Genomic DNA, 56635 nt, shown 5'->3' with positions numbered 1-56635 from the left:
GGAGGGTTTTTGGTCAGCAGCGGTAATGGCTGTGAACGCCACTTCGGTCGGGTTGGTACCAGCAGCGTCATAACCCGCCTTGAGAGTGCCAGCATCGTCCATCCACTCATAGGCATTCAGGTTGAACAGGTTGACGATGCCCATGCCCTTGAGTTCGGCAACTTCCTTGGCATTCAGATAGTGAATGCGGAAGTGGTTGCGGCCCATGAACTCGGAAGCCAGGGTTTCCGGCCCGTTTTCCGGATCGTCATCGGAAACCGCGGGGATGGTATAGGTGTCAGCCGTTGCCAGTTCCGACACCAGGTTGGTCAGTTTGTCCGGGAAGCGGTTGGTCTTTTCAAAATAGGCCCCCAGATAGCTGACCATGCGGTTCTGGTTGCTGTCGCAGACGGTATCGACGGCGCCGCCGGAGATGCCGGCCAGACGCGGGGCGACCATGGCGATCAAAAAGCCCATGATGGTGAGCACGACGAGGATTTCGAGCAGGGTAAAACCCTGTTGCGCCTGCAGACGGCGCAGTTTTTTCAGCAGAACAGCTTTCATTGTGTTCATTCTCCCTGAAGGATACGTGGGTGTTGCGCGACAACCCCGCCCGAGGGTCTGCCACGAAGCAGTTACGACCTGGCTATCGACCTTTTCTTGTTCCGGCGACCCGGCCATCCCCGAGGGATCCGTGGTTTTCCGCCCCCGCCTCGCGACGGGTTAGGCTTGATCGGAAAGACTGCCTTGTTCCCTTCCGGCGCCCTGCCGCGACAGGCGGACCGCTTGGCGGCCCGTACGGCCCGTGACACCTCCTCTCCTGCTGTTGTGTTGTCGGCCCGCCGCGCCTTTGCGGCGGGCCGGTATCGGGTTCATCCCTTCCGTTGCGGCGCGGCTCGCCGCGTCCTTGCTGTTACTGCAAGTATGGGTTGCCGTTGAGGTTGTAACCGTACTGGTCGCCACCCTGATCGCGCTGCTTCATGAACTGCCAGGGCTCCTGCGCCGCCGTCAGGTCAACCTGCTGCCGGACAGCCAGATTCATCAGGTTGGTGGCAATGGTGTAACCACTGGCGGTCCAGCCCGCGCTACCCTCGGCCGGACCCTGGCCCTTGGGCCAGATGAACTTGGTCACGTTCTTGAGAGTGTTCGCGTTTGTCGTGCCACTACCCCAGCAGGCAGCAAAGGTGGCGGCGGAATCAGTCAGACGGGCGCTGGTGGCTTCAAGACGCGGCAGGATGACGGCATATTCGTCAAAGGTGTACAGATCGCTGTTGCGCTGGCCGCCGGGCGCGGTGCCGGCCTTGGTGATCATGCCCTTTTCCACCAGTTCACTGTCCGGCCCAATGGTCAGGACAATGCGGCCGAAGGTGTCTTCCATGCCCCAGTTGCGCTCGCCCTGGGTAAAGAAGAACGTGTTGGCCGCCGGATCAACCGCGCCGCAGCCGGACATGGCCACGCCGAGGCCCTCCTGCACCTTCACCACCTCACGCAGGGGCGCTGGTGTGGCGATGGCATTGACAGGACGCCAGTTGCCCAGCCGGCCGGGGCCGCTGGCATCACGGCCCGTGGCCGCCTGATAGCCGCCCGAGCCGTTGTCCGCCAGGCCAGTGTAGTCGTTGAGGTTGACCAGATGGGTGATGCCCAGGCCGATCAGCTCCTTGGCTTCGGCGGCATTGAGATGATGCACCAGATGACGGAAGGCGCTGGCCTGCTCGTATTTGATGACCTCGGCTTTGGTTTCGGGGTCCTGATCGTCAACCGGTACAATCTGGAACTTGCCCGCAGTGCCCATCGCAACAGCAGCGTCGTCCATGACCAGGTTGGTCAGCTTGTTGGGATAGCGGTTGTACTTCTCATAAAAACCCGCGACGTAATCGCGGCCCCGCCCCTTGTTGCTGTCGCACACGGTGCCGCCGGCGCCGCTGGTGATGCCGGACAGGCGCGGCGCCACCATGGCGATGAGGAAGCCCATGATGGTGAGCACCACCAGGATTTCCAGCAGGGTGAAGCCCTGCTGGGCGGCCAGGCGCGGGCGGCGCAGGGCCGGCAGCAGCTGGTTCAGCAAGCGACGTAACCTCGAATGTTTCATTTTCCTTCCCCTTTCGTTGCCGTTGTCGGCGGATTGCCCGCCTTCGCGCCCCGCTTGCGGGGTCCGCCCGGTCAGGCCCGGATTGGTCTGTTCGTCCGGCTTCCGGCAACCCGGCCATCCCTGGGGGATCCGTGGTTTTCCGCCCCCGCCTCGCGACGGGTTTGGCTGGAAACTGCGCGTCCGTTTTTCCTGTTTGTGCGCCTGTGCACATCTCCTTCCGGCGCTCCGCCGCGACAGGCTGGCCGCACCCGCGGCCGTGATCTGCTCGCTGCCCTGGTCACCGCTGGCGAGAGGGCGTTTTTTCACTTAGCCTCCGGCGCTGTTCACGCCTCTTCCACAAAATCCACCACGAAGCGGTACTCCTTACCGCAGCGCAGGATGATTTCCTTCTGGCCACGACGCAGAAAGCGCATATCCACCTCGATACGGCCGTAACCGTCATGCCTGAAAACCTCTTCCACCAGATCGTTGAGCTTGGTCTTGACCGGATCGAGGCGGTCATCGCGGGGCAACTGGCTGAGCACGGAAAACGTCCTCCTTCTCTGAACATGGCGACCAATGCAGGCCAGCTGCGTGTTTCAGCTTTTACAAGATACTGAATAGCATTATCAGTATCATCACATGGCCCTGGCTTTGCGAATCGGGTCTGGGGATTCACCTGGGCGCTGGAGGGCACCGGCCCCATCCGTCGTGGCTGACAATCCCTGTCACGTCAGGCACTGTAACCCAGCCAGCAGATAAAAAATGTGACCAGAAGCACAGACATGCATTTTTCCTGCACATTGCCCAAAAAAGTTGCAACATCATGGAATCACGCAGCTATTCATGCGTCGGACGGAGATTTCGGCGGTCTTCTTGTGATCCAGGTCACGAAAACGGGCGTTTTTTTCCGCTATGCTCGCCGGCGGCGCGAAACCTCGGCCACGGTGGTGTCGCGGCCATCGTCTGACAGTCCAGCCAGCGCCAGCGGCCCTTTCCGGGCGGCGACGGCCGGGAAAGGAAACCTCATGCTTAGAGTTCTGCTGTTGCTGGCACTTGTGCCCCTGGGCGGCTGGTTGTTCGGCCAGCTGCCCTGGTCGGGCGGCACGGCAACCCTGGTGCTGCTGGCGGCCCTGCTGCTGACCCTGACGACGCGGCTGGCCGACGCCCTGCGCTCCCTTGAAATCCGGGGCGACGGCCGGCAGCGCTGGCTGCTGGTGGCGAGCCTGGCCCTGCTGCTGCCCGGCCTGCTGATCCGGCCGGACGGCGGCCCCGGCCCGCTGGCGGCGCTGCTGCATTCCGGCCTGCTTCTGCTGGCGGCGGCGTTGCTGGGACAATTGACGGCCCGTGGCCTGCGGCGGCCGGCCGAGCTGGCGCCAGTGTGCGTGGTGGCCGCCTGGGCCGATCTGTGCAGCATCCGCAAGGGACCGACGGCCATCGCCGTCGAGCAGATTGGCACCTATTACCAGACCGGCCGCCAGGGACCACCGCCTTTGGCCGATGGCCTGCTGGTCAAGGCGCTGCTGCCGGGGACGCCGCTGCCCCTGCCTCTGTTCGGCGTGACCGACGCCTTTGTGGTGGCCCTGCTCGGCGCCGCCCTGGCGCGGCTGGAGCTGCGCCCCGGCCCGACACTGCCGCTGCCCGGCTGGCGGCCGCGCCTGCACCTGGCCCCGGCGGGACTGTGGCTGGCCCTGCTGCTGGCCCAGATCGGCGAGTGCTTCGTGCCGGGGCTGGTGGTGATCTGCGGGCTGGTGCTGGCCTGGCTGCTGGTGCGTGAACCCGCCAGCCGACGGCTGACAAAACGCGACTGGCAGCTGACGCTGCTGTTTCCGCTGCTGATCAGTCTGGGCCTGTTTTGCTGGTGACAGCCCTGCTCAGTCCAGCGCTTCGGCGGCCGGGCGGGCGACACCGTCGCCGCCACGCCTTTTGACCTGATAGGCCTGGGCATCGGCGGCGCGGATCAGGGCATCGAGTCGCTCGCGGCAGCTGCCGGGCTGGCAGGCCGTGGCGGCAATACCGATGGACAGGGAGGTCATGGGCACCTTGACCTGGTGGTACAGCTGGCGGATGCGGTGAGCGATCTTTTCCGCCTGATCAAGATTGGCGTGTGGCAGCAGCACGGCGAATTCGTCGCCGCCAAGACGCAGGGGAATGTCGCGGCCCTCGCGGATGGCGCCGAGAATGCACTGTGCCAGATCGCGCAGCAACCGGTCGCCGACATGGTGGCCAAGGCTGTCGTTGACCTGTTTGAAGCGGTCGCAGTCAATGCAGAGGGCACTGATCTGTGCGCCTTCGGCGCAGAAGCCGGGACCGCAGCGGCCGTACAGCTGTTCGAGAAAGCGGCGGTTGTAGAGACCGGTAAGGGGATCGGTACTGGCCTCTTCCGCCATGGCGCGGAAGTGCTGGAATGTCGCCTCCCGGCGCAGGGACAGATCGCGGCTCATGCGCGAGAGATTGCGTTGCAGCACGATGAAGGCGTCCTCGTCTTCCCCCTCGTTGGGCAGGTCGAACCGTACCCCGTAGTTGCCCTGCTGGATTTCCTGACAGAAGCGGTTGACCACCTGCAGATCGCGATTGACGAGGAAATAGGCCAGGCAGCGGGCCAGCGGCAGGATGAGGATGGCGACAAGAAGCGGAACGGTGAAGAAGTAGTTTTTACCGGGCGGCAGGCTGCCGGTTTCAATCAGCCAGGCAATGAAGGCCTGCGGCAGCACAACCAGCAGGGCGATGACCAGGGCCGTCCGGCCGGTCATGCCTAGGCGCCAGACATGGAAGCAGGTTTGCGGTGCAACGATTTTTTCAGGTGGTGTCAGGGCGGGTGCAATCACTGTTCACCTCGGCGGCAAAAAGCAGATCGAGAGCCAGGGCGAAGGGTTCGCCGGCATCGAAATGGCGGTGGCGGCATTCGCATTCCAGGCCCCAGCGAACATCGGCCTCGTTGATACAGTCAGCGACCAGCCGCCGCAGCAGGCGGCAGCGCTGGCGATCGAAGCGATTGTAAATAATGTAGTCGGCGCCCTTTTTCAGAAACAGCAGCGGGGGTTCCTGTTGCCGGGGGCTCAAATCGACCCGCGCGGCGATGCGCTCCTGCAGCCGTTCGCCGATGGCGCACAGAATCTCATCCATTTCCAGATAGCCTCTTTGCTGGTTGTGCCGTTTCAGGTGCTTGAAACACAGCGCGAACAAGGCATAGGGCGCGGCACTGAGGGGTGTCTGGCGATTCTGGTCGAAGGAAAACAGGTAGCGGTAGCTGTAAAACTGGCTGAGGGGCTCACGGAAATAGCAGGTCTGGCGAAAATCCTCCAGCCGGACCAGATCCTCGACCGGGTTGTGACCCTGAACCGTCAGGGGATTCCAGTCGCGCACCTCCGTCGCCAGGGCTTCAACGACGGCGCCGTCAAGTTTGCCGTCACGGACATCGAGCCACAGCAGGTCGAGGGCTTCGGCCGAACTGCGATCGGGCTTGTAGGGCCGTCGGGCCGTGAGCGCCTCGTAGACATCGGCCGCCGCCACGATCCGCGGAAAAATGGAAAGCCCGGTCGCGCCAAGGCCCTCGGGATAGCCACTGCCATCGAGCCGTTCGTGGTGGCGCAGAATGATCTCGACAATGCGTTCGTCAATGCCGCGATTCTCGAACAGCCGTGCGCCAATGAGCGAATGGCTGTTCATGATACAGCGGTCGACGGGAGAAAACCGGCCCGGCTTGAGCAGCACATCGTCGGGAATCGACAGTTTGCCGATGTCATGAATCAGGCCGCCGTGCTCAAGCGCCAGAATCTCGTCCTCAGCCAGCCCCAGGCGCTCGCCGATACGGCACGACAGCGCGGCCACCCGCAGCGAATGCTGGTAGGTGTAGTGGTCGCGATAAGCCAGCAACTGCAGCAGAATGTCGAGAAAGCTGTCAAATACATAGTGAACTCCGCGGTCGTTCAGATTGATCCGGAACCCGTCGATCGCCTCGTACGTCATCTGTGTCACCACCCGTCCTTCAACCCCGTTCCCGGCCGCCGGGAGCGTCGGAGTCCTGTATTTCCGGGTATGCGGCTGTACCCCGGTCGGTGGCAACCCCTGCGCCACCTCTGCCGGCCCGGTGATCGCGGCTGCTCTGTTTTTCCGAGAAACAACCTGCAATGCCAACTACCAGCGGTCCGATCAGACACTGTAGCCGAAAGTATTGGCGCGAAACTGTGACCAAAAGCACAGCACGGCATCTTTTCTGACATTCGCCCGATAAAAACCGGCCCGGCGGCAGCGACGGTGCCGCCGGGCCGACAAAAAGGCCGTTTTTGTGATCGAGGTCACAGACGCCCCCGCCTGCCCGACCTATAGTGCCGCAGAGCGTAGCCGCGACAGGCTGACACCTCCGCCGCAGTTGTTCCCCTGGCCACACCCTTCACCCTGCGTTTCCTGACAGGAGCCGCCATGCGTTTCAGCGTTAAGCAGGATATTCCCGGCAGGCTGCGCCTGCGCGTTCAGGGGCTGCGCCACAATCGCGCCCTGGCGAAATGGCTGGAAACCGAACTGGGCGGTCTGGCAGGCGTGCGGATCGATGCCCGTTTCCGTTCCGGCAGCCTGGTGCTGACCTTCGCCCCCGCGACCGGACTGCGGCGCCAGCTGCTGGCGCAACTGCAAACCCTGACAGCGCCCGGGCCGCTGGCGGCGCCGCTGGCCCTGGCGAGTGGCCACTGCGATCTGGTCTGCTCGCGCTGCCACCCCGACCGCAGGGATCCGCCCTCGCTGGTGCGGCAGGTGATCGGCGTGGTGGCGCTGACCCTCTATGTGGCCTGGGTGGCGCTGCGTCAGGGCCTGCTGAAGAAACCGGTCTCCGAGGCCCCGCTGAGCCTGACCTCCGCCGTGGCTCTGGTGGGAGCCTATCCGCTGCTGCGCCACGCCTGGGACGATCTGCGCAGCGGCCGGCACAAAAGCCTGTTCCCCTTTCTGGCCGCCACCTGCTTTCTGGCCATTTTCCTCGGCCAGGCCCTGACCGCGCTGGAGGTCATCTGGATTCTGCGCATCGGGCTGCTGCTGGAGGACTATGTCGGCCGCCGTTCGCACCGCGCCATCCGCGAAATTCTGGAGCTGACGCAGAAACAGGCCTTCATTCTGGTGGACGGAGTGGAGGTTGAAATTCCGGTCGAGCAGATCCACGCCGGCGCGACGGTGGTCTGCCACCCCGGCGAGAAGATTCCGGTCGACGGCCTGATTCTCAATGGCGAGGCGCTGGTTGACGAAGCACCGGTAACCGGGCGGGCGGAACCGGAAATGCGCCACGCCGGTGACAGTGTCTACGCCGGCACCATCGTCTATCAGGGGGTCATCTTCGTCCGCGCCGAGCGGGTGGGCGACGCCACCTATCTGTGCCGCATTCTGCATCTGGTCGAATCGTCTCTGAGCAACCGGGCGCCGGCCGAGAAACGCGCCGACCAGTTGGCCAACCGGCTGATGAAGCTCGGCCTGGTCGCCGTCAGCGGCACCCTGCTGCTGACCCTGAGCCCGACGCGGGCCTTTACCGTGCTGCTGGTGCTGGCCTGCCCCTGCGCCACGGTACTGGCGGCCTCGACGGCCGTTTCCGCCGCCCTGGCCAATGCGGCGCGCAATCAGGTGCTGATCAAGGGGGGCTACTATCTGGAACAGATCGCTGAAGCCGACTGCTTCTGCTTTGATAAGACCGGCACCCTGACCCTGGAAACCCCGACCCTGATAAGCGTGACACCGCGCTCGGCGCGGCAAAATCCCGACCGCCTGCTGGCCCTGGCGGCAGCGGCGGAACGCCATACCCAGCACCCGATGGCGCGGGCCATCGTGGCAGCGGCACAGGAACGCGGCCTGAACCTTCCGGTTCATGCCCAGTGCCACTTTGTCATCGGCCGGGGCGTAGCGGCCCTGATCGACGGCGCCGAGGTACTGGTCGGCAACGACAAATGGATGCAGGACAACGCCGTGGCCATCGACAGCCTGGCGCAGGCGGCGCGGGAGCAGGCCGAGCTGGGCTACAGCCTGGTCTATGTGGCCCGCGCCGGCCGGGTCAGCGGCCTACTGGCCATCGCCAATCCGGTGCGACCCCGAGCGGCGGCGGTGCTGGCCTGGCTGCGGGCCGACGGCGTGAAGGAAATGCATCTGGTGACCGGCGATACCGACAGGATGGCGCGGGCAGTGGCCGAACAGTTCGCTTTTGACAGCTGGCGCGCCGAACTGCTGCCGGAGGACAAGGCCCGTTATCTGAAAGAACTCGAAGCGACGCACGAGCGCATCGTGATGGTGGGTGACGGCGTCAACGACGCGCTGGCGCTGGCCAACGCCCGGGTGGGTATCGCCATGGGGGCCGGCGGCGCGGAGGTGGCCATCGAGGCGGCCGATATCGCCCTGGCCGACAGCGCCCTGGAACGGCTGGTGAAACTGCGTCAGCTGAGCCGCAAAACCCTGCGAACCATCGAGCAGAATCACCAGCTGGCCATGTGGACCAACCTGGGCGGGGTGATTTTCGGCGCCGCCGGCCTGCTGACACCGCTGATGGCGGGGGCGCTGCACATCGTGCACACCCTGGGCATCGTCGTCAATTCAGGCCGCCTGCTGGGCTGGGACAGCCCCGGCCTGGGCCCGGCAAGCAACGAGCTGACACCCCCTGCGACCGCCGGCACCGATGCCGGCGCGTCCCACGCAACAGAGAAAGCCTCATGACCGAAACCCGAAAACGCCAGGCCATCACCGAGCTGTTCCGCGTTGCCGACTATGCCCGCATCGCGCACCACATCCGCGGCCGTATCCGCATCAAGTTTCCGCTGGCGGCCAAAAAGGGCCTGGCGGACATCGCGCTGGAGAGCCTGGCCGGCCAGTTGCCCGGTGTGCAGCATTACCGTATCAACGGCAAGAACGGCTCCCTCGTGATTGATTACGATCCCGCTGTGATCCCCTGTCAGATGTGGGAAAGGATTATCAACAGCGCCCCCGAGGGCCGTCCGGCATTGGCAGAAGAGCTGCTGTCGATCTGGACGCATTCGCTAGAAGGAGAACAGGCATGATGGGACAGGAGCAGGTGCAACAGGAAACGTCCGGACCGCGCCAGACGCCGCCGGCAACGGATTGTCAATCTCACAGTCAGACCAGCCCGCCGGCGGCGGCCGAAGCGGCGAACCTGGCGCAGGTGCAGGCCATGCTGGGCCAGCTGGCCGCCGGTCAGCAGGCGCTGTGGCAGCAGCTGCACGCCTGGCAGCAGGAACAGATGGCCCGGCCGGTGACCACCCATGGCCCGCCACCCCAGGCAAGCGCCTGCGAACACCACGACCCGGCCCAGAGCGCCCAGCAGCAGACCGAGCATTTTCTGGAGCTGGCGCAGAAGTTTTCGCGCGGGGAGATGAATCTGAGCGATGTCGCCGGCGGGCTGTCGCAACTGACCAGCCCGAGCGGCTCGTTCTGGAAGGGCGTGCTGATCGGTGGCGGCCTGACCCTGCTGGTCAGCAATGATGGCATCCGTGAGGCCCTCACCGGCCTGTTCCGTGGCGGCGACGGCAGCGCCGCAGACGCCACCAGCAGCAACTAGCCGCCTGGCCCGACGGCCGGCGTTTCTGAATCCGAACCGACAACAAGGAGAATGTTCATGCATACCCATCCCGCGCCCACCAGCAGCGCCAGCTATCCTGTCAGCAAAAGCCTGATCCAGCCCAACCTGGTGCTGCAGAGCGGCATCTTCGGCACCGTCATCGGCGCCACCGCGGCCCTCGGGGCCAACCTGCACCGGGTCCGGCAGGAGGAACTGTCCCTCAATGAGGCCATGGTCGACAGTCTGGCCAAGGGCGCCGGCACCGGTGTCGCTGCCGCCGTGGCCACCGCCGCCGTGCAATCGGTCGGCGGCAGCCGGGTGACCAGCTGGGTGGTACTGCTGGCGGCGGCGACCGGCGTCGGCTACGCCATCAATCTGTCCGGCAAGAAAAAAGCGGCCGCAACCAAATAGTCAACAAGGGGGTCATTCATGCAACCACCGGTCACACATTCCTGCAGCGCCCATCAACCGCCGGCCGCGAGCGCCGCACCCGTCGGCGTCGCCCCGGCCTTCCACGGCTTCAATCCGGCCGGCTACAACGGCCCGGTGCTGTTCGGCCCGCCCCAGACCGCCGTCAGCCCGGCCAGCCCCGCGCCCGCCAGCGGCAACAGCTTCTGGCTGGGCGCGCTGGTCGGAGCCGGTGCGGCCCTGCTGCTGAGCAACGATCGCGTGCAGAAGTCGCTGATCCGCGGCACCACGGCGCTGTTCAGCGCCATTCAGGCCAGCGCCGAGGAGCTTAAGGAAAAGTTCGAGGATGTGCGCGCCGAAATGAGTCAGTCGGCGCCGGAGAAGGAATAAGCCGGCCGCCATGACAACGCCTGAGCTGCGCACCCTGGCCAAGATTGGCATGACCGCCACGCTGGCCGCACTGGTAGTCAGTGCGGCCGGCACGGGCAACCGCCGGCGCCGGATTGCCCGCCATACCTGGCAGGGTCTGGCGCTGGTGGGCTTTTCGGTCTGGCACTACAACCTGTATCCGCCGGCGCGCACATCCGCCCGCGCCGGCCGGGACAGCTGAGTCATGGCCGCGCCGGAGATCGTTCACGAGCTGCCCCGCCGACTGCGGCTGCGCTGGCCGCCCCTGCGCGACCGGCGCAGCGACCCGCTGTATGTGCAGGCGCTGCTCGAAAACATCCCCGGCGTGACGCAGGTGCGCGTCAACCGCGCCGCCGCCACGCTGGTGCTGCAGCACGATGGCGCGCCGGCCACCCGTGCCGCGATTCTTGCCCGCTTCGATCCGCTGCCCGGCGAAGCGTTCCGCTGCTTCGAGCCGCCGCAGCCGGCCATCAACCCCCTTAATCTGGCGTTTCTGGGCCTGTCAATCGTGTCGCTGCGGCTGCTGCCGCCGACGCTGCAGGGCACCATCAGTCTGCTGATCGGCCTGCCGACCCTGCTGGCCGGCGCGGACGGCCTGCTGAACCGCGGCGTCAAGGTCGAGGTTCTCGACGCTGGCGCCGTGGGCATTTCCCTGCTACGGCGCGACTATTTCACCGCCAACATGATCGTGCTGCTGCTGAATGTGGGGGAATACCTGCGGCAGAGCTCGGAGGATCAGACCACCGGCCTGTTACGAACCCTGCTGCGGCCACAGGTGGAGCAGGTCTGGCTGGAACGGGAGGGCATCGAGGTGCGGACCCCCCTGGCCCAGGTACGAACCGGTGACCTGCTGCTGTGCGGGCCGGGCGAGCTGGTGCCGCTGGACGGCACGATCTGCCGTGGTGACGCGCTGCTGAACCAGAGCTCCATCACCGGCGAGGCGCTACCGGTCCACCGCCAGGCCGGCGACAGCGTGCCATCCGGCGCCCTGGTCACGGAGGGGCGCATCGTCATTCGGGTGGAGGCGGTCGGCAGCGATACCGGCCTGGCGCGCATCAACCGGTTTCTGGAGCAGGCCCTGCGCCAGCGGTCGCGCACCCAGCAGCGTAGCGACGAACTGGCCGACCGGCTGGTGCCCGTCACCCTGGCACTGGGCGGCGGCATCTTTCTGCTGACCGGCGATTTGCGCCGGGCGGCAGCGGCCCTGACCGTTGACTACTCCTGCGCCATCAAGCTGGCGACACCCATCGCCGTAAAAACCGCCATGTACCGCGCCGCCCAGCAGGGGGTGCTGGTCAAGGGCGCCCAGGCCTTCGACCAGCTGGCGCGGGTCGATACCCTGGTCTTCGACAAGACCGGCACCCTGACACAGGGTGAGCTGTTCATCACCGACATCGTGCCCCTCAACCACCTGGACGAGAATGGCCTGCTGGCCTTGACGGCGGCAGCCGAGGAACATTACGCCCACCCGGTGGCCAAGGCGGTACTGCGCGCCGCGCGCGACCGCGGTCTGACCCTGCCGGCCACCAGCCAGGTCGACTTCATCGTGGCACACGGCGTGTCGGCCCATGTCGACGGCCAGCAGGTGCTGGTCGGCAGCCACCATTTTGTCGCCGAGGATGAGGGCATCGACTGCGGCGCCGCCGCCGAGCCGGCCGCGGCCTTTGCGCACCAGGGCAAAAACCTGCTTTACGTCAGTCGCGCCGGCCGGCTTGAAGGTCTGATCGCCCTGCGCGACCGGATTCGGCCCGAGGCCGCCGGTATCCTGACCCGCCTGAAACAGAACGGCATCCGCCGGATTGTGGTTCTGACCGGCGACCAGGAGTCGACCGCCCGGGCGCTGTTGCAGGCGCTGCCGCAGATTGACGCCCTGTACTGGGAACTGCAACCGGAGGACAAGGCCGGCATCGTGCAACAGCTGAGGGACCAGGGCCACTACACCGCCTTCATCGGCGACGGCGTCAATGACGCGCCGGCGCTGGTGACGGCCGATGTCGGAATCAGTCTGCCCTGCGGTGCCGACCTGGCCAAGGATGCCGCCCAGGCCCTGCTGCTGCAGGAGGATCTCGCCTGCCTGGCCACCGCTCTGGATGCGGCCCGCCGCACCGGGAAAACCATCCAGGACTGTTTTTACGCCACCATCGGCTTCAACAGCCTCTTCCTGCTGCTGGCCCTGACCGGCTGCATCCGGCCGCTGACCGCAGCACTGCTGCATAACCTCAACACGGTCGGCATCCTCGGCTACTGTGCCACCAGGGGCCTGTCAGCGTCCGATCCGGCCGCCCGGCCCACATCGCCAAAGGACAACCCTCATGACCACTGAGCAGCTTCTGTCGCTGGATCAGGCCCCCTTCGATCAACCGCTGGAAGTCCAGGCCATCCTGGCCGAGCCCTGGCGTCAGCAGCTGGGCAAAATGGGCTTCGGCCGGGGCTGCCGCATCGTGCGGCTGGATGAAACCCTGCAGGCCCAGACCGTGCGCGTGCGCGGTAAAAACGGCGAGGTGGTGCTCAGTGCCGGCATGGGGCTGCAAACCATCGTCCATCTCGACGGCGACGGCCGCCGCATCCCCCTGATCGACATGGAACCGGGCCAGACCGGCCATCTGGAAGGAACCACCGCCAGTGCCGACTTTGCCACCGCGCTGGAACAGCTCGGCTTTCACGAAAACGATCCCATCCGCCTGATTCGCAAACTGCCGCCCATGGACTACCTGACCCTGCTGGAAGGGCAGGGCCTGCTGCGACTGTCCGAAGGCGACGCCGCCCGCATTCTGGGCAGAAGCGGATCGCATATCCGTCAGTTCTCCCTGACAGCGGCGGAATGTGATTTTACGGTTGTCCAGCTGCTGGGGTGCCCCTGGGCCATCGAGCGTCTGCAGCGCCTGGGCATCTGGCCCGACACGCGCCTGCGCCTGCTGGAGGTTCGCAGCAAGCGGATCTGTCGTTTCAGTGGGGATCAGCAGCTGATGGTAACCAGCCAGGACGGCCTGCACCTGCACCTGCCACTGGAAGCCGGCAAGCAGATTCTCGTCCGGCGTCTCACCCGTCCGCTCCTGCCCCGGCCGTCCGGCTCGGCCTAGCAGGATGTTGAAAAAGTCCCTTCCGGGGTTTTTTCAACGACGCAAGCCGAAAATGCGATTTCCGTCTTGCTCACAAAATCAATCCATTACGAAGTAATGATTGATTTTGTGAGCCCATCCATGGGCTCCAGCAGGCTGTTTTTCAACAGCCTGCTGGACGATCCGCGCCCGCCGGCGCGCCTCAGCTGTCCGGCAGGCTCATCCCCTGGCCGGCTTCAGCCCCGGTACCGACCAGCAGCCGCAGACCCAGTTCGCGCAGAATCCGTACCTGGCCGCGCTGACACTGGATGATCTGCTGGCGCTGCAAGCGGTGCAGACAGCGCGACAGGGTTTCGCGCGCCAGGCCCAGTTCGGCAGCCGTCAGACTCAAAGGCTTCAGATCCAGCTGGGCGTCGTCGGGTTGCGGCCGGCACGCCTGACGGCGGTACAGCAGATAGGCCGCCACCCGGTTTTCCGCCCTGCAGCAGCACAGCAGGGTTCGCATCTGCCGTTCCTGCTCCACCTGCCAGGCCATCTGATGCAGAAGACGTTCCCCCAGGCTGCTGTCCGTCCGCATCAGAGCCTGAAAATCGCGCAAAGCCCAGCTCAGCAGCTGAGCCGGGCTGGTGTTGACGGCATAGCCCAACGGACCGCTGCCGCTGAAGGCCGCTGCCAGACAGAAAAAATCGCCGGGGCCATAGCGGCTCACCAGCACCTCCTCGCCGTCTGGCGTCTGGCGCAGTAGATGAAATGAACCGCTGACGACAAAAAAGATCCGCTGGCGCATTTCCTCGCCATCAATACATTGCTGGCGCAGCGGCAACAACCGCCGCCGCGCCCGCACACCCAGCTGCTGCACCAGGGTGGTATCCGCCTGGGCCAGCAGCGGCGTGGCATCAAGCAGTCTGCGCGCCCGTTGACTGAAGCGTTGTTCCGCCGTCATGGCTGTCTTCCTCCGACCTGAACAATAAAAAAAGGCGCAACCGGAGCCTGTGCAGGTTCCTGGTCACGCCTTCACTTCCAGCGCCACTCTTGGCACTGGCCGTAAAACGTTCCGCCTATTTGATTTTGACTTTTACTATCATATTGATGCCACTGCCGGCAAGGATTATTTTGCCGGGCCCTGATCGTTGTGCCCCAGCAGACCTTCCCGCAACTGGCAGGCCTGCTGCAACAGCTGCTCCCGCACGGCGGTCAGTACGGCCTGCTGCCGCTGCGTCCAGACCGGCTGGGCGGCCAGCCCGGCCAGATGATGGCCATGGCTTTCGGCATCCTGCAGTTGCCCCAGCAGATCCTGCAGCTGCCTGAGCCGTTCAATGCGGCGCCGGTTCTGGCGCGGCAGCCGCACCTCGGCGAACAGCTCCAGCAGATAGCGCAAGCGTTTGCCGGCGATGCGGGCGCGGTGAAAATCGGCAGCCGGGCTGGCAGCAGTCAACTGCCGCCGCGCCCGTTTGAGGCGGCGTTTCTGCTGACGGAACACGCGCCGCAGCGGTTTTTTCAGGGGCCGGTCGGCCCGCTCATTGGGATCGAGGGAATCGGCCAGCAGCTCAAGGGGTGCCGGCAGGGTCGCCAATTGGCGGCGAAAGCTCTGCAGGGCAACATCGCGCTGGGCCTGCAGATTCAGCCGGACCCCGCCAGCAGCAGGCTGCAACTCGGCGGGCAGGCGTTCCGACCAGCCGGCCCAGTCGTGCAACAGCACATCGATCTCCCGCAGACCGTTGCTCATCTGGGCTGTTTGCGCCAGCTGGCGCGCCAGCAGGGCAGCGACGGGTCCCAGCTGACGGCGAAACAGGCGCAGCAACGAACGCGCCTTGCGCAGTGCCACGCGGTACTGGTGCAGCGCCTCGGGATCATCGCCGGTCAGGATGGCGTGGCGCTGCCGATCGGCCTGCCGGAGCAGGACGCGCACCAGCAACGGCAGGGCAAAGGCGAGGCTGTGCTTCTTTTTCAGGCCGAACGGGGCGGGGGATGGACTCATGGCAACCTCCGAAGGGAAAATCGCGCTGGGCGGCTCAGGCACGCGCGACGGTGACAGGGTTTTTGGGAAAATCATAGGCTTGCAGTTGGCCACAGCCTGGCGCCAATGCGCTCCAGAGCGGCACGGCCAGCCGCAGATGCAGCAGGGCGCAGGTCGGCAGGTGCTCCGGCGCAGCGGGGCACAACCACTGCCCCAGCTGCTCCAGAGCGGGATTGTGGCCAATCAGGGCCACGCCCTGCCAGTGGCCATCCAGCTGCTGTAGAATTTCCAGCAAGACTTCGGGCCCGGTGGCATAGAGCCGGGCATCAAACCACAGTCTGGCCGGCGGCAGTTGCAGGGCGGCGGCAAAGGCCACGGCCGTCTGGCGGGCACGACAGGCCGGGCTGCTCAGCAACAGTTCAGGCCGCTCAGGCCAGCGCGCCAGCCGGGCGGCCATGGCGGGGGCGGCACGCTGACCACGCGCGTTCAGCGGCCGGTCGAAATCGGCCTGGTGCGGCTGGCTCCAGTCGGATTTGGCGTGGCGAATCAGATACAAGGCTTTCATAATAGCCTCCGGGCTGACGGCTTTTCTCCGGCATCAGCGGAGTCAGCCCCTATCTTGACAAATCTTTACCCGTCAGCAAGGGGCCTTTTGCTATGCTTACGGGAATGATGGCGTCGCAAATAACGACAGGCTGTTCGCCGGCCTGTCCTGCCAAAGGACGTGCATGAAACGCTGCCGGATGTTCTCCACCTTTACCACCGCCGGCCTGGCCCTGCTGCTGGCCGGCTGTCTGCGGGTCGGGCCGGATTACCATCCGCTCCCGCCTGAAGCTCCGCCCCACTGGCAGGCGCCGGCACTGACAGCCGCTGTGCCGGCGACACTGCAGCACTGGTGGCGCGCGTTCGAGGATCCGCGCCTGAATCAGCTGATCGCCCTGGCACTGCAGCACAATACCGACCTGCGGCTGGCCGAGGCGCGGCTGCGGCAGGCCCGCAGCCAGCGATTGCAACAGCAGGCCCAGCGCCAACCGGGACTGGATGGCAGCGCCGGCTACAGTCGCAACTGGGCCAGTCCGTACAACGGTGGCGGCAGCAGCAGCCTTTATCAGGCCGGCCTTGACGCCAGCTGGGAACTGGATCTGTTCGGCGGCCTGCAACGCGCGGTGGAGGCCGCCGATGCCGCCGTCGGCGCGCAGCAGGCCGAGCTGGCGGATGTGCAGGTCTCGCTGCTGGCCGAGGTAGCGCTCAACTATCTGGATCTGTGCGCCAGCGCTGAACAGCACGAGCTGCTGCGGCAGGAAATCGCCACCCGCAGCACGCTGTTGACATTGACCCGCTACCGCGAGCAGAGCGGTCAGGTCACGGCCCTCGAAACCACCCAGGCCCGCCAGAGTCTGGCCCAGCTGCAAGCCCAGCTGCCCGCCATCGAATACCAGCGCCACCGTGCCGGCAATGCCCTGGCCACCCTGCTCGCCAGCCCCGCCGCCGAGTTGGAGAAGCTGCTGGCCGACGCCGCCAGCCTGCCGCCGAACCGGCCGGCGCTGGCCATCGGACTGCCCGCCGAGGTGCTGCGGCGCCGCCCCGACATCCGCCAGGCCGAACGGCAACTGGCACAGCAAAGCGCCCAGGTGGGGGTTGCCGCCGCCGAACTCTATCCCCGCCTGAGTCTGCCCGCCACCCTCGGCCTGGTGGCTCCCCGTTTAAGCCAGCTGTTGCGCTCTGACCGCGCCAGCGCCTCGCTGTCACCCCAGCTGCGCTGGAGCCTGCTGGCCGGCGGCCGTCTGCGGGCCCAGCTGGCCGAACAGCAGATCCTGCTGGAGCAACAGCTCCTCCACTACCGCGGTCAGGTGCTCAACGCCGTCGAAGAAACCGAAAACGCGCTGCAGACCGTCAGCGCCAGTGACCGTCAACAGCAGCACCTGGCAGCAGCCCTGGCCGCCGCCCGAGCGGTGGAACAACTGCGCCAGCAGCAGTACCATGCCGGGCTGAGCGATTTTGAAACCGTGCTCGACAGCCGCCAGAGCCGCCTGAGCCTGCAACAGCAATATCTCACCAGCCGGCAGGAGCAGCTCCGCGCCCTGGTGCAACTGTACAAGGCCGCCGGCGGCGGCTGGAATCCAGCGACAGAAAGGACAACCGACAACCATGGCTGAGCAGCCGTCCTCCCCGACCGATCTGGCCACCGCTCTGGCCCAGCACGCCCGCCGCCGGTCCCTGTGGCGCCGGCCGCTGACACTGCTGGTCTCTCTGATCATCCTGCTGACGCTGGCTCTGACGCTAAGCCGGCAGCAATCGTCCGATCCGGCACTATCGTTTGAAACGGCAGCGGTGGAGCGTGGCGCACTGCAGGTCACCGTCACGGCGACCGGCACCCTGGAACCCACCAATCAGGTCGATGTCGGCAGCGAACTGTCGGGCATCGTCGAGCAGGTTCTGGTCGATGACAACGACCGGGTTCAGGTCGGCCAGGAGCTGGCGCGGCTCGACACCTCACGCCTGCAGGCACGGCGACGCCAGGCCACGGCCAGCCTGGCGGTGGCTGAAGCCACGCTGCAGCAACGCCAGGCCAGCCGCAATGAAGCGGAGCTGTCCTACCGGCGGCTGCAGCGCCTGCAGCGTGACAGCGCTGGCCTGCTCCCCGCCCGGCAGGATCTCGAAAACGCCGAGGCCAGTCTGCTGCGCGCCCGCGCCGAACAGGCCAGCGCCCAAGCCGGCATCGAGCAGGCGCGGGCGAGTCTGGACGAGATTCAGACCGATCTGACCAAATCCGTCATTCTCTCGCCCATCAATGGCGTGGTGCTGCAGCGCAGCGTGGAACCGGGCCAGACCGTTGCCGCTTCGCTGCAGGCGCCGGTGCTGTTCACCCTGGCGGAGGATCTGCGTGAGATGGAACTGCGCATCGACATCGACGAGGCCGATGTCGGGCAGGTACAAGCCGGCCAGAGCGCCCGGTTCAGCGTGGATGCCTATCCGCAGCGGGTTTTTCCGGCCCGCATCGAGCGGGTGCGCTACGGTGCTGACAGCACCGAGGGCGTGGTGACCTACAAGGCGGTGCTGACCGTGGACAACAGCGCGTTGCTGCTGCGGCCCGGCATGACGGCCACCGCCGAGGTCATTGTCGCCCAGGCAGAAAATGTCCTGACCGTGCCCAATGCCGCCCTGCGCTTCCAGCCGCCCCAGCCCGACAGCGCCAGCAACAGCAAACGCGGCAGCCTGATCGGCAATCTGATGCCGCGACCACCGCGTTCGGGACAAAAAAAGGCCGCCGATCCCGCTGGCGGCGAAACCAACCGGATCTGGCAGCTGCGCGATGGTCGACCGGCAGCGCTGGTGATCCGTCCCGGCCTGAGCGATGGTCAGCGGACAGAAGTCCGCGACAGCAGCCTGCGTGAAGGGCAGGCCGTTCTGGTCGGGGTACGGCAGCAGCCATGAGCGCCTCTGCCTCCGCCAACACAGCGCCGCCAGCCACCGCCCCGGCAACAGCGCCGCTGATCGCCCTGCAGTCGGTCACCCGCGTTTACGGCACCGGACAGGCCTCCATGCAGGCCCTGCGCGGCATCGACCTGGACATCGCCGCCGGCGAGTTTGTCGCCGTCATGGGGCCCAGCGGTTCCGGCAAATCGACCTGCATGAACATTCTCGGCTGTCTCGATACCCCGAGCAGCGGCCAGTACCGGTTCGAGGGGGTCGCCGTCGGCAGCCTCTCACGCGACCAGCGCGCCCTGCTGCGCCGCACCCGCCTGGGCTTTGTCTTTCAGGGCTTCAACCTGCTCGGCCGGACCACGGCGCTGGAGAATGTCGAACTGCCGCTGATCTACCGTGGCCTGCCAGCGCGCCAACGCCGTGCCCTGGCCCTGCAGGCACTGGATACGGTTGGCCTGGCGCCCTGGGCCAACCACAGCCCGGCGGAGCTGTCCGGCGGCCAGCAACAACGCGTCGCCATCGCCCGTGCCCTGGTCACCGACCCCCGTCTGCTGCTGGCCGATGAACCCACCGGCAACCTGGATTCAGCCCGCAGCCTGGAGATCATGGAGCTGCTGGCCCGTCTCAACAGCGAACGCGGCATCACGGTGGTGATGGTGACCCACGAACCGGACATGGCCCGTTTCGCCCGCCGCTGCATTCATTTTCGCGATGGGCTGGTGGCGCAGGACGGCCCTGCCGGGGAGATGGCCTGATGCTGTGGAATGCCCTGATTCTGGCCTTGCGTGAAATCCGCCGCAACCTGCTGCGTTCGTTTCTGACCATGCTCGGCATCGTCATCGGCGTGGCAGCGGTCATTGTCATGGTCACCCTCGGCAGCGGCGCCACCGCCCAGGTGACCGAGCAGATCGCCAGCCTGGGCAGCAATCTGCTGATGGCGCGACCGGGCCAGCGCATGGGGCCGGGCACCAGTTCGAGCGCGCCACCGTTCAAGCTGGCCGACGCCCAGGCCATCGCGCGGGAAATCCCGGCCGTCGCTGCCGTAGCGCCATCCCTCGGCCGCGCCAGCATTGCCGTGTTCGGCAACAAAAACTGGTCAACTCAGGTGCAGGGCAGCCTCAACAGCTTCTTCCAGGTCCGCAATCACAGCCTGGCCAGCGGCCGCCTGTTCAGCGACAGCGAACAACGCTTCGGCAAAGCCGTTTGCGTCTTGGGCGAAACCGTGCGCCGGGAACTGTTCGGTAGCCAGAATCCCGTGGGCAGCACCATCCGCCTGGGCAGCATCGCCTGCGAAGTGGTGGGCCTGCTGGCGGCCAAGGGCCAGTCCAGCATGGGCAGTGATCAGGACGATCTGGTGGTACTGCCCCTGCGCACGCTACAGCGGCGCCTGGCGGGTACCAGCGACATCAGCCTGATTCAGGTGTCCGTCCGCGATGGCATCGCCACCGAAACGGTCAAAAGCCGGCTTGAGGAGCTGTTGCGCCAGCGGCGCCACATCGGCCCGGCCGAAAGCGACGATTTTCAGGTCATGGACATGAAGGAAATCACCACCATGCTCACCGGCACCACCCGCATCCTCACCTCGCTGCTCGGCGCCGTGGCCGCTGTCAGTCTGCTGGTCGGCGGCATCGGCATCATGAACATCATGCTGGTGTCGGTGACCGAGCGCACCCGCGAGATCGGTATCCGGCTGGCCATCGGCGCCTTCGAGCGCGAGGTGCTGCTGCAGTTTCTGGTCGAGGCGGTCGTGCTGTCGTCTCTTGGCGGTCTCCTCGGCATTGTGCTGGCGCTGCTGGCATCCCTGAGTCTGGCGGCGTTGTTGCAGATTCCCTTTATCTTCAACGGCGGCATCATGCTGCTGGCCTTTGCCTTCTCGGCCGCCGTCGGTGTGCTGTTCGGCTTCATGCCGGCGCGCAAGGCCGCCCGTCTTGACCCCATCGATGCCCTGCGTCACGAGTAGGCCGGCCGCTTGGCCACATCAGATCGCCGGCCGCCGCCGCTTGATGAACTTTTCGATTTCCACCGCCACGAACACCACCGACGACAGGGCCAGGGCGATAGCCAGTTCCACCGCGGTCAGCGGCTCGGTCTTGAACACCGGGTTGAGGGCCGGTACATAAATGGTCGCCATCTGCAGAACAAAGGTCAACACAAACGCCCCCACCAGGGGCTTGTTGCCCAGCAGACCCTGCTGGAACAGCGACTGCCGCTGCGAGCGGATGGCCAGCACATGGCCCATCTGGCTCAGGCACAACACGGTGAACACCAGCGTCTGCCAGTGATCACAGCCGGCCCGCAGACAGCCAGCCTGGGTCAGCAGGGTCACCGCCCCCATCAGCAGGCCAACCCACAGAATATGGCCGCCCAGGCCACGGGCAAAGACGCTTTCACCGGGCGGACGTGGCGGCCGCGCCATCAGGCCCGGCTCGGCCGGTTCCGCCGCCAGCGCCAGCCCCGGCAGACCGTCGGTCACCAGGTTGATCCACAGAATATGAATGGGCAGCAGCGGAATGGGCAGGCCGAGGAAGGGCGCCAGGAACAGGGTCCAGATCTCGCCGGAATTGCTGGTCATGGTGTACTGGATGAACTTACGGATGTTGTCATAAACGCGGCGGCCTTCCTTCACCGCCTTGACAATGGTGGCGAAGTTGTCGTCCAGCAGCACCATGTCGGCCGATTCCTTGGACACATCGGTGCCGGTGATGCCCATGGCGATGCCAATATCGGCGGCCTTGAGCGCCGGCGCGTCGTTGACACCATCGCCGGTCATGGCAACAAACTGGCCCTGCCGCTGCAGCGCCTTGACAATGCGCAGCTTCTGCTGCGGCGCCACGCGGGCGTAAACCCGCACCCGCTCCACCCGGCTCTCCAGCTCTTCATCCGTCAGCGTCGCCAGTTCGCGGCCACTGAGCACGGCCCCCGCGCGGTCAGCCGTCTCCGCCGCGGCCAGCAGCCCCAGCCGGCGGGCGATACTGACCGCCGTCAGGGGGTGATCGCCGGTAATCATGATGGGCTCGATGCCAGCACTCTGACACAGCCGCACCGCCTCGCGGGCTTCTTCGCGCGGCGGGTCCAGCAACCCGACCAGCCCCAGCAGACCCAACCCGGTTTCGACGGTTTCCGCCGTCAGCGGCTCGGGCAGCTCCGTCCACCAGCGCAGGGCCAGCGCCAGGGTGCGCAGGCCCTCGCCCGACAGCCGGGCGTTGACCTGCTCGGCCCGCGCCCGATCCAGCGGCGCACCATCCGCCAGCTGAACCGACCGTTCCAGCAGCAGATCACTGGCCCCCTTGGTGTAGGAAACCAGCCGGCCATCCGGACTGCGGTGAATGGTGGTCATGCACTTGCGTTCAGCATCGAAGGGCAGCTCCGCCACCCGTGGCCAGTCCGCCAGCAGCGCTGTCTTGTCAAAGCCCCGCGCCTTGGCCGCAGCGACCAGGGCAATTTCCGTCGGGTCGCCCAGCCACTGACCGGCGCCATCCTCGCGAGCATCGTTGCTCAGGGCCAATGCCCGCAGCAAATCGGCCTGGGTAACGGGATCAAGCTGTTGCGGCCGACTCAGCCGGCCTGCGCTATAAACCTGCTCCAGCTGCATCCGGTTGAGGGTCAGGGTGCCGGTTTTATCCGAGCAGATCCGCGTAACCGAACCCAGGGTTTCCACCGCCGGCAGTTTGCGGATCAGGGCGTTCTGGCCCACCAGCTTGCGTGCTCCCAAGGCCAGGCTGATGGTCACCACCGCCGGCAGGGCCTCCGGAATGGCCGCCACCGCCAGCGAAATGGCGGTCAGCAGCATCAGCAGCGGCTCTTCTCCGCGCAGCAGACCGACAGCGAACACCACCGCGCAAACCGCCAGTACCGCCAAGGCCAGCTTTTTGCCAAAGACCGTCAGCCGTTTCTGCAGCGGGGTTCTGACCTCCTGTTGCCGCTGCAGCAGATCGGCAATGGCCCCCAGCTCCGTCGCCATCCCGGTGGCCGTCACCAGCCCGCGCCCGCGCCCGGTGCTGACGCTGGTGCCCTTGAAGGCTAGATTGGCCCGATCACCCAGGGGCAGCTGGGCATCCTCCAGCGCGCTGCTGTGCTTGTCGACCGCCACCGATTCGCCCGTCAGCGCCGCCTCGGCCACCCGCAGCCGCGCCGCCTCGATCAGGCGCAGATCCGCCGGCACGATCTGGCCCGCCTCCAGCAGCACCAGGTCGCCCGGCACCAGCTCCGCTGCCGGCAACTGGCGCGCCTGACCATCACGCACCACCAGCGCCTGCTGCGCCGCCAGTTGGCGCAGCAGCGCCATGGCCTTTTCCGCCCGATACTCCTGCACAAAACCAATCACGGCGTTGAGCACCACAATCACCACGATGGCGAGAGTGTCCGACGCTTCGCCAATCAGCCCGGCGATCAGCGCCGCCGCCAGCAGCACCAGAATCATGAAATCGCGGAATTGGTCGAGAAACATCTGCGCCGGGGAGCGCTGTTTTTTTTCCGTCAGCGCGTTGGGGCCATGCTGCTTAAGACGTCGTTCCACCTCGGTCGCCGACAAGCCGGCTTCCAGATCGGCCTGCAAATGGCTGGCGGCTTCCTCCACCGTCAAACGATGCCAATGATGCTTTTTCATGCGCCCCCCCCCAGTCTGACTGACAATTGCCGCGAATGGCCCTTCTGACCTGTCACAGCCTAGCCGTTTGCGCCGGCTGTGCAAGCCTGCCGCAGCGGCCGGGGTACGACCAGTCGCGCCCTGCGGTGGTATACTGGACGCCGGCAACACCGCGTTGGCGACTTTTTCACCCCCTGGCGGGAGCGACGCCATGATTCTTCTGGCACACGATGGTTCGATCTATGGCGACTGGCTCGCCCGCTATGCCCTGCACTTCGCTGCCGCTGAAGAGGACCGCCAGCTGCTGGCGCTGCATGTCAGGGATGGCCGCATCCCGGCCGAACGGCTGGCCAGCCGCTGGCAGCGGCTGGAACAGGAGGGGGCCGCAGCGGCAGTATCATGCCGGCTGGAAGTGCTCCGTCTGCGTCACGGGGTGGCGCACAGCCTGCTGCAGGCCGTGCCATCCGGCCCGCCCCGGCTACTGCTGTGCGGCACCCGCTTCAGACCACGCCAGCAGGGTTTTCTGACCGGCAGCGTTGCCGAAACACTGCTGCGCAATAGCCAGGGCCCGGTTCTGGCGCTGCGCATCGTTCAGCCGGGATTGCTCGGCAGCCCGCAAAGCCTGCTGCTGCCCCTGACGCCACCCCACTGCAGCCTGAGCCCGCTCGAGCCCCTCATCCGCCATCTGCTGCCGCAACTCGGCGTTCTCCACCTGTTTCAGGCTGTAACGGTCAACCGGCTGCGCCATGTCTGTCTGAGCGCGACCCTGGAAGACGAGCTCCGCCACAAAGGACACCACCAGCTGGCCAGCATCCGTGAAAAACTCGAAACAACCTTTGCCCCGCTGCCACTGCGCTGCGACCAGCGGGTTACACTCACCAGCGACTGGGCACAGGAGGTTCTGCTGCAGGCCCATCGACTAAAAAGCCAACTGCTGCTGCTGGGTCTGCCAAGGCGTGCGTTGATCCGCCGGGTTCTGCAGCGCCGGGCTCTTGAAACCATCCTGCGCCACACGCCCTGCGATGTCGGAATCTACCCTGAGCCATGAACCGACGCGTCCAGATTCAGCATCTTGTAACCGACCAGGTATTCAGCAGCCTGGGCAGCCGCCCAACAGGCCTGACGGCGGCTGAAGCCCTTGAGCGCCTGCGCGAAGTGGGCCGCAATACCGTTGAAGTCCGTGACCGCTGGCGACTGGGCCGCAGCCTGCTGCGCCAGTTCACCAACTTCTTCACCCTGCTGCTGCTCGCCGCCGCGCTTCTCTGCGGTATTGCCGAATACCTCCAGCCGGGCCAGGGTATGCGCCTGCTGGGCCAGGCGCTGGCCGGAGTCGCCCTGCTCAACGCCCTGTTCAGCTTCGGCCAGGAATACCGCGCCGAAAAAGCCATGCAAGCCCTGCGGGAATTTCTGCCCGCCAAGGTCGAGGTCCGGCGCGACAATCGCATCCACAGCCTGCTGGCCGAGCAGCTGGTTCCGGGTGATCTACTGCTGTTGCAGGAAGGAGATCGCGTCCCGGCCGATGTCCGGCTGGTGCGGGTCGAGGGGCTGGTGGTCAACAACGCGCCGCTGACCGGGGAGGCCAACCCTCTGGCCCTCACGGCCGCGCCGGTCGACAGCCCCCTGAACGAGAGCCGCAATCTGGCCTTCGCCGGCTGTCTGGTCCTGCGCGGCAACGGCGAAGCCGTGGTATTCGCCACCGGTTCACGGACGGAATTCGGCAAGCTGGCCTACCTGTCCCAGGCCGTTCGCCGGGAAATCGCACCGCTGGAGCGACAGACAGCCCATATGGTGCGGATTTTGACCCGCATCGCCCTGGGCCTGGGCCTGACGTTCTTTCTTTACGGCATCTTCAGCGGGTTGCCGCTGTGGGGCAATCTGATCTTCGCCGTTGGTATCATTGTCGCCAATGTGCCCGAAGGCCTGCTACCCACCTTCACCCTGGCCCTGGCCATGGGCAGCCTGCGCATGGCGCGTAAAAACGTGCTGGTCACCAGCCTCAATGCCGTCGAGGCGCTGGGTGCCACCCAGGTCATCTGTACCGATAAAACCGGCACCCTGACCCAGAACCGTCTGGCCATCGCCCGCCTGTGCGGTCCCCTCGCCACCACCGCGCTGGCTGACCACGACCAGCGCGCCCGCCTGCTGCACTGGGCCCTGTGCGCCAGCGACATCCAGCAGGTGGATCAGCACGACCGGGGCGATCCGGTTGATATCGCCATCGCCCAGCAGGCGCGGGCGGAGAATCTGTCTCTTGCCAGCGATTGGTCCGACCGCAAATTCTTTCCCTTTGATGTCGAAAAGAAACGCTCGGCCGGCTGCGACCGCATCGCCGGGCAGGCGACCTTCGCCGTCAAAGGCGCCTGGGAGAGCATCCGACCGCTGCTGCGCCATCTGGACCAGGGCAGCCCCGATGATCCGCCCGTGACTGAAGAACAGCTCCGGCAGGCCGACGCCGTCATGCGCCAGCTGGCCGACAGTGGCTATCGGGTGCTGGCCGTGGCCGGACGGTCCTTGCCGGCGGCGCCGACGGCAGAAACCACCCAGGACACCCTGGAACAGGATCTCTGCCTCGGCGGCTTTCTGGCCCTCGAAGACCCGCTGCGACCTGAGGTGCCAGCGGCGCTGAACCGCTGCCGCGAAGCCGGCATCCGGGTGATTCTGATCACCGGAGATCACCCCGCCACAGCCCTGGCCATCGCCAGAAGCTGCGGCATCGTGCCGCCCGACACGTCCGACGAAGAGATCCTGACCGGCCAGCAGCTGGAACAGCTCTCCACCACCGAACTGGAGGACGTCCTACAGCGGGGCGTGCGCATCTTTGCCCGCACCAGTCCGGGGCAGAAGATGAAAATCGTCCTGGCTCTGAAAAATCAGGACCAGGTGGTGGCCATGACCGGCGATGGCGTTAACGACGCGCCGGCGCTCAAGGCCGCCGATATCGGCATCGCCATGGGTCTGAGCGGCACCGATGTCGCCCGCGCCTCGGCCCAGATCATTCTGCTGGATGACAACTTCGCCTCCATCGTCGCCGGCATTGAAGAAGGCCGCACGGTCTTCCACAACATGCGCAAGTTCACCAACTATGTGCTGGTCAGCAACGGGCCGGAAATCCTGCCCTATCTGCTTTATATCCTGCTGCCGGTTCCGCTGGCCCTGAGCGTCATCCAGATTCTCGTCATTGATTTGGGCACCGACATTCTGCCCTCCATGGCCCTGGGGCAGGAACCGCCAGACCCGGAAATCATGCAGCAACCACCCCGCGGCCGGGATTTCCAGCTGCTCAGCCCCGCACTGGTGGTTCACAGCTATCTGTTCCTCGGTCTGCTCGAAGCCGTCTGGTCGCTGGGTCTGTTCTTTTACGTTCTTCACACCGGCGGCTGGCAGTTCGGCCAGGAACTGGCCGCTACCGATCCGCTTTACCGTTCCGCCACAGGCATCACTCTGGCCACCATCCTGCTGATGCAGATCGGCAATCTGGTTGGTCGCCGCTTCGACCGGCGTTCAGGCCTGGATCGCGGCCTTGTCCGCAATCGTCTGATGCTGCTCGGCATTCTGGTGCAGATCCTTTTTTCCTGGGCGCTGCTCTATGTCCCCGCACTGCAGCGGCTGCTCGGCACCGGTCCGGTGGCCTGGCCGATCTATCTGCTGGCCTGGCTGGGCATTCCCCTGATTTTCGGCGCCGACGGGCTGCGCAAGTGGCTAAGCAGCGCACGGGCCTGACTGGCGAACCGTCATTGCCGGCTGGGATCGCCCAAAGAGGTGTTTAACCGCTCGTGAATGCCGTCATCCCTCAGAGCGATTGGCGTGAAACATCGGTGGCCCCGTGGTGAAAAGACGTTCCCTCCGCTGACCTGTCCCGGTAACCGCCGTGCGGCCCTTAACCCCTCCCCGGCTCTCCCCTGGTCAGGGGCGGGATGGCCGCCGGCACCTTTGTCTGACAGCGCAACCGGGTTCCTGTTCAGCCGCAGCGGATTGCGCTAGCGGCCGGCGGCGCTGGCCTGATAGAAGGTCTGTCCGGCGCGCTGACAGCTGTGCAGCACGCCGGTGGCCAGCAGGGGATCAAGCAGCTTGATGACCTGCTGCGGTGCCAGGCCAAGGCCACGGGCGATGTCGGCACAGGTGCAGGGCCGCCGCTGCAGCAGGGCCAGCACGGAGAGACTGGCGGCACTGGCGGCCGAGCTGTCCGGGCTGGAAACAGGGGCGGCGGCCGGCGCGGTCAGAATATCGACAGGAGCCGTAAACAGGGACGCCAGGGCCTGCAGCTGCGCCGGCGACAGCGGCCGGGCAGCGGCGTCGGCCGTGGGCCGCACGGCGCTGTTGAGCTGCACCCGGTCGGGGCGGATACGCTCGACCCAGGCGGCGATGGGCGCGACACGTTCGGGCGTATCGCTGAGCCCGTCAAGCAGCAGCACCTCCAGCCACAGGGCACCGCGATACTGGCGCCGAAAGGCGATGAGTCCTTCCGCCATGCGCTCGAAATCGATGGCGCCACAGGGCCGGTTGACCTGCTCAAACAGGGTCGCGTCGCCGGCATCGAGAGAGGGCAGCACCAGGTCGGCCACCAGCAGCTCCTCACGCACATCGGCGCGCCACAGCAGCGAGCCGTTGGTGATAACCGCCAGCGGCAGCCGGGTCAGCGCCTTGATCTGGCGTAGCAGCCAGCCCAAGCCGCTATTAAGGGTCGGCTCGCCGGAACCGGCCAGACTGATGTAGTCGCAGCACAGTCCCTGCTCCAGCCGCTGGCGCAGCTGTGCCAGCACGGCGGCGGCATCGACATATTCCCGCCGCTCGGCGGTAAGCTCGCTGGTGTGGCCCAGCTGACAATAAATGCAGTCGTAGGAACAGACCTTGTACGGCACCAGATCAACCCCGAGCGAGCGTCCCAGCCGGCGCGACGGCACCGGGCCGTAGAGCCGGACAGGGGTTTGGTCAGCACCTTGCTGTGATACGTTCATGATACCCTCCGTGAATCGATTACCCCTGCCCTGCCCGACGGCCCCTCTGCGCCTGTAGCGGGCTGACACTTTTTCCCCTTTTTTGAAAAAGAATTTCAGCTTGTTAGAGCTGCCAAAGGTTTAGCGGTTTACAGCAGCGCGAAATCTTTCTAGCATGAATTTTTTCTTCACAAGGAGATTAAATTTATGTCTCGGTCCGTCAGCCCAAATGCCTTGGCGCCACCACGCTACGATCTGCGCCAGATCAACCGCATCCGCTGGCTGCTGGTGCTGTTGCTGCTGGCCTGTGGTCTGGCCTTTTCGCTGCTGCTGGTGCGCGCTCCGGCCACCACCTTCAGTCTGGCGCAGCAGCTGGCGCTGGCGGCCAGCCTGATTGCCATTCTGCTGGCGGCCGCTCTCATCTGCCGTGTTTCGCGCCGCTCGCTCAGCCACCAGTCCGGTGAAATCAACCGCCAGCAACAGCGGCTGCGCCAGTTCATGGACAACGCCTGCGACCTGATCATCGCCTTCGACGACGACCAGCGCATCCACTATCTCAACCAGATCGGCCGCCAGCGTCTCGGACTGGCGGCCGATGAGCCGCTGCCGGCCGCGATGGAGGCCCTGCTGGCTCCGTCGCAGCAGCAGCTGTGGCACAACCGTACCTGCCTGCTGGGTGTGGCGGCCCCTTTTGAACCGACCGTCTTGCTGCTGCGCGACCGGCAGGGCGGCGAGATCCAGGTCGACTGCCGCATCAGCAGCGACCGTTCCGGCCAACCACAGCTGCACTGGCTGGTTGGCCGCGACCTGTCGGAAAAGATCGCTGCCGATCAGCAGTTGCACTACCTGGCCAACCACGACCGTCTGACGGGCCTGCGCAACCGCCACAGCTTCACCGAGGCAGCCAGCCAGGCGGCGCGGCTGGCGCAACGTTACCACCAACAGCTGGCACTGGCGCTGTTTTCCATCGACCATCTGAAAATCATCAACGAAACCCTGGGCAACGAAAACGGCGATGAGCTGCTGGAAGCCTTCAGCAAACGGCTGCACCAGTCGGTGCGGGAAACCGATCTGGTCGGCCGGCTGGCCGGCAACCAGTTCGTCGTGCTGTTTCTGCAGGTGGATGGACCGCTGGCCGTCGAACAGGTGCTGGAGAAAATCCGCCGCATAATCGCCGCACCACTGCCGATCGCCGGCCAGGAACTGTTCATTACCACCAGCATTGGCCTGAGTCTGTTTCCGCAACACGCCAGCTGCGTCGATGCGCTGATTAAAACCGCCGGGGATGCCCTGTACAGCGTCAAGACCCGCGGCGGTAACGGTTTCCAGTTCTATTCGCCGCAGCTGGGCAGCGAAATCAAAAACCGCCTGGCCATGATCAATGGCCTGCATCAGGCCCTTGACCGCAATGAATTGCAACTGCGTTTTCAGCCCAAGGTACGCCTGGACACCGGCGGCTTCGACTCGGTGGAGGTGCTGCTGCGGTGGCAGCATCCCGAACTGGGCCAAGTGCCGCCGGGCGATTTCATTCCCATGGCCGAGGAGTCCGGCGTCATTGGTGACCTGACCCTGTGGGTGCTGCGCCAGGCCTGCCAGCAATGCCTCGCCTGGCTGCAACAGGGCCTGCCGCCGGTGCGCATGGCGGTCAATGTCTCGGGCCACCAGTTGCAGAACCGTGAATTGCTGCTGCAGCTCAAAACCCTGCTGAGCGAAACCGGCCTGGCGCCGGAGCTGCTGGAAATCGAAATCACCGAATCCATTCTGATGCAGAATCCCGAGGCTGCCCGCACCCTGCTGGGCGAGATTCGCGAGCTGGGCATTCATCTGGCCATCGACGATTTCGGCACCGGCTTTTCCTCCCTGGCCTATCTCAAGCGCTTCCCGGTTCACTCGCTGAAAATCGACCGCGCTTTCATCAAGGACCTCGAACAAAGCGAACGCTGCGCCAGCCTGACCGCCGCCATTCTCGCCATGGGCAGAAGCCTGCAACTCAATCTGATTGCCGAAGGGGTCGAAACCCTGGGACAGCTGGCCTTTCTGCGCGAACACCTGTGCGACGAGGCGCAGGGCTTTCTCTACAGCACCCCCGTCAGCGCCGGGGAAATCGCCCAGATGCTCAGCAACCTGCAGAACCGCAGGACAGCCTTCGAGGTGGCGCAGGCCGCTCCTCGGATAAACACCGATCTGCGCCAGGCGGCACCGCAGACACCCTAACAAGAGGTTGAAAACGTCCCATCCGGGGCTTTTTCAACGACGCAAGCCGAAAATGCGATTTCCGTCTTGCACACAAAAAAGCCGCCTGATGCATAGGCATCAGGCGGCTTTTTCTCTGTATGATGGTTGCGGGGGGAGGATTTGAACCTCCGACCTTCGGGTTATGAGCCCGACGAGCTACCAGACTGCTCCACCCCGCGTCAGTTGCTGTAAAGGGTGTTATTTATATCGCACCAAAACTCAGAGGTCAAGCCTTTTTTAGCGGGCGGCCTCAGGGCGTATCGACAAAGCTGCGCAGACGCTTGGCCCGGCTGGGGTGGCGCAGCTTGCGCAGCGCCTTGGCCTCGATCTGGCGGATACGCTCGCGGGTGACGTTGAAATCCTGGCCGACCTCTTCGAGGGTGTGGTCCGATTTCTCGCCAATACCGAAGCGCATGCGCAATACCTTTTCCTCGCGCGGGCTGAGGGTCGAGAGAACCTCGGCGGTCTGATCGGACAGGTTGCTCTTGATGACGGCCTCCAGCGGTGACACGGCGCCCTTGTCCTCGATGAAATCGCCGAGGGAGGAATCCTCCTCCTCACCGATGGGGGTTTCGAGACTGATGGGCTCCTTGGCAATCTTGAGCACCCGGCGCACCTTCTCCAGCGGCAGCTCCATGCGCTCGGCAATCTCCTCCGGTGTCGGCTCGCGCCCCAACTCCTGCACCAGCTGGCGGCTGGTGCGGATCAGCTTGTTGATGGTTTCAATCATGTGCACCGGGATGCGGATGGTGCGGGCCTGGTCGGCAATGGCGCGGGTGATGGCCTGACGAATCCACCAGGTGGCGTAGGTGGAGAACTTGTAGCCGCGCTGGTATTCAAATTTGTCGACCGCCTTCATCAGGCCGATGTTGCCCTCCTGAATCAGATCGAGAAACTGCAGGCCGCGATTGGTGTACTTCTTGGCGATGGACACCACCAGCCGCAGATTGGCCTCGACCAGCTCGGTCTTGGCCGAGCGGGCCTTCCACTCGCCACGATGCACCTCCTTGAGCGCCTCGACCAGATCCTCGGCGCCAAAACCGCTTTCATCCTCAACCTTCTTGAAGCGGCGCTGGGCACCCTTGAGGCGTTTTTCAATGACCAGCAGTTCCTCGACGCCTTTGCCCAAAGCGGCGGAAACCTCAGCCGCCTCGTCGTCGCCCTTGTGCAGCCGGCGCAGCTGGCGGCGGATCTCCTTGTGATCACAACCGAGTTTCTTTTCGCAGCTGGCCACTTCCTTAAGGCCCTTCTTGACCTGCTCGGCCAGCTCCTTGAGCCGCTCGGTGATGTTGGCCACCACGGCATCCTTCAGCCGCAGCTGGCGCATCAGATCCTGCAGCTCGGAACGCAGGCCATCGATCTGCGGCTGCAGCTCTTTTTTGCCGGCGGCGTTGGCCTCCTGCCGCGCGTCCAGCAGCGCGTCGAGCTGCTGTTTCTTGTCGCACAGGCTTTGCAGCAGGCTCTGCACCCGCTCGCGGGTGCTTTCCGCGTCCTCCGGGCTGCCATCCTCGTCACAGTCGCGGCTGATATCCTGCAGCCCGATCTCGTCGCGCTGCAGCTGCTCAGCCAGCCGCACCACCTCCTGCAGGGCGATGGGCGTCCGCAGCACCACGCGGGTGATGAGATGTTCCCCCTCCTCGATGCGTTTGGCAATTTCGACCTCGCCCTCGCGTGTCAGCAGCGCCACCTGTCCCATTTCGCGCAGATACATCCGTACCGGATCACTGGTCCGGCCGATGACACCAGCTTCCAGCGGATTGCCGCTGTCGTCCTGCTCTTCCTCCTCGTCGCTGTCCTCGACATCGGCATCGTTGAGCAGAATCTCCTTGGGCTCGGCGTCGATGATTTCGATGTCCATCTCGCCGAACATGGTCATGACATCTTCGAGCTGGGCCGAGGCGATCATCTCATCGGGCAGGGCGTCATTGACCTCGTCGTAGGTCAGATAGCCTTTTTCCTTGCCGGCTTCGATGAGTTGCTGAAATTCTTCTTCTTTGGTCTTTTTCGCCATAGTCTGTCATCTCCCGTCGAGCGGCCCTGTGCCGCTCTTTATTCTGACATGCCGTTGCGATTTTTCAGCTGCCGATTGATTTCGGTCAGCTCCTGCAGACAGGCCATCTGTTGCGCGCTGTCACCCCGGGCTTCGGCCTCGCGCATCTGCGCGTGCAGCGCACTGCGGCGCTGCTTCAACTGGCCCTGACGCACCGCTTGGCGACAGTCGGCAAAACTCTTCTCCACATCCTCGTGCAGCGGCGCGCCGTCCGCCAGCAACTGGCGACACCAGGGGCGCAGTTCCTCACCGCTGCCAAGCTGTTCGAGCAGGGATCGGGCATCCTCCCCCTGCTGTCCGGCCTGAATCAGCGCCGCAGCCAGCTGGCGCGCCGGCGGCGCGGCAAACAGCTGGTCGATCCCTTCCTGCAGCACCGCCCCGGCCAGGTTTTTTTCCTGCAGCAGCAGGCGCAGCAACCACAGCTGGATCTTGTCCGGCACCGGCACCGGCGCCGGCGCTGGCAGCGCCGCCAGCGGCGGCAAATCCTCCGGCGGTTCCGGCGGCAGAGCGGCGGCCGCCAGCCAGGGAGGCTCCTCGTCCGGTGGGGGTGGGGGCGGCGACGGGGTGCTGCCGGCGGGCCGCTCCGTGCGCGCTGGCGTGACCGCTGCGGGTGCCGGCGCCTCCAGCTGCTGCTGCAGCAGCTCAAGCGGCAAGCCACTGCGTTGCGCCAATGCCTGCAGATGCAGGGCACGTTCGATAGCACCCGGCACGGCCCGGATCAACGTCAGCAGCCCCTCGATGGCACGGGACTGCGCCTCGGCCGAAGAAGCCGCGCTCAGTTGCCGCTCCATTTCGGCATCCAGAGCCGACTGGGCCTGCGCCAATCGTTGTTCGAAGGCTGCGGCGCCCTCGCGCTGGACACAGGAATCGGGGTCATCGCCGGCCGGCAGGCGCAGGCTCTGCACCTGCAAACCGGTCGCCAGCAGCTGCGGCAGGGCGCGCAGACCGGCTTTCTGGCCGGCGGCATCCTGATCGAACAGCAACAGCACACGGTCGACATAGCGCCGCAACAGGCGGGCGTGTTCCTCCGTCAAGGCCGTGCCGCAGGTGGCCACTACCGCTTCGATGCCGGCCTGGGAAAGGGCCAGCACATCGAAATAGCCCTCCACCACCACCACCCGCCGTTCGCGCCGCATGGCCGCCTTGGCCTGACAGAGGCCATAGAGGGTCTGGCTCTTGCGGTACAGCGGCGATTCGGGCGAGTTGATGTATTTGGGCAGCTCATTGTCCAGCCGCCGGCCGCCAAAGGCCAGCGGCTGTCCGGCCAGATCGCCAATCGGAAACAGCAGCCGGGCACGGAACAGATCGTAATCCCCCCGCCCTTCCCGCCCCGGCCGGATCAGGCCCAGTTCGCGGGCCAGAGCCAGATCGGCGCCGGCAGCGGTCAGCGCCCGCACCAGACCGTCCCAGGCCGGCCCGGCATAGCCCAGGCCAAAACGCTCGATCACCGGCGGCTTGAAACCGCGCCGCGCAAGGTAGTCGCGTGCCGCCGCGCCCTGTGCCGGATCGGCCAGCTGCTGGCGGTAATGGCGTGCCGCCAGTTCCAGCAGATCACGCCGCCGCTGGCGCAGCAGCTGTTCCTGGCGCTGGCGCGGCGAGGGCTGGTCGGTTTCGATGGCGATACCGACTCGCGCCGCCAGCCGCCGCACCGCCTCGGGAAAGCTCAGCCCCTCCATGCGCATCAGAAAACTGAACACGTTGCCACCGGCATCGCAGCCAAAGCAGTGGAAGATCTGCCGGCTGCCGTTGACGTTGAATGACGGCGTCTTTTCCTGATGAAACGGACACAGCCCCAGATGGTTGTCGCCCGAATGCTTAAGCTGGACGTATTCCCCCACCAACTCGACAATGTCGGTCTGCTCACGGATCTGTTCGATCAGATGCTCGGGGATACGGCCAGTCATATGATCCTTTGGCGCCCGCCTTCGCGCCTACCAGCAAAGGGCAGCGGTGCAAAAACCCTCGACGGGACTTGTGCACCATCCCGGCTAGGCGTCACCCAGTTCAATCAGGGTAACGCCGGTACCGCCCTGGGCCGTGTCGGCGGCATGAAAAGCCGTCACCGCCCGATGGCCGGCCAGCAGTTGCTGAATGGCCTGGCGCAAGGCACCGCTGCCGTGGCCATGCACCACGCTGACCTGGCGCCAGTTATGCAGCAAGGCGTCGTCAATCAGCCGTTCGACCTGGGGCAGGGCCTCTTCCACCCGGCAGCCGATCAGGTTGATCTGGGGGCTGAAGTCGTCGCGGCCTTCCGGCCGGCGGGCCCGCACCGGCGCGCCACTGGCGGCAAAGCGGCGGGGGCGGAAGGCTTCCAGCGCCGTCAGCGGCAACCGCAGGCGCTTGCCCTGCACACTCAGTTCCGCCTGCGTACCGCTGCAACGCAGTACCTCGGCCTCGGCATCCAGCGCCACCACCCGCACCAGTTCGCCCGCTTTCAGCTCCTGCGGCGCCGGCGCCTGCCGCGCCGGGCTGGCCAGCGGCCGCAACTCGGCCGCCTGCTGGTGCAGCTGCTGCATCAGCGCCGCCTGCTCCCGCCCACCCGCAGCGCCCAGCTCACGCGCCTGCCGCAGCAGCTCACGCATCTTCTGGCGCGTCTCGCTTACGGTCTGTTCAGCCTGGCGCCGCGCCCGCTCCAGCAGGCTGCCACGCTGGCGCTCGAAGGCCTCCAGCAGCTGACGGCGCTTGTCACGTTCCAACCGTGCCTGCCCCAGCAGGCGGGCGGTTTCCTCGCGCTGACCGGTCAGTTCACTGTAGAGGGCGTTAAGGCGCTCCACCACCGCCAGACTGTCGCGCTCCTGACTGCCCAGGTACTCCTCGGCCCGCTGCAAGACCCTGGCCGGCAGTCCCAGCCGGCGGGCAATGGTCAGGGCGCTGCTCGATCCGGGGACACCATAGTGCAGCCGATAGGTCGGCGCCAGGGTATCAGGATCGAACTCCACCGCCGCGTTCTGTACCCGCGGATGCAGATAGGCGTAGCCCTTGATCAGATTGAGATGGGTGGTGACCACCGTGCGGGCACCACAACCACGCAAATGATCGAGCACCGCCAGCGCCAGAGCGCCACCCTCGGCCGGATCGGTGCCGGTGCCGGCCTCGTCGAGCAGAACCAGCGACTGGCTGTCGGCCGCCCGCAGAATGCGGCGCAGACGCACCAGATGGCCGGAAAAGGTCGACAGGTCGCTTTCGATACTCTGGGCGTCACCGATGTCGGCGAACACCCGCCGGAACAGATAGACCCGACTGTGCGGCGCGCAGGGCACCGGAATACCAGCCGACACCATCAAAAACAGCAGGCCCAGGGTCTTGAGGGCAACGCTCTTGCCGCCGGTGTTGGGCCCGCTGATGATCAGGGTGTCGCTGTCGCGCCCGAGCCGCAGATCGACGGCGACGGCCGGCTGACTGCGCGGCGTGCCATCAAGCTGCAGCAACAGCAACGGATGGCGGGCCTGCTCCAGCTCCAGCTGACGCTTGTCGGTCAGCTGCGGCGCCACGGCATCGGTCAGGCGGGCAAAGCGGGCCAGGGCCGCGCAGCCATCAAGCTGTGCCAGCAGGGCCTGATTGGCCGCCAGAGCGGCGCGCTGCTGCCGTACCTGCTCGGCCAGCGCCAGCAGAATGCGTTCGATCTCGCGCTGTTCGGCACGCAGTAGCGACTGCAGCTGATTGTTGCGTTCAAGCACCTGCTCCGGCTCAATGAACAGGGTCTGGCCGCTGGCCGATTCATCGTGAATGAAACCCTTGACCTGGCCCCGGTGATCGGCCCGCACCGGCACCACATAGCGCCCATTGCGTTCGGTGACAATCTGATCCTGAAAGGCGCCGGCCAGATCGCCGCGCTGCAACAGGCTTTCAAGGGCCGTCCGCAGGCTCTGGCGCAGATTTTTGCTCTGCTGACGCAGATCGGCCAGCTGCCAGGAGGCTTCGTCGCGGACCTCGCCGCCACTGCCGATACTGCGACGGATGGCACGGCTCAAGTCCGGCAGCGGTTCCAGCCCGCTCGCCAGTTCAGCCAGCAGCGGACTCTGCCCGACGTTGCCGAAATAACGACGGCAGGCCTGGGCAGCCTCGGCGCTGTCGGCCACCAGCAGCAGCGCTGCCGGCGGCAGAAAGCTGCCGACAGCCCGGCTCTGATCGAGAATGGCGGCCAGATCGGCACTGCCGCCCAGCGGCGGCGCGCCCTGGGCTTCCAGCAGCGCGCGCGCCTCCATCACCCGTTGCAGCGCCGGCTCGACCTCGATACGCGGGCGCAACGGGCGCAACCGTTCGACAAAGCAACGCCCCGGCGGCGTCACCGTGAAGGTGGCCAGCAGGTCGATCAGCTTGTCGAATTCGAGCGCCCGCAGGCTGCTGTCGCGCAACCGCTCGGGCGGCCGGTCAGCGCCGCTGTTCAAGGACGGTACGACCATGGCGCAGCAGATCTTCTCCCAGATCGACAAAGGCCGGCCGCAGCTGCGACCGGCGGAAGGCCGGCTGGACCAGTTCGGGCAGCGGGATCTGGGCCAGACCGTACAGCACCAGCGCCAGCAGCACCAATCCCTGGGTCAGCCCGAACAGGGCGCCCAGCACCCGGTTGAACCAGCCAAGAAACAGCAGCCGCACCACGCGCGACAGCAACGCCCCGAGAGCGGCAAAAAACGCCATGGTCAGCAGGAACAGCAGCAGTACCACCAGCGTCACGCACAACAGCAGCGGCAACTGCAACCACTGCTGCAGCTGGCTGGCCAGCGGCGCGTAAAAGCTGCTGGCCACCAGGGTCGCCGCCAGCAGACCGACCAGCGAGCAGACCTCGCGCAACAGACCGCGCAGGGCTCCCTTGAGGGCGAACAGGGTCAGAATGACCAGAAGCACCAGATCGAGGCTGTTCATCGCCACGCGTTATCTCCCGCGGATGCTTCAGGCGCCCAGGCGGGCGCGCACCCGTTCGCTGACCACGCGACCCTCGGCGCGACCGCGAGTGGCCTCGCTGAGTACCTTCATCACCGCGCCCAGATCCTTCAGCGAACTGGCACCCAGTTCCGTGACGGTTTGCTCGATCAGGGCGGTCAGCTCGGCATCCGTCAGCGGCTGGGGCAAAAACTGCTGCACCACGGCGATTTCCAGTTCCTCTTTTTCAGCCAGGTCGGTACGGCCGTTGTCGCGGTACATCTGGGCCGACTCGCGCCGCTGCTTCACCAGGGTGGCCATGACAGCGATGATCTCGGCGTCTTCCAGCGACCGCCGCTGATCGATCTCGGCATTCTTTACCGCCGTGCGAATCATGCGGATGGTATTGAGCCGCAGACTTTCCTTGGCCCGCATGGCCTCCTTCATGGCGTCGTTCAACTGCTCCTGCAAACTCATGAGCTCTCTCCTGCGGCGGCCGGTGGGCCGGCCGGCGTTATTGGGTTCGCGATTGTTTTTCCTCGATGCCGGACTGGCCGAAACGGCGGCGCAGTTCCGCATAGACCCGCTCCGGCGGCAGATCGTACCAGGCCTGCAGCACCAGCAGATGAAACTGCAGATCGGCCAGTTCATAGATCAGCTCGTCGCGATCACCGCCCTTGCCGGCCACGGCCGTTTCGGTCGCCTCTTCGCCGACCTTGCTGAGAATCTTGTCCAGTCCCTTGGTGAACAGACTGTGAACATAGGATTTCTCTGTCGGATTGCGGCGCCGATCCTGAATGACATGGTAAACCGCGTCGAGAATGTCCGTGCGGGCATAGAGCGCCGTGGCGTCAACCGTGGGAGCACCCTCAATGGCCACCTGGTCGCCGTCCCAGCGCGAATAGAAACAGGAGTGGCGGCCGGTATGACAGGCGGCACCGATCTGCTCAACCTGGATCAGCAGGCAGTCACCATCACAATCGTAACGGATCTGCCGCACCAGCTGAAAATGGCCGGAGGATTCGCCCTTGAGCCACTGGCGGCCACGCGACCGGCTGTAGTAATGCACCTTGCCGGTTTTAAGCGTATTTTCAACCGCTTCAGCATTCATATAGGCCAGCATCAGCACCTCGCCGGTGGCGGCATCCTGAGTGATGCAGGGCAGCAGGCCCTGGGCGTCGAATTTAAGCTGTTCCAGCAGAGACATCACCGGCTCCTATGGCAGAAATCAATCACCGCAATCACAGTCGCACCGGCACGCCGTGCTGGCGCAGGTAGTCCTTGCATTCGGCGATGCTGTATTCACGGAAGTGGAAGATGCTGGCCGCCAGCGCCGCGCTGGCGCCGCCTTCGTCAAGGCCCTGGCGAATATGTTCAAGATTACCGACACCGCCGGAGGCAATGACCGGAATGGTGACGGCGTCGCTCACCGCCCGGGTCAGGGCCAGGTCGTAACCGTTCTTGGTGCCGTCGCAGTCCATCGAGGTAAGCAGAATCTCACCGGCGCCATAGGCCTCCATGCGCCGTGCCCAATCCACCGCGTCGATGCCGGTGCCGTTGCGACCGCCGTGGGTGAACACCTCCCAGCGCTGCGGCTGGCTGTCCGGCACGCGCCGGGCGTCGATGGCCACCACAATGCACTGGCTGCCAAAGCGTTCGGCGGCCTCACGGACAAAATCCGGCCGATGCACGGCGGCGGTATTGATGGACACCTTGTCAGCGCCGGCATTGAGCAGATTGCGAATGTCGGCGATCTCGCGCACGCCGCCGCCAACAGTCAGCGGCATGAAAACGCATTCGGCGGTGCGCGCCACCACATCGAGAATGATGCCGCGCTTGTCGCTGGAAGCGGTGATATCGAGAAAGGTCAGCTCGTCGGCGCCCTGGGCGTCGTAGGCCATGGCCGCCTCCACCGGATCACCGGCATCGCGCAGACCGACAAACTGAACGCCCTTGACCACGCGGCCATCCTTGACATCCAGGCAGGGGATGATGCGACGGGTCAGCATCGACCAGCCCCGGCGGTGGCGCTGCGGGTCAGGGCGATGGCCTGGCGCAGATCGAGGGCACCACTGTAGATGGCCTTGCCGGTAATGGCGCCACAGACACCGCGCGCCTCCAGCGGCAGCAGATTTTCAATATCACGCAGGCTGGAGATACCACCCGAGGCGATGACTGGGATGCGAATGGCATCGGCCAGGGCCGCGGTCGCCTCCAGATTCGGCCCCTGCATCATGCCGTCGCGGGCGATATCGGTGTAGATGATGGCCTCGACGCCCAGCCCTTCCATCTCACGGGCCAGCTCGGTGGCGCGTTTTTCCGTCACATCGGCCCAGCCGCGCACGGCCACCCGGCCCTCCTTGGCGTCGATACCCACCACAATGCGGCCGGGGAACAGCCGGCAGGCCTCGGCCACCAGGGCGGGATTCTCCTTGGCCACGGTGCCGAGAATCACCCGGGTGACCCCCAGGCGCAGATAGGCTTCGATGGTTTCGAGATCGCGGATACCGCCGCCCAACTGAGTCGGAATCTGCAGCGCGGCAACAATGGCGGCAATGGCGTTGCGGTTTTTCGGCACACCGGCGAAGGCGCCATCGAGATCGACAAGATGCAGCAGTTCCGCACCCTGCTCCTGCCAGCTGCGCGCCTGAGCCGCCGGATCGTCGTTATAGACGGTGTCCTTGTCCATCAGGCCCTGTTCCAGCCGCACACAGCAGCCACCCTTGAGGTCAATCGCGGGAATCACCAGCATTTAAAGTTCTCCAAAGTTCTGCAGAATGCGCAAACCCACCGCCTGGCTCTTTTCCGGGTGGAACTGGGTCGCCATCAGATTGTCGCGCCACAGGGCGGAACAGAATTCCACACCGTAATCGGTGGTGGTCAGCACCGCCGCCGGATCGTGCGGCGCCACATAATAGGAATGGACGAAATAGACGTAGCTGCCGTCGGCCACGCCCTTGAGCAGCGGGCAGTCGCGCTGGAGGCGCAGCCGGTTCCAGCCCATGTGCGGCACCTTGAGGGCGGCGCCGTCCTGCCGCAGATCGGCGGGAAAACGCACCACCTCGCCCGCGATCAGCCCCAGACCCTCATGGCAGCCGAACTCGCTGCTCCGGCTCAACAACACCTGCATGCCCAGGCAGATGCCGAGAAACGGCCGGCCACTGGCAACATGCTGGCGGATCGGGTCGATGAAGCCTCCCTGGCGCAGCTGCGCCATGCAATCGCGGAAGGCGCCGACACCGGGCAGCACCAGCCGTTCGGCCCGTTCGATGACGCGCGGATCGGCGCTGACGCTGGCGCTGAAGCCCAGATGCTCGAAGGCCTTCTGCACGCTGCGCAGATTGCCCATGCCGTAATCGACAATGGTGATCATGCCCTACTCCAGCCGGCCCTTGGTGGACAGCACCCCCTGGATACGCGGATCGAAGCCCGTCGCCGCGTCCAGGGCGCGGCCCAGGCCCTTGAAAATGGCCTCGATGATGTGGTGCAGATTGCGGCCGTAGGCCAGGTTGACATGCAGGTTGACGCCGGCATGGTTGCAGAACGCCACCAGAAACTCCTCCACCAGTTCGATATCGAAGGTGCCGACCTTGGCCTTGGGCAGCTCAACGTTATAGACCAGATAAGGCCGGCCGGAGAAATCGAGCACCAGCTCGGCCAGGGCCTCATGCATCGGCAACTGACACTGGCCATAGCGGCGGATGCCCTTTTTATCGCCCAGCGCCTGGCGGAAGGCCTCACCCAGACAGATGCCGAGATCCTCCACCGTGTGATGATCATCGACGGCGGTATCGCCGCTGGCGCGCACCTGCAGATCGAAAAAGCCGTGACCGGCCAGCAGACACAGCATGTGGTCCATGAAAGGCACCCCGGTGACGATATCGGCCTGGCCGCTGCCGTCGAGACAGAGACTCAGTTCAATACGGGTTTCCGCCGTCTGGCGTTCGATCCGGGCGCAGCGTTGTGTTGCCATGGGGCCTCCTCAGGCGTTGAGATCATCCAGCCGCAGCTGCACCGAGCGGCCATGGGCGTCGAGCCCTTCCAGCCCGGCGATGCGCACCGTCTGCGGCCCCAGCCGCTTCAGGCCGGCGGCGCTGCAGCAGATCAGGCTCGATTTCTTGACAAAGTCATCCAGCGACAGAGGCGAGAAAAACCGCGCCGTGCCGCCTGTCGGCAGGGTGTGGTTGGGACCGGCCAGATAGTCACCCAGCGCCTCGGGCGTGTGATGGCCCATGAAGATGGCGCCGGCATGGCGCACCTGCGGCAGCAGGGCGAAGGGCTCGGCCACGGCCAGTTCCAGATGTTCCGTCGCGATGCGGTTGCAGAAATCCAGCGCCTGGGGCAGGTCAGCGGCCACGATGATGGCGCCAAACTGTTCGATGGCGCTGCGGGCGATGGCCTGGCGCGGCAGTTCATTCAGCTGGCGCGCGACCTCGGCCTGCACCTGCGTGGCCATGGCGGCACAGGTGGTGACCAGCACCGCCGAGGCCAGTTCATCGTGCTCGGCCTGCGACAGCAGATCGGCCGCCAGATGACGCGGATTGCCGCTGCCATCGTTGACGATGAGAATCTCGCTCGGTCCGGCGATCATGTCGATATCAACCAGGCCAAACAGCTGTTTCTTGGCCGTGGCGACGTAGATATTGCCCGGCCCGGTGATCTTGTCGACCTTCGGCACCGTCGCGGTGCCATAGGCCAGCGCCGCCACCGCCTGGGCGCCGCCGATGCGGAAGATGCGCTGCACGCCGGCAAGACGGGCCGCCGCCAGTACATGGGGATTGACCTCGCCGCCCGGCATGGGCACCACCATGATGATCTCTTTTACGCCGGCCACCCGCGCCGGAATGGCGTTCATCAGCACCGACGAGGGATAGGCCGCCTTGCCACCGGGCACATAGATGCCGACACGATCGAGCGGCCGGACCAGCTGACCCAGCAGAATGTCGTCCTCGTCGGTGGACAGCCAGGTCTCCTGCTTCTGGCGGCGGTGGTAAGCGGCGATGCGGTCGGCGGCCAGCTGCAGCGCCGCCAGATCCTCCGCCGTCACCCGGGCGACGGCGGCATCGATCTCGGCCGCACGGACCTCCAGCCCGTCGGCCGTCAGATCGAGGCGGTCAAACTGGCGGGTATAGTCACAGACGGCGGCATCGCCGCGCTCGCGCACGGCGCGCAGAATATCCCGCACCGTCGCCTCGACACCAGCCGGCATGGCTTCGGCCCGCTGTTCGATGCGGGCGAAACGGGCGGCGAAATCCTCAGCGGAAAAACGCAGAATCGGAATCATGGCGCTCCTTGTGGCTGAGCGGCCGGCCGGGATCGCGGCGGCCGCGCCGGATTCAGGGCGAAATGCGCGCCTCGTCGCCGATGACCCCTTCAAGGGCATCGATGATGCGGCGGATGCGCGCGTGCTTGGTCTTCAGGCTGGCGCGGTTGACGATCAGCCGGGTGGTGATCTCGGCGATGGTTTCAACCTCGACCATGCCGTTATCGCGCAGGGTGGCGCCGGTGGACACCAGATCGACAATGCGTTCGGACAGACCCACCAGCGGCGCCAGTTCGATGGAGCCATACAGCTTGATCAGCTCCACCTGGATGCCCTTGGCGGCGAAATAGCGCTCGGTGACATTGGGGTACTTGGTGGCCACGCGAATGTTCGACCAGCTGCCCGGATCATCGTTCTGGCGCAGGGCCTTGGGCTCGGCCACCACCAGCCGGCAGTAACCGAACTTCAGGTCAAGCGGCTCGTAGAGATCCTTGTTCTGCTCCAGCAGGGTGTCCTTGCCGACCACGCCGATATCGGCACAGCCATATTCGACATAGGTCGGCACGTCCGTGGCACGCACGGCCATGAAGCGGTAACCATCGGCGGCATTCTCGAACACCAGCTTGCGGTTGCCGCCGTCCATTTCCGGGCAGGTAATGCCGATCTGGCCGAACAGGGCCATCGAATCCTGCATGATACGGCCCTTGGGCAGGGCGAAGGTGATGAAATCGCTCATGGGTCTCCTTGTCAGGGCGCCGGTGGCGCCGGAGCATCAGTCCGCCGGCAACCGTTCGATATCGGCGCCGAGCTGGCGCAGCTTGTCCTCCAGCCGCTCGTAACCGCGATCCAGATGGTAGATACGCGACACCTCGGTGGTATTGCCGGCCGCCAGGCCCGCCAGCACCAGACAGGCGCTGGCGCGCAGATCGGTGGCCATCACCGGCGCACCGAGCAGTTCCGGCACGCCCTCGATCAGCGCCTGGCGGCCATCGATGCGAATCCGCGCCCCCAGTCGCTGCAGCTCGCAGACGTGCATGAAACGGTTCTCGAACACATTCTCAGTGATGACGCTGGCGCCCTGGGCACGTACCAGCAGCGCCATGAACTGGGCCTGCATGTCCGTCGGGAAGGCCGGATAGGGCCCGGTGCGAATCTGCAGCGGCGCCAGCACGTCCGGCCCCTGCACGGCGATGCCGTCCGGCCGACAGTCTACCAGCGCACCGCACTGACGCAACTTGCTCAGCACCGCGTCGAGGCAGGCGGGCTCGGCTCCCTGCACCAGCACCTCGCCACCGGTCATGGCCGCCGCCACCAGAAAGGTGCCAGCCTCGATGCGGTCAGCCATCACCCGATGGCGCATGGGCTGCAGACGGGTGACGCCATCGATGCGGATGGTATCGCTGCCGGCGCCCTCGATGCGGGCGCCCATCTGCGTCAGGGCCGCCGCCAGATCGACAATCTCCGGTTCACAGGCGGCGTTCTCGATCACCGTGTGACCCTCGGCCAGGGTCGCCGCCATCAGCAGGTTTTCGGTTCCGCCAACGGTGGGAATATCCAGATAGATCCGCGCCCCACGCAACCGGTCGGCGCGGGCCTCGACATAGCCGTGATCAAGGCGGATCTCGGCGCCCAGGGCTTCGAGGCCCTTCAGGTGCAGATCGATGGGCCGGGCGCCAATAGCGCAGCCGCCCGGCAGACTGACACGGGCATAGCCCAGCCGTGCCAGCAGCGGCCCCAGCACCAGCACCGAGGCCCGCATGGTACGCACCAGCTCGTAGGGTGCCTCGGCGTTTTCAATGGCATCGGCGTTGAGTTCGATCCGGTGGCCATCCTGCCGACTGCGCACCCCCAGCAGGCCGAGCAATTCCAGGGTGGTACGGATGTCGCGTAGCTGCGGCACGTTATCCAGCTGGTGGTTGCCCGGCGCCAGCAGACAGGCGCACAACAGCGGCAGGGCGGCGTTTTTGGCGCCACTGACCGTAACCGTGCCGCGCAGGGGGCGGCCACCACGAATGCGAATCTTGTCCACCGGATCAGGCTCCGTCAGGTTCTAGGGATAACAGAAGGCTGAAAAAAACCCCGGCCGGGTTTTTTCAACGACGCCCAGCCCTGGGCGCTACAGGCGGTTTTGCAACCGCCAGATCAAGAACGGCAACCGCCGACCACGCGCACCAGACCACCGTAGTCGCGCCGCTGATAAATCCGGTTCAGGCCGGCCGCCGCCAGCAGGGCGGCCACGGCCTCGGCCTGACCGTCGCCCACCTCGAGCAGCAGCCAGCCGCCGGCAACGAGTCGTTGCGGTGCTTGGGCCGCCAGCGCACGATAGGCATCAAGGCCATCGGGGCCGCCGTCGAGGGCCAGGCGGGGTTCGTGCGCGGCCACCTCGGGCATCAGACCATCGAGCTCGATCCGGGCGATATAGGGCGGATTGGCCAGCAGCAGCCGGTAGGGGCCGCCGTCGAGCCGATACAGGTCGCCACGCCGCAGACGCACCCGCTCGGTCAGATGGTTGCGCGCGACATTGGCCCGGGCCAGCTCGAGCGCCGCCTCACTGACATCAAGGGCCTCGACCTCTTGGCCGCTGGCGTGGGCCACGGCAATGGCAATGGCGCCACTGCCGGTACCGATATCAAGAACGGGGCCGGGCTGCTCCTGCAGACGGGCCAGCGCCTCTTCCACCAGCACCTCGGTGTCGGCGCGCGGAATCAGCACCGCCGGTGAGACCTGCAACGGCAGCGACCAGAACTCGGTCTCGCCCAGGATATACTGCAAGGGTTCGCGGGCAGCCCGCCGCTTCACCAGCGGCCGGATGCGATCGAGTTCGTCAGCCTGCAACGGCTGGTCGTAACACAGGTAAAGACCGACACGATCCTTGGCCAGAGCAGCGCCCAGCAGACATTCGGCATCGTGCCGCGCGGCGCTGATGCCCTTGTCGCCGAAGTAATCGGTAAGCCAGCGCAGCAGGCCCAGCACCGTCCAGCCCTGCTGCATCAGCCCTCCTGCCGGGCCATCTGCTCGGCCTGGTAGTGGGTGGTCAGGGCATCAATGATCTCGTCCAGATCGCCTTGCATGATAGCTTCGAGACGATACAGCGTCAGGCCGATGCGATGATCGGTGCAGCGGCCCTGCGGAAAATTGTAGGTGCGGATGCGCTCGCTGCGGTCGCCGCTGCCCACCTGGCTTTTGCGGTCGGCGGCCATCTGGGCGGTCTGCTGCGCCTGCATGGCGTCGAGAATGCGCGAACGCAGCACCTTCATGGCCTTGGCCTTGTTCTTGTGCTGCGACTTTTCCTCCTGGCAGGCCACCACCACCCCGGTCGGGATATGGGTGATACGCACCGCCGATTCGGTCTTGTTGACGTGCTGGCCACCGCTGCCGGAGGCGCGGTAGAGATCGACCCGCAGATCGGCCGGGTCGATCTCCAGATCAACCTCCTCGGCCTCGGGCAACACCGCCACGGTACAGGCGGAGGTGTGGATACGGCCCTGGGCCTCGGTTTCGGGCACGCGCTGCACCCGGTGGGTACCGCTTTCGTACTTCAGCCGCGAGTAGACGTTCTGGCCGCTGACCACGGCAATGACCTCCTTGAAGCCCCCGACACCGGCCTCCGAGGCGCTGAGAATTTCCACCTTCCAGCGCTGGCGGTCGGCATAGCGGCAGTAGGCGCGAAACAGATCGGCGGCAAACAGGGCCGCCTCGTCACCACCGGTGCCGGCGCGGATCTCCAGCACGATGTTCTTGCCATCATTGGGATCACGCGGCAGCATCAGCTGGCGCAACAACTGCTCCTGCTCCTGTTGCTGGCTTTCCAGCTCGGCCAGTTCGGCGCGGGCCAGCTCACGCAGATCGGCATCGCCATCGCGCAGCAGCTCCTCGTTGTCGGCCCGCTGCTGCCGCAGCCGGCAGTAGCGGGTGTAGGTCGCCACCAGTTCGGCCAGTTCGGCATGCTCGCGCGTCAGGGCGCGAAAGCGCTCCTGGTCGGCCAGCACGGCCGGATCGGACAACAACCCTTCAATTTCATGGAAGCGGTCCACCACCGCCTCAAGCTTGTCAAACATGCATCTCCCCAGCTCGGTTCAGGATCGGGCGGGCGGGTTCGGTGGCGCGGCCAGTTCGGTCCGCACCTGTTCGGCCGCACCGCAGCAGAAGGCCCCTTCGGGGCAGGGCCCGCGCAGGCAGCCGGGCCCGGCGGTTTCAAACAGCAGCGGCGCAGCCTCCCGGCAAGCTTGCAGCATGGCAATGGCCAGGGCGCGGATCTCCCACTGCGCCCGGCGGCAACAGCGCAGACTGAAAAAATGATGCAACTCGCGGGCGTTCATCGTCATTACCAGCCGCGTTGGCGCCGCGTTGGGCAGCACAAAGCGGGCATCCTCGGCCGGGATGCCGGCCGAGAGCAGGTCGCGGTAGAGCTGCTGCACATCCGCCAGGGTCTGGCGGTAACGCGCCAGCAACTCGGGCCGCTCACGCAGGCTGGGCGGCTCGACAACGGCCAGTTCGTCCTTGAATGCCACATAGCGCTGACTCTGCTGCGAATAGGAGGCCAGCCGGTGACGCACCAGCTGATGGGAGCAGGCGCGGCTGATGTCCTCAACGGCAAAACTGAAACTGACATGTTCCAGAACGGAAAAATGACCGAGGGCGAGCACCTTGCGAATCAGCCGGGCGGCATCGGCAGTGTCGGCCGCCAGCAGACTGGCGATACCGCTGGCGCTGTAGCACAACCGCGCCGCGGCAGCGACGAGTTTTTCCGGCTCGGGCGTATGGCTGAGCAGTTGTACCTGCATGGTCAGTTCCGGAGAAAAGCGGGGATTTTTGAACGTGAAACAGCCGCAGGAGCCATCACAGGCTCCTGCGGCTGAACGACAGCACGATCCCGGGCGGACAGAGGGTTACTTGTCGCCCTTGGCGTAACGCTTGCGGAAGCGCTCGATGCGGCCGGCGGTATCCAGCAGCTTCTGGGTGCCGGTGTAGAACGGATGACAGGCCGAGCAGATCTCGGTGACCAGCTCGCCGGTCTTGGTGGAACGGGTCTCGAAGCTGTTACCGCAGTGGCACTTGACGGTAACGGCGTCGTATTTGGGATGGATACCTTCTTTCATGGCATGATCTCCTTGGCGCCTGGCTTCTGTACAGGCTGATGAGGCGTGGAAACTTCCCCAGCGGGGAAAAGGACTTGCGATAGTACAGGGTCGAATGGGCCGCTGGCAAGCGGTTTTTTGCCCTACTGGTTCATCGAGTCGAGAAACTCCTGGTTGTTGTCCGTTTCCAGCAGCTTCTCGCGCAGAAACTCCATGCTGTCGACCACATTCATGGTGCTGAGCACCTTGCGCAGCAGCCACATGCGCTGCAGGGTGGTGGAATCCTGCAGCAGCTCCTCGCGCCGGGTGCCCGACTTGTTGATATCGATGGCCGGGAAGGTGCGCTTGTCCACCAGCCGGCGGTCCAGCACCAGTTCCATGTTGCCGGTGCCCTTGAACTCCTCGAAGATCACCTCGTCCATCTTGCTGCCGGTATCGATCAGGGCAGTGGCGATGATGGTCAGGCTGCCGCCCTCCTCCACGTTGCGCGCCGCGCCGAAAAAGCGCTTGGGCTTGTGCAGGGCATTGGAATCGACACCACCGGAGAGAATCTTGCCGGACGGCGGCACCACGGTGTTGTAGGCGCGCGCCAGCCGGGTGATGGAATCGAGCAGAATCACCACGTCGCGCTTGTGCTCGACCAGCCGCTTGGCCTTCTGGATCACCATCTCGGCCACCTGCACGTGACGGGTGGCCGGCTCGTCGAAGGTTGACGACACCACCTCGCCCTGCACATGGCGCTGCATGTCGGTCACCTCCTCAGGCCGCTCGTCGATCAGCAGGACGATGAGATAGGCTTCGGGGTGGTTGGTGGAAATGGAATTGGCCAGGTTCTGCAGCAGCACCGTCTTGCCGGTGCGCGGCGGCGCGACAATCAGGCCACGCTGGCCCTTGCCGATGGGCGAGACCAGATCGATAACGCGCATGGCGATGTTGTCATTGGTGGTTTCAAGCTTGAGCCACTGCTGCGGATGCAGCGGCGTGAGATTGTCGAACAGGGTCTTGCGCCGGGCCACGGCGGGATCTTCAAAGTTGATCTCCGACACCTTGAGCAGGGCGAAATAACGCTCGCCCTCCTTGGGTGGACGGATCTGGCCGGAGATGGTGTCACCGGTGCGCAGGTTGAAGCGGCGGATTTGCGACGGCGAGACATAGATATCGTCCGGCCCCGGCAGATAGTTGGCATCGGGCGCGCGCAGAAAGCCGAAGCCGTCGGGCAGAATCTCCAGCACGCCTTCGCCGAAGATTGCGCCTTTCTGGGCCGCGGTGGCGCTGAGAATGGCGAAGATGATGTCCTGCTTGCGCATGCCGGCGACGCCCTCGATCTTCAGGTCGTTGCCGATCTCCGTCAGTTCGGTGATCTTCTTGGCCTTGAGGTCTTTCAGGTGCATGGACGCATTGTCGTCGTCCAGTATGGCGGCCTTGGCGGTCTTGCTGTCGGATTTTTTCATGGTCTCGGGCGCGGGCACCGCCACCGGCCGGCGATAGAACGCACCGAGGCAACGGGCTTGCTGGGGATAGGGGTCAGGGTCTGTGCGGGATGTAAATCCTACGGGGCCAACGGGGGATGATTCGGGGATGGCGCGTTCGAACAGGGTGGGCAGCCGGCGTTGCGGGCTGCCCGAATGCCCCTTTGTCTACATGCTTTGCCAGGCCTTGTCAATCGGATAAATCGCCGTGGCCGCCGAGGGCGCCCCGGCCAGGGGCGCGCCGCCAGACCGCTGAGGGCGCCGTCTTAGCAAGATGTTGAAAAAGCCCCGGACGGGGCTTTTTCAACGACGCACGCCGAAAAGGCGCTTTTTCGTCTTGCTCACACAATCAATCCATTGCAGAGCAATGATTGATTTTAGTCGCCCATCCATGGGCGCCACAGGCTGTTTTTCAACAGCCTGCTAGCCGCCGCTGCGATGGCGCACGATAACACCGTCAACCAGATAAACCACGTCTTCAGCGATATGCACCGACAGATCGGCGATCCGCTCCAGATGGCGTGAAACCGCCAGCCACAACAGCATCGGCTGCAGCAGGCTGTTGTCCTGCAGGATGCACTGCTTGACCTGGCTGTAGGTCTGGCGGTGCATGACATCAATGGCGTCATCGGCCCGGATCACCGCCCGCGCCCGCTCGGCATTGAGATTGACCAGCGCCTCCAGACTCTCCTTGAGCATGTGCAGCACCTTGCGGCCCATGGTCGGGCAATCGAAGGGCGGCTCAACCCGTTTATCCTCGGCAAAGGCCAGTGTCCGCCGGGCAATGTTGACCGCCACGTCGGCCATGCGCTCCAGATCGCTGTTGATCTTGATGATCGAGACGATAAAGCGCAGATCGGTGGCCACCGGCTGGTGCAGCGCCAGCACCTTCAGGCAGTTTTCCTCCAGCTCGACCTCGCTCAGATTGACCTGTTTATCCTGCGCCACCACGGCATTGGCCAGATCGATATCGCCCCGCTCCAGCGCCTGGATGGCGCGCTGCACGCTATCCTCCACCAGCGCGCTCTGGGTAAGGATCTGACGCTTGAGGGCCGCCAATTCCTGTTGCAGATGTACTGCCATAAGCCTTGCGCTCCTTTCTGCCGGCCACTCGCCCGCCGTGCCGCCCTGCCGGTTCGGGACAGCGCCGTGGCGTTTCTAGCCGAAACGGCCGGTGATATAGTCCTCGGTCTGCTGGTGGCGCGGCTTGACGAACAGCTTGCTGGTCTTGTCGAACTCGATCAGCAGGCCCTCGAACAAAAAAGCCGTGTAATCCGACACCCGCGCCGCCTGCTGCATGTTGTGGGTGACGATGATGATGGTGAACTGGTCGCGCAACTCCTTGATCAGATCCTCCACCCGCGCCGTCGACTTGGGATCAAGAGCGCTGCAGGGTTCGTCCATCAGGATCACCTCGGGATTGACGGCGATGGCGCGGGCGATACAGAGCCGCTGCATCTGGCCGCCCGACATGCCGAGAGCCGATTCGTGCAGGCGGTCCTTGACCTCGTCCCACAGGGCCGCGCCCCTCAGGCTGCGTTCGACGGTTTCATCGAGCACATGCTTGTCGTTGATGCCGGCAATGCGCAGGCCGTAGATCACGTTTTCGTAGATCGACTTGGGAAAGGGGTTCGACTTCTGGAACACCATGCCCACCCGGCGGCGCAATTCGATGACATCGAGCTCGCCGGAGTTGATCTCGGTGCCATCAAGGCGGATGCTGCCCTCCATGCGGGCCACGTCCACCAGATCGTTCATGCGGTTGAGACAGCGCAGAAAGGTCGACTTGCCACAGCCCGACGGTCCGATCAGCGCCGTCACCTGGCGACGCGGAAAGGTCAGGTTCAGGTCGAACAGCGCCTGGGAATTGCCGTAATAGAAATTGAGGTGGGCGACATCGATGATGATATCGCTCAGCGGATCGGTTGCCGTCATGCACTCCTCCCGCGGCACGCCTAAAAGGTGCCGAATGTGTATTTCTTCTTCATCCGGTTGCGCAGCCGGATGGCCAGCCCGCTCATCAGCAGCACAATCAGCACCAGCAGCAGCGTGGTGACAAACACCATCGGCCGGGCCGCCTCGACATTGGGCGACTGAAAACCAATGTCATAGATATGAAAGCCCAGGTGCATGAACTTGCGCTCAAGGTGAAAAAAGGGAAACTGGCCGTCCAGCGGCAGCGCCGGCGCCAGCTTGACCACGCCGGTGATCATCAGCGGCGCCACCTCGCCGGCGGCGCGCGCCATGGACAGGATCAGCCCGGTCATGATGCCGGGCGAGGCCATCGGCAGCAGGATGCGGGTCAGGGTCTGAAAGCGGGTTGATCCCAGCGCCAGCGAGCCCTCGCGGATACCCGCCGGAATGGCGCCAAGGGCCTCTTCGGTGGTAACGATCACCACCGGCACGGTCAGCAGCGCCAGGGTCAGACTGGCCCACAGCAGACCGCCGGTACCAAAGGTCGGTGTCGGCAGGGCCTCGGGAAAAAACAGCGCATCGATGCTGCCGCCCACGCCATAGACAAAAAAACCCAGGCCGAAGATGCCATAAACAATGGAAGGAATCCCGGCCAGATTGTTGACGGCGATACGCACCAGCCGCACCGTCAGGCCGTCACGGGCATACTCGCGCAGATAGATGGCGGCAATCACCCCCAGCGGGAACGAGAACAGGCTCATGACGAAGATCAGCAGCACGGTGCCGAAGATGGCCGGGAACAGTCCCCCTTCGGTGTTGGATTCACGCGGTTCACCGCTGAACAGCTCCCACAGCTTCGACAGATAGACCCCGGCCCGCTCGAACAGATTGAGCCCATTGGGCTGATAGCACCGCACGATATGGGCCAGCTCGATGGTCGCCGGCCGACCATTGGCATCGGTGAAACGGGCGACATAGCCGGCCAGCTGCGAGCGCCGGTCACGCTGTTCGGCCGCCACCTGACGAAACTGTTCGCGCACGGCCTCCATCCGCTCGCTGAGCTGGCGCCGGCGCGGATCGGTTTCGGCCACGGCCTGATAGTCGAGCTGGCGCTGGCGGCGCTGCAGCTGCTCCAGGGTACGGCTGGTGGCGGTCACCCGCGCGGTCACCGCATCGAGCTGCTGCTGCAACTGTTCGACCTGGCGCCGGGCATTCTGCAGAACCGGCCACAGCTGGGCCAGTTCAGCCGCATCCCGCGTCGTGCCCGCGCTGCCGAAACGCTGCTGCGGCGTCTCCACCTGCTGCAGATAGCCATAGAAGTTGCCGTATTCCAGCCGCTCAACCGTAACGGCGGTCTCAGGCCGTGACTGGCCGACCACCTGACGCTCGTCGATCCAGCGAAAATCCAGGCCATAGAGATCGCGGTTGCCAATCTTCAGCTGCAGCCGCTCGGCATCGCCAGCCAGCACCGGCTCGCGCTGCAGCACCTCGCCGAGCACGGCCGCGCCATCGGCCAGCTCCAGCTGGGTCAACCGCTTGGGCCAGAAGGTGCCCAGGCCATTGACCAGAATCACCCCGATCAGGGTCAGGCCGATCAGCAGTGTGGTGGTCAGGGCCGCTGCCGTCAGCCACACCTGCGGCTCGCCCCGTGCGATAAACTGTTTCATAACACCTCGTTACCTGCGATGGGAATCGCGTCGAGCAGCACCATCAGAAGCGGCCATAGCGCCGCCGCAGCCGCTGGCGCACCAGCTCGGCGACGGTGTTGAGAACAAAGGTCAGCAGGAACAGCAACACCGCCGAGAGAAACAGCACCCGGTAGAGGGTGCCGCCGTGAGGCGCCTCGGGAATCTCGACGGCAATGTTGGCCGACAGCGGCCGCATGCCGTTGAACAGACTCAGATCCATGATCGGCGTGTTACCGGTGGCCATCAGCACAATCATGGTCTCGCCGACGGCCCGGCCCAGACCGATCATCACCGCAGCAAAGATGCCCGGACTGGCCGAGGGCAGCACCACTCGCCAGACGGTCTGCCAGCGGCTGGCGCCCAGGGCCAGCGAGGCGGCCCGCAGACTGGTCGGCACATTCGACAGGGAATCCTCCGCCATGGTGAAGATGATCGGGATCACCGCGAAACCCAGCGCGAAGGAGATCACAATGCTGTTGCGGGCGTCGTACCGCAGTCCGGCCTGTTCGAACAGCCACTGCTTGAAGTTGCCGCCAAACAGCCAGCCTTCCAGCAGCGGTCCCAGTTGCAGGGCCACCGCCACCGCCAGCACCAGCAAGGGCGCCAGCACCAGAAATTCGTGACCGCGCTCGACATGGCGCGCCCAGTGCTGGCGCCGCAGCCCCTGCCAGGCCAGCAGCAACAGCACGAAAAACAGCGGCATCAGCAGCACCGCCAGCACAAAGCCGACAAACTGGCGTTCCAGCAGGGGCGCGAACCAGAGCGCGGCCAGAAAACCGATGATGACCGACGGCACCGCCGCCATGATCTCGACCGACGGCTTGATCAGCTCGCGCAGTCGGTGGCTGCCGAACTGGCTGGTGTAAAGCGCCCCCAGCAAGGCCAGCGGCACGGCGAAGATCATGGCGTAGAAGGTGCCCTTGAAGGTGCCGAAAATCAGCGGTGTCAGGCTCAGCTTTTCCTCGAAATCGTCACTGGCAGCCGACGACTGCCAGACCCAGGCCGGCTCGCTGTAGTTTTCGTACCAGACCCGGCCGAAAAGCGCTTTGAGACTGGCCTGCGGATGCGGATTGTCCAGCTGCCACAGGCGCACCCGGCCATCGGCCTGCAAGGCCAGCAGGGCGTTGCCACGCGGTGCCAGCTGGGCCTGCACCAGCGGCATGCCCGCCTGCAATGACAGCAGATGCCGCTCGCTGGTCGAATAATCCAGGTGCATTACCCCGCGATCATCAAGACTCAGCAGGGTGCGGTCGCGCGGCGACGGCACCAGCTGGCGAACCGGGCCGTCATGCCGCGACAGATCGCGCACATGGCCCAGATGCCGCTGACCCTGTTCCTCCGACGGCACCGCAAACCAGACGCTGACCTGGCCGCTGGCGTCGCCCACCGCCAGCGCGGTATCGCCCTGCAGCAGGGCCAGCGCCGTGATGGCGCGGCCATCGGCAAAGGCCTGAATCTTGTCGAGCAGTTGCGGCGGCTGCTCGCCCTGCAGGCGCCAGCGCAGCAACGCACCCCGTTCGGTGCCGGCATAGAGCAGCGCGCCCTGGCGGTCGAGAGCCAGACAGCTGAGCCGGTCGGGATGAACCTGGGCGAGACGGTGCGCCACCTGCTGCAGCCGTTCCTCGCCCAGCAGACTGCGCTGGCGCAGCTGCTGGTCCACCAGCAGGTCACCGTTAGCCTCCAGCCGAGCCAGCACCGCACCGCTTTCACTGTTGGCCGCCGCCAACGGGCCAGCAACCGCAGGATCGGCCGGCGCCTCGAATCGCGCCAGGGTCGTCAGCCGCACACGGGTCTGACGCCGGGCCTGCGCGTCATGGTGCTGGCTGAACCCCAGCTGTTCCAGGGTCACCAGGCCCGACTGCCACTGCAGCAGATAGCCATGCTCACGCTCGGCGACCAGCGGCTGCACCCGCCGCACCACATCCTGCGCGTCCTGGCCGTTGGCCGTCAGCTGCTCACGCAGGCTGCCGTCGGTCAGGTCGTGGAGGCTGAAGTGGCCGGCGCCATCAATGACATAGGCCAGCGCGACATACTCATCGACGCCGGCGGCCAGCACGGGCGCCAATGTCTGAGGCCGCACAGCCGACAGCTCGGTGGCCCGCGGCTGGGAAAACAGCGGCAGGGCCTCACGCCCGATCAGCAGCAGAATCAGCACCACGCTGGCAATCACCAGCATACCGCCTGAGCGAATGGTCAGCGCCGCGATGCGGTCGTTGCGCCTTATCTTGCGCAGGATGTTCTTGTCCATGCCTCACCGCCTGAAAAACGCGACAGCCGGCCAACCGGACCGGGCTGTCAGACAAACAGGTCCAGCCACGCGGGCTGGACCTGTCGGACAGCGGGGTGTTCGCGCGGAACACCCGGGGGCCGGGCCCCTAGTTGAGCAGTGCCTGCTGCTTGGCGGCCACATCGGCCGGCAGCGGCAGATAACCATCCTTCACCACGATCTGCTGACCTTCCTTCGACAGCACGAACTTGATGAATTCGGCGGTCAGCAGCGGCAGCGGCTCGCCCGGCTTCTTGGCGACGTAAAGGTAGAGCATGCGGCCCAGCGGATAGCTGCCATTGAGCACGTTTTCATAGGTCGGCGCATAGGCGGTGGCGCCATCCTTCTGGGCCAGGGCAATGGCCTTGACACCCGAGGTCTTGTAGCCAATACCCGAGTAACCAATGGCGCCAAGATCCTCGGTCACCGACTGCACCACCGAGGCCGAACCCGGCTGCTCCTTCACAGTATCCTTGTAATCCCCCTTGAACAGGGCATTTTCCTTGAAGAAGCCGTAGGTGCCGGAAGCCGAGTTGCGACCATACATGCTGATCGGCAGATCGGCAAACTTGCCGCCAAGGCCCAGCTGACCCCAGGTCAGCAGGTCTTCCTTGGCACCGCCGATGCGGTTACGCGAAAAGATGGCATCGACCTGCTGCAGCGACAGCGACTCGATGGGGTTGTCCTTGTTGACAAACACGCCCAGGGAATCAAGCGCCACACCGATGGCGGTGGGCTTAAAGCCGTGACGGGCCTCAAACTGCTCGATCTCGCTCGATTTCATCGGCCGCGACATGGGACCAAGCTGGGCCGTGCCCTCGATCAGGGCCGGCGGCGCGGTGCTGGAGCCCTTGCCTTCGATCTGGATGTTGACGTTGGGATACTTGGCGCGGAACGACTCGGCCCAGTAGGTCATCAGGTTGTTGAGGGTGTCGGAGCCGATGCTGTTGAGATTGCCACCGACGCCCTGGACGCGCTCGTAGCCAGGCAGCTTGGCGTCCACCTCAAGATTGGCGGCCTGCAGCGGACTTGTCAGGGCCGCGGTTCCCGCCAGCAGCATCAGGCCGGCAATGCTTTTGCTCCAGAGTTTTTTCCCTGCCAGTTTCATGAACATTCTTCTCCTTGATCGTCGTGCCCATCGGCAAAGGCCATTTTTTGACCGCCGCCCACGCGCCGACCAAACCTCTGCCCCTCATCACGACCTACTGTGCCGCCAGCCTGTTACGGTTCTGTTAGCGGCACATGAGGAACCAGCTAAAAAAACGCCAGCACCGCAAAAAGGGTGCTGGCGTGGGTGTGAGCAAGACGAAAATCACATTTTCGGCTTGCGTCGTTGAAAAAGCCCCGGACGGGACTTTTTCAACCTCCTGTTACTGAGGCGTTGCTGGTGATCGGATCGGCCGGGTCAGGCCAGTGGCAAGCGGATACTGAAGGTGCTGCCCTGCCCCGGC

General features: G+C 65.2%; 50 protein-coding genes, 1 tRNA gene and 2 riboswitches (2 of these 53 only partly in view). Of the genes, 16 read left to right on the top strand and 35 right to left on the bottom strand.

The window, feature by feature from the left end; translation table 11 throughout:
* The 3 genes from BLR80_RS00500 to BLR80_RS00490 all read right to left on the bottom strand — a co-directional run.
* Window positions 1-543: the 5' portion of a type II secretion system protein gene (locus BLR80_RS00500; protein ID WP_092075259.1), read on the bottom strand. The gene continues 582 nt to the left of window position 1, outside the view; only the first 543 of its 1125 coding nucleotides appear in the window; the start codon lies at window positions 541-543; its stop codon lies off the left edge, out of view.
* Window positions 544-643: 100 nt separating this feature from the next.
* Window positions 644-718: riboswitch (cyclic di-GMP riboswitch) on the bottom strand.
* 174 nt (window positions 719-892) lie between these two features.
* A complete protein-coding gene (locus BLR80_RS00495; protein WP_092075258.1) occupies window positions 893-2068 on the bottom strand; it encodes a type II secretion system protein in 1176 nt (391 codons plus the stop codon).
* Window positions 2069-2169: 101 nt separating this feature from the next.
* A riboswitch (cyclic di-GMP riboswitch) is annotated at window positions 2170-2244 on the bottom strand.
* Window positions 2245-2391: 147 nt separating this feature from the next.
* Window positions 2392-2592, bottom strand: coding sequence for a hypothetical protein (locus BLR80_RS00490; RefSeq protein ID WP_245691263.1), 201 nt, complete (start codon window positions 2590-2592; stop codon window positions 2392-2394).
* 483 nt (window positions 2593-3075) lie between these two features.
* Here BLR80_RS00490 and BLR80_RS00485 point away from each other — a divergent pair, with 483 nt between their 5' ends.
* The gene (locus BLR80_RS00485; RefSeq protein WP_092075257.1) at window positions 3076-3912 is read left to right on the top strand and encodes a hypothetical protein; all 837 of its coding nucleotides are present in this window, start codon (window positions 3076-3078) and stop codon (window positions 3910-3912) included.
* A 9-nt stretch (window positions 3913-3921) separates the two neighbouring features.
* On the opposite strand, the gene BLR80_RS00480 is transcribed toward BLR80_RS00485, so the two are convergent.
* On the bottom strand, window positions 3922-4800 hold the full coding sequence (locus BLR80_RS00480) for a GGDEF domain-containing protein (RefSeq protein WP_092075256.1): 879 nt from the start codon (window positions 4798-4800) through the stop codon (window positions 3922-3924).
* Between the two features lie 46 nt (window positions 4801-4846).
* Complete coding sequence (locus BLR80_RS00475) at window positions 4847-6016, bottom strand: HD-GYP domain-containing protein (protein ID WP_092075255.1); 1170 nt, start codon at window positions 6014-6016, stop codon at window positions 4847-4849.
* Window positions 6017-6469: 453 nt separating this feature from the next.
* Here BLR80_RS00475 and BLR80_RS00470 point away from each other — a divergent pair, with 453 nt between their 5' ends.
* From BLR80_RS00470 to BLR80_RS00435, 8 genes are read left to right on the top strand one after another with little or no spacing between them, the layout of a single operon-like run.
* Complete coding sequence (locus BLR80_RS00470; RefSeq protein ID WP_092075254.1) at window positions 6470-8725, top strand: heavy metal translocating P-type ATPase; 2256 nt, start codon at window positions 6470-6472, stop codon at window positions 8723-8725.
* Window positions 8722-9066, top strand: a complete 345-nt coding sequence (locus BLR80_RS00465; protein WP_092075253.1) for an HMA2 domain-containing protein — start codon at window positions 8722-8724, stop codon at window positions 9064-9066. Before BLR80_RS00470 ends, BLR80_RS00465 begins: the two co-directional genes overlap by 4 nt.
* Complete coding sequence (locus BLR80_RS00460; RefSeq protein ID WP_092075252.1) at window positions 9063-9584, top strand: hypothetical protein; 522 nt, start codon at window positions 9063-9065, stop codon at window positions 9582-9584. Before BLR80_RS00465 ends, BLR80_RS00460 begins: the two co-directional genes overlap by 4 nt.
* A gap of 57 nt (window positions 9585-9641) precedes the next feature.
* Window positions 9642-9995, top strand: coding sequence for a magnetosome protein MamC family protein (locus tag BLR80_RS00455; protein WP_092075251.1), 354 nt, complete (start codon window positions 9642-9644; stop codon window positions 9993-9995).
* A gap of 18 nt (window positions 9996-10013) precedes the next feature.
* The gene (locus BLR80_RS00450; protein WP_092075250.1) at window positions 10014-10382 is read left to right on the top strand and encodes a YtxH domain-containing protein; all 369 of its coding nucleotides are present in this window, start codon (window positions 10014-10016) and stop codon (window positions 10380-10382) included.
* 10 nt (window positions 10383-10392) lie between these two features.
* A complete protein-coding gene (locus BLR80_RS00445) occupies window positions 10393-10602 on the top strand; it encodes a hypothetical protein (protein ID WP_092075249.1) in 210 nt (69 codons plus the stop codon).
* Between the two features lie 3 nt (window positions 10603-10605).
* Window positions 10606-12723: a heavy metal translocating P-type ATPase gene (locus BLR80_RS00440; protein ID WP_092075248.1), complete on the top strand. Its 2118-nt coding sequence runs from the start codon at window positions 10606-10608 to the stop codon at window positions 12721-12723.
* A complete protein-coding gene (locus BLR80_RS00435; protein ID WP_092075247.1) occupies window positions 12713-13480 on the top strand; it encodes a ferrous iron transport protein A in 768 nt (255 codons plus the stop codon). Before BLR80_RS00440 ends, BLR80_RS00435 begins: the two co-directional genes overlap by 11 nt.
* A gap of 181 nt (window positions 13481-13661) precedes the next feature.
* Here BLR80_RS00435 and BLR80_RS00430 read toward each other — a convergent pair whose 3' ends face one another.
* The 3 genes from BLR80_RS00430 to BLR80_RS00420 form a co-directional block, all read right to left on the bottom strand.
* Window positions 13662-14402, bottom strand: coding sequence for a Crp/Fnr family transcriptional regulator (locus tag BLR80_RS00430; protein WP_092075246.1), 741 nt, complete (start codon window positions 14400-14402; stop codon window positions 13662-13664).
* Between the two features lie 165 nt (window positions 14403-14567).
* Window positions 14568-15437, bottom strand: a complete 870-nt coding sequence (locus tag BLR80_RS00425; protein ID WP_171906253.1) for a CHAD domain-containing protein — start codon at window positions 15435-15437, stop codon at window positions 14568-14570.
* A gap of 34 nt (window positions 15438-15471) precedes the next feature.
* Window positions 15472-15981 (bottom strand): SixA phosphatase family protein, encoded by a 510-nt coding sequence (locus tag BLR80_RS00420; RefSeq protein ID WP_092075244.1) that lies wholly within the window; start codon window positions 15979-15981, stop codon window positions 15472-15474.
* A 163-nt stretch (window positions 15982-16144) separates the two neighbouring features.
* On the opposite strand from BLR80_RS00420, the gene BLR80_RS00415 reads away from it, so the two are divergent.
* Genes BLR80_RS00415 through BLR80_RS00400 form a run of 4 tightly spaced genes read left to right on the top strand, consistent with a single transcriptional unit; the run spans window position 16145 to window position 20802 of the window.
* Complete coding sequence (locus tag BLR80_RS00415; RefSeq protein ID WP_092075243.1) at window positions 16145-17572, top strand: efflux transporter outer membrane subunit; 1428 nt, start codon at window positions 16145-16147, stop codon at window positions 17570-17572.
* On the top strand, window positions 17565-18851 hold the full coding sequence (locus BLR80_RS00410; RefSeq protein WP_092075242.1) for an efflux RND transporter periplasmic adaptor subunit: 1287 nt from the start codon (window positions 17565-17567) through the stop codon (window positions 18849-18851). The genes BLR80_RS00415 and BLR80_RS00410 overlap by 8 nt, the downstream gene beginning before the upstream one ends.
* The gene (locus tag BLR80_RS00405; RefSeq protein WP_092075241.1) at window positions 18848-19597 is read left to right on the top strand and encodes an ABC transporter ATP-binding protein; all 750 of its coding nucleotides are present in this window, start codon (window positions 18848-18850) and stop codon (window positions 19595-19597) included. The genes BLR80_RS00410 and BLR80_RS00405 overlap by 4 nt, the downstream gene beginning before the upstream one ends.
* Window positions 19597-20802, top strand: a complete 1206-nt coding sequence (locus tag BLR80_RS00400) for an ABC transporter permease (protein ID WP_092075240.1) — start codon at window positions 19597-19599, stop codon at window positions 20800-20802. Before BLR80_RS00405 ends, BLR80_RS00400 begins: the two co-directional genes overlap by 1 nt.
* An 18-nt stretch (window positions 20803-20820) precedes the next feature.
* On the opposite strand, the gene BLR80_RS00395 is transcribed toward BLR80_RS00400, so the two are convergent.
* On the bottom strand, window positions 20821-23448 hold the full coding sequence (locus tag BLR80_RS00395) for a cation-translocating P-type ATPase (RefSeq protein ID WP_092075239.1): 2628 nt from the start codon (window positions 23446-23448) through the stop codon (window positions 20821-20823).
* Between the two features lie 190 nt (window positions 23449-23638).
* Between BLR80_RS00395 and BLR80_RS00390 the strand changes: the two genes are divergently transcribed.
* The gene (locus BLR80_RS00390) at window positions 23639-24475 is read left to right on the top strand and encodes a universal stress protein (protein ID WP_092075238.1); all 837 of its coding nucleotides are present in this window, start codon (window positions 23639-23641) and stop codon (window positions 24473-24475) included.
* Window positions 24472-27147 (top strand): cation-translocating P-type ATPase, encoded by a 2676-nt coding sequence (locus BLR80_RS00385; protein ID WP_092075237.1) that lies wholly within the window; start codon window positions 24472-24474, stop codon window positions 27145-27147. Before BLR80_RS00390 ends, BLR80_RS00385 begins: the two co-directional genes overlap by 4 nt.
* Window positions 27148-27404: 257 nt before the next feature.
* On the opposite strand, the gene BLR80_RS00380 is transcribed toward BLR80_RS00385, so the two are convergent.
* Window positions 27405-28382 carry a radical SAM protein gene (locus tag BLR80_RS00380; RefSeq protein WP_092075236.1) on the bottom strand — a complete coding sequence of 326 codons (978 nt, stop codon included), beginning with the start codon at window positions 28380-28382 and terminating at the stop codon, window positions 27405-27407.
* 186 nt (window positions 28383-28568) lie between these two features.
* On the opposite strand from BLR80_RS00380, the gene BLR80_RS00375 reads away from it, so the two are divergent.
* A complete protein-coding gene (locus BLR80_RS00375; protein WP_092075235.1) occupies window positions 28569-30575 on the top strand; it encodes a putative bifunctional diguanylate cyclase/phosphodiesterase in 2007 nt (668 codons plus the stop codon).
* Between the two features lie 123 nt (window positions 30576-30698).
* On the opposite strand, the gene BLR80_RS00370 is transcribed toward BLR80_RS00375, so the two are convergent.
* The 25 genes from BLR80_RS00370 to BLR80_RS00250 all read right to left on the bottom strand — a co-directional run.
* A tRNA-Met gene (locus BLR80_RS00370) sits at window positions 30699-30775 on the bottom strand.
* A gap of 71 nt (window positions 30776-30846) precedes the next feature.
* On the bottom strand, window positions 30847-32607 hold the full coding sequence (gene rpoD, locus BLR80_RS00365; RefSeq protein ID WP_092075234.1) for an RNA polymerase sigma factor RpoD: 1761 nt from the start codon (window positions 32605-32607) through the stop codon (window positions 30847-30849).
* A gap of 38 nt (window positions 32608-32645) precedes the next feature.
* Window positions 32646-34550 (bottom strand): DNA primase, encoded by a 1905-nt coding sequence (gene dnaG, locus BLR80_RS00360; RefSeq protein ID WP_092075233.1) that lies wholly within the window; start codon window positions 34548-34550, stop codon window positions 32646-32648.
* 84 nt (window positions 34551-34634) lie between these two features.
* Window positions 34635-37049 carry an endonuclease MutS2 gene (locus BLR80_RS00355; RefSeq protein WP_245691261.1) on the bottom strand — a complete coding sequence of 805 codons (2415 nt, stop codon included), beginning with the start codon at window positions 37047-37049 and terminating at the stop codon, window positions 34635-34637.
* Window positions 37018-37509: a CvpA family protein gene (locus BLR80_RS00350; RefSeq protein ID WP_092075232.1), complete on the bottom strand. Its 492-nt coding sequence runs from the start codon at window positions 37507-37509 to the stop codon at window positions 37018-37020. The genes BLR80_RS00355 and BLR80_RS00350 overlap by 32 nt, the downstream gene beginning before the upstream one ends.
* Window positions 37510-37536: 27 nt before the next feature.
* On the bottom strand, window positions 37537-37983 hold the full coding sequence (locus tag BLR80_RS00345; RefSeq protein WP_092075231.1) for a GatB/YqeY domain-containing protein: 447 nt from the start codon (window positions 37981-37983) through the stop codon (window positions 37537-37539).
* A 37-nt stretch (window positions 37984-38020) separates the two neighbouring features.
* Entirely contained in the window at window positions 38021-38713 is a 693-nt protein-coding gene (hisIE, locus tag BLR80_RS00340; RefSeq protein ID WP_092075230.1) for a bifunctional phosphoribosyl-AMP cyclohydrolase/phosphoribosyl-ATP diphosphatase HisIE, read from the bottom strand.
* Window positions 38714-38747: 34 nt separating this feature from the next.
* Window positions 38748-39515, bottom strand: coding sequence for an imidazole glycerol phosphate synthase subunit HisF (gene hisF / locus BLR80_RS00335; protein ID WP_092075229.1), 768 nt, complete (start codon window positions 39513-39515; stop codon window positions 38748-38750).
* Window positions 39509-40258, bottom strand: a complete 750-nt coding sequence (hisA, locus tag BLR80_RS00330) for a 1-(5-phosphoribosyl)-5-[(5-phosphoribosylamino)methylideneamino]imidazole-4-carboxamide isomerase (protein ID WP_092075228.1) — start codon at window positions 40256-40258, stop codon at window positions 39509-39511. The genes hisF and hisA overlap by 7 nt, the downstream gene beginning before the upstream one ends.
* On the bottom strand, window positions 40259-40879 hold the full coding sequence (hisH, locus tag BLR80_RS00325) for an imidazole glycerol phosphate synthase subunit HisH (RefSeq protein ID WP_092075227.1): 621 nt from the start codon (window positions 40877-40879) through the stop codon (window positions 40259-40261). It lies immediately after the preceding gene.
* A 3-nt stretch (window positions 40880-40882) separates the two neighbouring features.
* Window positions 40883-41479: an imidazoleglycerol-phosphate dehydratase HisB gene (gene hisB, locus BLR80_RS00320; protein ID WP_092075226.1), complete on the bottom strand. Its 597-nt coding sequence runs from the start codon at window positions 41477-41479 to the stop codon at window positions 40883-40885.
* 9 nt (window positions 41480-41488) lie between these two features.
* Window positions 41489-42790: a histidinol dehydrogenase gene (hisD, locus tag BLR80_RS00315; protein ID WP_092075225.1), complete on the bottom strand. Its 1302-nt coding sequence runs from the start codon at window positions 42788-42790 to the stop codon at window positions 41489-41491.
* Between the two features lie 52 nt (window positions 42791-42842).
* Window positions 42843-43505 carry an ATP phosphoribosyltransferase gene (gene hisG / locus BLR80_RS00310; RefSeq protein ID WP_092075224.1) on the bottom strand — a complete coding sequence of 221 codons (663 nt, stop codon included), beginning with the start codon at window positions 43503-43505 and terminating at the stop codon, window positions 42843-42845.
* Window positions 43506-43541: 36 nt separating this feature from the next.
* On the bottom strand, window positions 43542-44798 hold the full coding sequence (gene murA, locus BLR80_RS00305) for a UDP-N-acetylglucosamine 1-carboxyvinyltransferase (RefSeq protein WP_092075223.1): 1257 nt from the start codon (window positions 44796-44798) through the stop codon (window positions 43542-43544).
* 113 nt (window positions 44799-44911) lie between these two features.
* Window positions 44912-45760: a peptide chain release factor N(5)-glutamine methyltransferase gene (prmC, locus tag BLR80_RS00300; protein WP_092075222.1), complete on the bottom strand. Its 849-nt coding sequence runs from the start codon at window positions 45758-45760 to the stop codon at window positions 44912-44914.
* Window positions 45760-46827, bottom strand: coding sequence for a peptide chain release factor 1 (gene prfA / locus BLR80_RS00295; protein WP_092075221.1), 1068 nt, complete (start codon window positions 46825-46827; stop codon window positions 45760-45762). The genes prmC and prfA overlap by 1 nt, the downstream gene beginning before the upstream one ends.
* 18 nt (window positions 46828-46845) lie before the next feature.
* Entirely contained in the window at window positions 46846-47553 is a 708-nt protein-coding gene (gene thyX, locus BLR80_RS00290; protein WP_092075220.1) for an FAD-dependent thymidylate synthase, read from the bottom strand.
* A 105-nt stretch (window positions 47554-47658) separates the two neighbouring features.
* On the bottom strand, window positions 47659-47868 hold the full coding sequence (gene rpmE / locus BLR80_RS00285; protein WP_092075219.1) for a 50S ribosomal protein L31: 210 nt from the start codon (window positions 47866-47868) through the stop codon (window positions 47659-47661).
* A 122-nt stretch (window positions 47869-47990) separates the two neighbouring features.
* Window positions 47991-49238, bottom strand: coding sequence for a transcription termination factor Rho (gene rho / locus BLR80_RS00280; RefSeq protein ID WP_092075831.1), 1248 nt, complete (start codon window positions 49236-49238; stop codon window positions 47991-47993).
* Window positions 49239-49739: 501 nt separating this feature from the next.
* Window positions 49740-50399 (bottom strand): phosphate signaling complex protein PhoU, encoded by a 660-nt coding sequence (gene phoU / locus BLR80_RS00275; RefSeq protein WP_092075218.1) that lies wholly within the window; start codon window positions 50397-50399, stop codon window positions 49740-49742.
* Window positions 50400-50474: 75 nt separating this feature from the next.
* Complete coding sequence (gene pstB, locus BLR80_RS00270; protein ID WP_092075217.1) at window positions 50475-51251, bottom strand: phosphate ABC transporter ATP-binding protein PstB; 777 nt, start codon at window positions 51249-51251, stop codon at window positions 50475-50477.
* 20 nt (window positions 51252-51271) lie between these two features.
* Window positions 51272-52897, bottom strand: a complete 1626-nt coding sequence (gene pstA / locus BLR80_RS00265; protein ID WP_092075216.1) for a phosphate ABC transporter permease PstA — start codon at window positions 52895-52897, stop codon at window positions 51272-51274.
* A 43-nt stretch (window positions 52898-52940) separates the two neighbouring features.
* Complete coding sequence (locus tag BLR80_RS00260; RefSeq protein ID WP_092075215.1) at window positions 52941-55166, bottom strand: ABC transporter permease subunit; 2226 nt, start codon at window positions 55164-55166, stop codon at window positions 52941-52943.
* 127 nt (window positions 55167-55293) lie between these two features.
* Entirely contained in the window at window positions 55294-56298 is a 1005-nt protein-coding gene (locus BLR80_RS00255) for a PstS family phosphate ABC transporter substrate-binding protein (protein WP_281241560.1), read from the bottom strand.
* A gap of 291 nt (window positions 56299-56589) precedes the next feature.
* A protein-coding gene (locus BLR80_RS00250) for a HAMP domain-containing sensor histidine kinase (protein WP_092075214.1) crosses the window boundary here: on the bottom strand, window positions 56590-56635 show its 3' portion. It continues 1742 nt past the right edge of the window; only the last 46 of its 1788 coding nucleotides appear in the window; its start codon lies off the right edge, out of view — the gene reads right to left on this strand; it ends in the stop codon at window positions 56590-56592.

The organism is Desulfuromonas thiophila (assembly GCF_900101955.1).
Taxonomy (GTDB): domain Bacteria; phylum Desulfobacterota; class Desulfuromonadia; order Desulfuromonadales; family Desulfuromonadaceae; genus Pseudodesulfuromonas; species Pseudodesulfuromonas thiophila.
This window is presented reverse-complemented; position numbering and strand designations above follow the sequence as displayed.

What these genes read in the sequence shown, in the direction of transcription:
- BLR80_RS00405 (WP_092075241.1), top strand. Translation starts at nt 18,848, where the DNA reads ATGAGCGCCTCTGCCTCCGCCAACACAGCGCCGCCAGCCACCGCCCCG.
- BLR80_RS00485 (WP_092075257.1), top strand. Translation starts at nt 3,076, where the DNA reads ATGCTTAGAGTTCTGCTGTTGCTGGCACTTGTGCCCCTGGGCGGCTGG.
- BLR80_RS00400 (WP_092075240.1), top strand. Translation starts at nt 19,597, where the DNA reads ATGCTGTGGAATGCCCTGATTCTGGCCTTGCGTGAAATCCGCCGCAAC.
- BLR80_RS00425 (WP_171906253.1), bottom strand. Translation starts at nt 15,437, where the DNA reads ATGAGTCCATCCCCCGCCCCGTTCGGCCTGAAAAAGAAGCACAGCCTC.
- BLR80_RS00385 (WP_092075237.1), top strand. Translation starts at nt 24,472, where the DNA reads ATGAACCGACGCGTCCAGATTCAGCATCTTGTAACCGACCAGGTATTC.
- BLR80_RS00345 (WP_092075231.1), bottom strand. Translation starts at nt 37,983, where the DNA reads ATGAGTTTGCAGGAGCAGTTGAACGACGCCATGAAGGAGGCCATGCGG.
- rpmE (WP_092075219.1), bottom strand. Translation starts at nt 47,868, where the DNA reads ATGAAAGAAGGTATCCATCCCAAATACGACGCCGTTACCGTCAAGTGC.
- hisF (WP_092075229.1), bottom strand. Translation starts at nt 39,515, where the DNA reads ATGCTGACCCGTCGCATCATCCCCTGCCTGGATGTCAAGGATGGCCGC.
- phoU (WP_092075218.1), bottom strand. Translation starts at nt 50,399, where the DNA reads ATGGCAGTACATCTGCAACAGGAATTGGCGGCCCTCAAGCGTCAGATC.
- BLR80_RS00440 (WP_092075248.1), top strand. Translation starts at nt 10,606, where the DNA reads ATGGCCGCGCCGGAGATCGTTCACGAGCTGCCCCGCCGACTGCGGCTG.
- rho (WP_092075831.1), bottom strand. Translation starts at nt 49,238, where the DNA reads ATGCACCTGAAAGACCTCAAGGCCAAGAAGATCACCGAACTGACGGAG.
- BLR80_RS00470 (WP_092075254.1), top strand. Translation starts at nt 6,470, where the DNA reads ATGCGTTTCAGCGTTAAGCAGGATATTCCCGGCAGGCTGCGCCTGCGC.
- BLR80_RS00420 (WP_092075244.1), bottom strand. Translation starts at nt 15,981, where the DNA reads ATGAAAGCCTTGTATCTGATTCGCCACGCCAAATCCGACTGGAGCCAG.
- BLR80_RS00430 (WP_092075246.1), bottom strand. Translation starts at nt 14,402, where the DNA reads ATGACGGCGGAACAACGCTTCAGTCAACGGGCGCGCAGACTGCTTGAT.
- BLR80_RS00475 (WP_092075255.1), bottom strand. Translation starts at nt 6,016, where the DNA reads ATGACGTACGAGGCGATCGACGGGTTCCGGATCAATCTGAACGACCGC.
- hisH (WP_092075227.1), bottom strand. Translation starts at nt 40,879, where the DNA reads ATGATCACCATTGTCGATTACGGCATGGGCAATCTGCGCAGCGTGCAG.
- BLR80_RS00465 (WP_092075253.1), top strand. Translation starts at nt 8,722, where the DNA reads ATGACCGAAACCCGAAAACGCCAGGCCATCACCGAGCTGTTCCGCGTT.
- BLR80_RS00255 (WP_281241560.1), bottom strand. Translation starts at nt 56,298, where the DNA reads ATGTTCATGAAACTGGCAGGGAAAAAACTCTGGAGCAAAAGCATTGCC.
- BLR80_RS00415 (WP_092075243.1), top strand. Translation starts at nt 16,145, where the DNA reads ATGAAACGCTGCCGGATGTTCTCCACCTTTACCACCGCCGGCCTGGCC.
- BLR80_RS00480 (WP_092075256.1), bottom strand. Translation starts at nt 4,800, where the DNA reads ATGACCGGCCGGACGGCCCTGGTCATCGCCCTGCTGGTTGTGCTGCCG.
- BLR80_RS00460 (WP_092075252.1), top strand. Translation starts at nt 9,063, where the DNA reads ATGATGGGACAGGAGCAGGTGCAACAGGAAACGTCCGGACCGCGCCAG.
- BLR80_RS00395 (WP_092075239.1), bottom strand. Translation starts at nt 23,448, where the DNA reads ATGAAAAAGCATCATTGGCATCGTTTGACGGTGGAGGAAGCCGCCAGC.
- BLR80_RS00450 (WP_092075250.1), top strand. Translation starts at nt 10,014, where the DNA reads ATGCAACCACCGGTCACACATTCCTGCAGCGCCCATCAACCGCCGGCC.
- prfA (WP_092075221.1), bottom strand. Translation starts at nt 46,827, where the DNA reads ATGTTTGACAAGCTTGAGGCGGTGGTGGACCGCTTCCATGAAATTGAA.
- BLR80_RS00355 (WP_245691261.1), bottom strand. Translation starts at nt 37,049, where the DNA reads ATGGTCGTACCGTCCTTGAACAGCGGCGCTGACCGGCCGCCCGAGCGG.
- rpoD (WP_092075234.1), bottom strand. Translation starts at nt 32,607, where the DNA reads ATGGCGAAAAAGACCAAAGAAGAAGAATTTCAGCAACTCATCGAAGCC.
- BLR80_RS00350 (WP_092075232.1), bottom strand. Translation starts at nt 37,509, where the DNA reads ATGAACAGCCTCGATCTGGTGCTTCTGGTCATTCTGACCCTGTTCGCC.
- prmC (WP_092075222.1), bottom strand. Translation starts at nt 45,760, where the DNA reads ATGCAGCAGGGCTGGACGGTGCTGGGCCTGCTGCGCTGGCTTACCGAT.
- hisG (WP_092075224.1), bottom strand. Translation starts at nt 43,505, where the DNA reads ATGAGCGATTTCATCACCTTCGCCCTGCCCAAGGGCCGTATCATGCAG.
- dnaG (WP_092075233.1), bottom strand. Translation starts at nt 34,550, where the DNA reads ATGACTGGCCGTATCCCCGAGCATCTGATCGAACAGATCCGTGAGCAG.
- BLR80_RS00375 (WP_092075235.1), top strand. Translation starts at nt 28,569, where the DNA reads ATGTCTCGGTCCGTCAGCCCAAATGCCTTGGCGCCACCACGCTACGAT.
- BLR80_RS00380 (WP_092075236.1), bottom strand. Translation starts at nt 28,382, where the DNA reads ATGAACGTATCACAGCAAGGTGCTGACCAAACCCCTGTCCGGCTCTAC.
- thyX (WP_092075220.1), bottom strand. Translation starts at nt 47,553, where the DNA reads ATGCAGGTACAACTGCTCAGCCATACGCCCGAGCCGGAAAAACTCGTC.
- BLR80_RS00445 (WP_092075249.1), top strand. Translation starts at nt 10,393, where the DNA reads ATGACAACGCCTGAGCTGCGCACCCTGGCCAAGATTGGCATGACCGCC.
- hisD (WP_092075225.1), bottom strand. Translation starts at nt 42,790, where the DNA reads ATGATTCCGATTCTGCGTTTTTCCGCTGAGGATTTCGCCGCCCGTTTC.
- pstA (WP_092075216.1), bottom strand. Translation starts at nt 52,897, where the DNA reads ATGAAACAGTTTATCGCACGGGGCGAGCCGCAGGTGTGGCTGACGGCA.
- hisA (WP_092075228.1), bottom strand. Translation starts at nt 40,258, where the DNA reads ATGCTGGTGATTCCCGCGATTGACCTCAAGGGTGGCTGCTGTGTGCGG.
- pstB (WP_092075217.1), bottom strand. Translation starts at nt 51,251, where the DNA reads ATGACGGCAACCGATCCGCTGAGCGATATCATCATCGATGTCGCCCAC.
- hisB (WP_092075226.1), bottom strand. Translation starts at nt 41,479, where the DNA reads ATGGCAACACAACGCTGCGCCCGGATCGAACGCCAGACGGCGGAAACC.
- BLR80_RS00260 (WP_092075215.1), bottom strand. Translation starts at nt 55,166, where the DNA reads ATGGACAAGAACATCCTGCGCAAGATAAGGCGCAACGACCGCATCGCG.
- BLR80_RS00435 (WP_092075247.1), top strand. Translation starts at nt 12,713, where the DNA reads ATGACCACTGAGCAGCTTCTGTCGCTGGATCAGGCCCCCTTCGATCAA.
- BLR80_RS00410 (WP_092075242.1), top strand. Translation starts at nt 17,565, where the DNA reads ATGGCTGAGCAGCCGTCCTCCCCGACCGATCTGGCCACCGCTCTGGCC.
- hisIE (WP_092075230.1), bottom strand. Translation starts at nt 38,713, where the DNA reads ATGTCTCTGCTGGAACAGCTTAAATTCGACGCCCAGGGCCTGCTGCCC.
- BLR80_RS00455 (WP_092075251.1), top strand. Translation starts at nt 9,642, where the DNA reads ATGCATACCCATCCCGCGCCCACCAGCAGCGCCAGCTATCCTGTCAGC.
- BLR80_RS00495 (WP_092075258.1), bottom strand. Translation starts at nt 2,068, where the DNA reads ATGAAACATTCGAGGTTACGTCGCTTGCTGAACCAGCTGCTGCCGGCC.
- BLR80_RS00390 (WP_092075238.1), top strand. Translation starts at nt 23,639, where the DNA reads ATGATTCTTCTGGCACACGATGGTTCGATCTATGGCGACTGGCTCGCC.